Here is a 54,723-nt window from a genome sequence, read left to right on the forward strand (position 1 = left end):
CGGAGGCGCTGGACAGCGAATCGGCGTTGCTGCGCACCTCGCTGATGATCTGCGCGAGTTTTTCCACCATGGCCTTGATCGCGGCCAGCATGCTGCTGGTGTCGCCCGTGTTGGTCTCGACGCTTACGGTCAGATCACCGGCGGCGATACGGCTCACCATTTCGGCGGCATAGGCGGGCTCGCCACCCAGTTGGCGCAGCAGGTTGCGGGTGATGAAGGTGCCGAGCAGGGCGATCACGATCAGGGTGATGACAGAAACCAGGACGGAGATGAGCGTGGCATGCTGGAGGGTATCCACCGCCTGTTGGCTGGCCTTGTGGGCCATCTCCACGTTGTAGTCGCGGTGCAGGTTGAAGTTTTGCCGCAGCGGCTCGATCGCGTCCCTGGTGAGGTTGATCATGGCTACCCGTGCTTCCTCGGTTCTGTTGGCACGAGACAGGGCGATGACGGTGACGGCGCCTTTCTGAAAGTCGGCAATGCCCTTGCGAGACAGATCCAGGTACTCACGATCCTGATCGTCGGAGAGCAACGTGCTGTAGAGCTGGATGCCTTCATGAATGTCGCTGTCGGTGGACTTGATGGCGGCCTCCAGCTCAGCCATTTCCTTTTCATCGTTACTGAGCAGGTGGTTGTAGATCAGTTGCAGTTCGCTGTTGACCGCATTGCGCAGCTTGTTCAGGGCCACCACGCTGGGCACCGAGTTGACGTTGCCGTAGTTGGCAGCGGTGTAGACCTGATTCATTTGCTGATAGGCGACTGCGGACAACAACAGGATGCCGAACAGAGCCGAGAGAACCAGAAGGATCATTTTCTTGCTGATGGTCATTTACTTGCTCCTGCGCGCTCGCGCGCATCGCATGGAAGGAGAGAGAGGTCATTGGATTGGCCTGCCATGGCTGCGATCTGGGTGACCGACAGCACTTGCTCCATGCGCAGCAGGGTGAGGAACTGCTCGTCGAGACGAGCCATGTCCTCGATGAATTCGCCGCTGATGCGGCTGCCGAACGCAGGGGCCTGACGGATGGCCCCCGGTTCGATTTCCACCACCGCGTTGACCGCATCGACCAGGGCACCCATCAGATGGGTCTCCTCCTCGTCGAGGATCTCCACAATGACGATGCAGGTGCGCGCGCCGAGGGCGGTACGACCATGGCCGAAGCGCTCGGCCAGGTCGATGATCGGCACCACGGCGCCGCGCAGATTGATCACGCCGCGTACCAGCCTGGGCATCATCGGCACCAGGGTGATCTGGTCGAACTCCAGGATTTCCCGCACGTAGCGAGTGGCGACGCCGTAGGCATCCTGGCCGACACGGAAGGTCAGGTACTGGCTTTGCTGTTCCTGGTTGGCGAGCAGGGCGAGATCGGTGGTCATGACTCAGCTCCCGAAGCGGATGAAGCCGCTTTCCTGTTCATCGGCCTGAGCCGGCTTGGCACTGCGTACGGTCGCTGCGGTCTTCACGACGCTGGCCGCTTTGCTGTGGCTGGACAGTTGGAAGAACTGCATCAGGTTCTGCAGGTTCATCGATTGCCCGGTCATCTCCTCGGAGGTGGCGGCCAGCTCCTCGGAGGCGGCCGCGTTCTGCTGGGTGATGTCGCTGAGCTGGGTCATGGCTGAGCTGATCTGGTTGACGCCGGTGTTCTGCTCCTCGGAGGCGGCGGCGATTTCCTGCACCAGGTCGGAGGTCTTGGAGATCGACGGCAGCATGTGGTCGAGCAGGGTGCCGGCGCGCTCGGCCAGCGACACACTGCTCTTGGCCACTTCGCTGATCTCCTGCGCAGCGACCTGGCTGCGTTCGGCCAGTTTGCGCACTTCGGCGGCGACCACGGCGAAGCCCTTGCCATGCTCGCCGGCACGGGCCGCTTCGATGGCGGCATTGAGCGCCAGCAGGTTGGTCTGGTAGGCGATGTCGTCGACGATGCCGATCTTGTCGGCGATGGTCTTCATCGCCGCCACGGTGTCGCGCACGGCCTGGCCGCCTTCGCTGGCCTCGCAGGAGGCCTTGCCGGCCATGCCGTCGGTGATCTTGGCGTTTTCGGTGTTCTGCGCGATCGAAGCGGACATCTGCTCCATCGCCGCGCTGGTTTCCTCGACCGAGGCAGCCTGGCTGGAGGCCGCATGGCTGAGGCTCTGCGCAGTGGAGGAGATTTCCTCGGCGGCACTGTTGAGCATGCTGGTGGACTGGTGCACCTGGCTGATGATGTCGGCCAGCTTGTTCACCGTGGCATTGAGCGATTGCTGCAGGTCGGCGAGATGCCCCTTGTAATGGCCCTCCATGGTCTGGGTCAGGTCGCCTTCGGCCAGGCCGGCGATCACGTTCATGGCTTCGCGCAGCGGGGAAATGATGGCTTCCAGGGTGTCGTTGATGCCCTCGACGATGCGGCGGAAGTCGCCCTGATGAAGGCTGGCGTCGGCACGGGTATCGAGGCGCCCGTCGAGTGCGGCCTGGCTGAGCATCTGAGTGTCTTCGATCAGCGCCAGAACGTTGCGGCGCAGAGTCTCGATGTTGTCGTTGATGAAGGCCTTCTTGCCAGGGAACTGCTCCAAGGGCGCCTTGAGGTCGCCTTCGCTGAAGGCCTTGATGCAGGCCATGGCCTTCTTCTTCACGCTGATATGGCCGGCGACCATGGCGTTGATACCCTGGGCGATCTCGGCATAGCTGCCTTGGAAGTGCGAGGCGTCGATCATCACATCGATATCACCCTTGTCGTGCTCCTCGGACATGTGGCGCATTTCGCTCATCAGGCCGGAGAGGTTGCCACGCAGGGTTTCGATGATGTCGTTGATGAAGGCTTTCTTGCCGGGGAACTGCTCCAGCGGCGCTTCGAGATCCCCTTCGGCGATGGATCTGACGCAGAACATGGCCTTCTTCTTCACGCTGATGTGGCCGGCGACCATGGCGTTGATGCCCTGGGCGATCTCGGCATAACTGCCCGGGAAGCGCGCGGCATCGATGACCACGTCGATATCGCCCTTGTCATGCTCGTCGGACATGTGGCGCATCTCGCTCATCAGGCCAGCGATATTGCGCCGCAGGGTCTCGATGTTGTCGTTGATGAAGGCCTTCTTGCCGGGGAATTGCTCCAGCGGTGCGCGCAGGTCGCCATCGGCGATCGAGCGTACGCAGGCCATGGCCTTTTTCTTCACCTCGATATGGCTGGCCACCAGGGCGTTGATGCCTTGAGCCACTTCGCCATAGAGGCCGGGAAGACGGGTATCGAGAATCACATCGATATCGCCACGGGCGTGTTCATCGCTGACCTGACGCAGGTTCTGCGCAAGCCCGCCAAGTTGGCCGGCGATCTGTTGCAGGTGCCCCTGCAGCGAGCCAGTCGTGGCCGATGGCTGTGGCTGGCGGCTGACTTCGCCGCGCGCCAGTTGCCCGGCGAATTCGAGCAAAGCCTGAGGCTCCGCGCCCAGTGACTGCAGGCTGCGCTGCAGCAGCAGGCCCTGGATGACCACGGCCAGGGCCGTCAGGATGGCGAGGGGCATGGCCACGCTGGCCGCCAGACCGAATGCCAGGATCAGCAGGGGGAGGATGGCGGTTGCGAGCAGAGCCGCGATACGAATGGAGAGGTTCATTGCACGGTACTCCTCAGTTGATTGGACTGGGTGACGGTTCGCGCTCCGCCGTGTTGCGTGACTTCGGCCAGCAGGCCTGGGATATCGAGGATCAGGGCAACGGCGCCGCTGCCGAGAATGGTGAAGCCGCTCAGCGCCGGCACCTGGCAGAACACCTTGCCCAGGGGCTTGATCACGGTCTGGAATTCGCCGAGCAACTGGTCGACCACCAGCCCGGCACGCACGCCGGCGTAGCTCACCACCACCACGTTCTCGCGGCGCGGCGGCTGGCTCTGGTCATCGAACATCTGCCGCAGGCGGATGAAGGGCAGCACGTTGCCGCGTAGATCCAGGTGCTGCTGCCCGGCGATCTCTTCGCTGGGCAGCTCGATGCATTCCTCCACCATGTCCAGCGGCACCACGTAGCTGGCCTGGCCGACACCGATGAGGAAGCCATCGATGATGGCCAGGGTCAGCGGCAGGCGGATGCGCACGCAGGTGCCCTGGCCCAGCTTGCTGTCCAGCTCGACGGTGCCGCGCAGGGCAGTGATGTTGCGCTTGACCACGTCCATGCCGACGCCACGGCCAGAGAGGTTGCTGATCTGCTCGGCGGTGGAGAAGCCCGGCTCGAAGATCAGGTTGAAGATCTCCTTGTCCGTGAGCTGCTGGCCTTCGCTGATCAGGCCGCGTTGGGTGGCCTTGGCCAGGATTTTCTGCGGGTTGAGGCCGCCACCGTCGTCGGAGACTTCGATGAGGATGCCGCCGGCCTCGTGGTAGGCATTGAGGCGCACCACGCCCTGCAGCGGCTTGCCAGCGGCACGGCGCACCTCGGCGGGCTCGATGCCATGATCCATGGCATTGCGCACCAGATGGGTGAGCGGATCGCCGATCTTTTCCACCACTGTCTTGTCCAGCTCGGTGTCACCACCGCTGACCTGCAGCACGATGTCCTTGCCCAGCTCCTTGGAGACGTCGCGCACCACGCGCTGGAAGCGGTTGAAGGTGGCGCCGATCTGCACCATGCGCAGGGTCAGGGCGCTGTCGCGCACCTCCTCGACCAAGCGTGAGAGGGTCTCGGCGGACTCACCCATTTCGCTCAGGCCACTGCGTTGGGCCAGCATGCGGGTATTGGCGCCGGCGATGATCAGCTCGCCGACCAGGTTGATCAACTGGTCGAGCTTGGTCGCATCGACGCGGATCAGGTTGGCGTCGCCATTGCTGCGAGCCATCTCCTTGCCGCTGCTGGCGCGTGTTTCGCTGGCCGCGGCCGGGACGCTGCTCTCGGTCGCTGCGGGTGTTTCCAGGTCGCTCGGTACGGCGACGCTGGTGCTCAGTTCCTCGCGGCTCAGGCCCGTGCAGCGCAGCAGGCGCTCGAGCTGTGCCGGGCCTTCGTCAGCGCGCTCCTGCAGCAGCGTCTGGAAGTCGCCCAGGCTGCTGCCCGGCGGCAGCAGGCGAATGCTGCCGTCCTCGCGGACGAACTCGAAGGCGCCTTCGATGGCGCTCGGCTCGGCGTCGCTGGCGAAGCTGACTTCCAGGCCCAGGTAGCAGGTTTCCGGATCCAGCGCCTCGAGCACAGGCAGGTGATCGAGCACCGTCTCGATGTGCAGCACCTGGCCGAGGGTGCCCAGGTAGCGAATGAAGGCCAGCGGATCCATGCCATTGCGCAGGGTGTCGGGGCCGAAGCGCAGCGACAGGTGCCAGTGCTCGCTGCCGCCGGCCGTGCTCGCTGCCGGGGCAGCGGCGGCCGGCTGCATGGACTGCTGGGCTGCGGGCTCGGTTTGCAGGTAGCGGCCGAGGGCCGTGACCAGTTCGCGGTCGTTGTCATGCACGCTTTGCGGCAGGTGCGCCAGGTCGCCTTCGGCGGCGAGATGGCGGATCAAGCCGGCGAGGTGATCACCGGCCTTGAGCAGCAGGGCGATCATCTCGGCGTCGAGATGCAATTCACCGCCGCGCACGCGGTCGAGCACGCTTTCGGCGACATGGGTGAAGGCGACGATGCCGTCGAAGCCGAACAGCCCGGCCGAGCCCTTGATGGTGTGAGCCGCGCGGAAGATGGCATTGATCAGCTCCGGGTCATCGGGGCTGTGCTCGATCTGCAGCAGGGCGTCTTCCATCTGCAGCAGCAGCTCCTGGCTCTCGGCGATGAAGGTGCCGATGATGCTGTCGAGGTTCATTGCTTGCTCTCCTGAGCGAGTAGCTGCTCACCCAGCCCAGCGAGCTTGAACAGCTCGGCCACGACAGGGCTGACGCCAGTGAAATGCAGGTCGATATCCATGCGCCGGGCCTGCTCGCAGGTGGCCAGCAGCAGTTGCAGCCCTGCACAGTCGAATTCATCGACGGCGCTCAGGTCGATTTGCAGCGCAAGCGTTCCTTGCAAGGCCGAATGCAAGCGAGGCTTGGTATCGGCTGCGGTGTAGATGCTCAGCGCTCCATCGAGATCCAGTTTCTGCGGAGCAGTGCTGTTGGGTGTGGCGTGCATGGTGGACCTCCTGACTCAGGGCAGGATCAGTTTGGAAACGGCCGTCAGCATCTGTGCCGGCTGAAAGGGCTTGACCACCCAGGCCTTGGCGCCGGCCGCCTGGCCTTCGCTCTTCTTCGCATCACCCGCCTCGGTGGTGAGCATGATCACGGGGGTGAACTTGTAGTTGGGTAGCTGCTTGACGTTCTTGAGGAAGGTGATGCCGTCCATGTTCGGCATGTTCACGTCGCTGATGATCAGGTGCACCTTGCGCCCGTCGAGCTTGGTCAAGGCGTCTTTGCCGTCGCAGCCTTCGATGACGTCGTAGCCGGCGCCCTTGAGGGTCATGCCCACCACCTGGCGGATGGAGGCGGAGTCGTCGACGATGAGAATGGTCTTGGCCATGAGGCGTGTCCTCAGAAGAAGGTGATGTCGGAGGCGGTGTCGGCTTTGCCGACGCTACGGCCCTGATGGATGGCATGCTGCTCGGGCATGGTGTAGCTGTGCGACAGCTCGTCGAGCCAGGTGCGGGCGTCGACTCGCTCGCAGGGCTCGCTCAGGTGCAGGCCCAGGCGCTGGATGTCGTCACGCATGTGGCCGAGCATCTGGCTGACCCGATCCTGGAACTGCAGCGCCACCAGCACCTCGGAGATTTCCGCGCCGACGGCCTGGTTTTCCTGGTGCAGCACCGAGCCGTGCTCGACCAGGCGAGTGGCGCTGCCGCGCAGGTCATCGATGAGCTGGCGAATGACCTCGCTGGCATTTTTCAGGGTGTGGGCGTCACGGTCGGAGTGCTCGTTGGAAACCTGCAGGGTGCGCTCGATGGCCGCGCTGACGGTCTCGATGGTGTCGTCGATGCGCTTGCCGGTGGCTTCGGAGAGGGTGGAAAGCTTGCGCACTTCGTCGGCGACCACGGCAAAGCCACGCCCGGCCTCGCCGGCGCGTGCGGCTTCGATGGCGGCGTTGAGGGCCAGCAGGTTGGTCTGCTTGGCGACGTCGCCCACCTCCTTGGCCATGGCGCGCAGTTGGCTGGTGTAGCCGCTGAGGCTGACCACTTCGGCCAGCAGGGTTTCCTTGCTGCTCAGGGCCTGGCGCAACTGGCTGACGATCTCTTCCAGTTCGCGCTCGCTGCTGCCCAGCAGGCCGAGCAGCGACTGCTCGTCGCCCTGCTGGTCGGCACTGATCACCGCACTGATGCGTTGGGCCAGTTGGGTGAAGCGGGCGCTGAGTGATTCGATGGCCGTCTCGGTGTGCTGGCGTGCCGCTTCGATCTGCTGCGACCAGACCGGTGACAGCAGGCGGCAGAGGTCATCCAGACCCTCGACATGACGCTTGGCCTCCTGCGCCTGGCCCAGCGCGAGTCCCTGCTCGTGAGCCAGGGCGATGGCCTTGGCGTGCTGGCCGCTCAGGCCGCGCAGGCTGAGATGCACCAGGGCGGCAGGCAGCACGGCGGCCAGCAGCCAGTAGTAGCTGGGAAACTGCAGCACCAGCCAGGCCAGCGACAGGCAGCCAAGGCCGGCCAGGATGGTTGGCAGCCAGGGGGTTCGTGGGGCAGTCGTCTGAGAGGTCACCTTCACACTCCATCGGGAAGCATGGCTGGGCGCGTATGGCCCGTTCATGGCTTTCAGAATGGCGTATGCGCGGCGAGCGGGGCATCGTCAGTTCCCGATGATGGCCTAGGGACACTCTGTTTCTTTGTAGGGATTTTCCTAGGGGCCGTTGAAGGCGATCTTGGCGTTGGCTGCCTGCGTCGTTCTACCTCCTGCATTCGTGCAGTCGTCGCCTAAGGTTTTCCAGGTTCTTCTTGTTTGAGGGAGCTGTCGTGGTGCCGGGGTGGCGAAGTTGTGTGTTGGTTTCGTTTATTTTCGGTGTTCGAGCTACTTATCGGCGTTCTGCTGATATCTCCCGTTTCGCCCCCCGGCGACCTTCTTTTGTCAAACGCCACAAAAGAAGGCAAAAAGGCTTGGCCCCGCCATCCGGCCCCGGCTGCGCCGGGGTTCGTTCGCTCCATCGTCGCTCCGAGGGTCGGCGTACATGGGCCATCCCTGGCCCATTACGCCTCTCGCCGCATCCCTGCGGCTCGCCCCTCTGCGCAACGATTCCACTCACCCTCCTGAAGGGGCCATTCGCGCGCCTGAACGAACCGAAATTCCAAGATATGCCCGGCGTGTTCTGGTCGCTGTGAAGTCGCGATGGGGCATCGGATTAAACCAATAGTTTCATTCGCGGGCGTACCGGGACGCCGGCCGCTCGGAAGCAGTACGCCGTTGGGAGTATTGGGCGTGAGCCGTGGTGCCGGTCTGGGCTTGGCCCGGCGGACTGTTCGCTGGCGCTCCTGAGTCCGCCCTACGGCTGCCAAGCATCGGCGTAGGGCGTACTCGCGAAGCAGTACGCCGTTGGGACAGGGGGTTACCTAGGGTTCAGGCGCGTGCAGAGCCCGCCCAGGAGGGCGAACGGAGTCGTCGTGGAAGAGGTTGAGCGACATGGATGTCGCGACGACTGCATGGATGCAGGAGGTAGAGCGACGCAGGATGCCAAAGCCGAGAGCCGCGATGGGCCAGGGATGGCCCACCGTCGGTGGGCCGCATCCGGTCGGGCCTCTGGAACGGCGATGGAGTGAGCGAACCCTGGCGCAGCCAGGGCCGGATGATCGGGCGGAGGGTTTTGGTGACTTTTGTCGGGCCGGCCATCCGGGGCAAAAGTGACTCGCCCGGGAGGGCGAAACCAAAGACACCAGCAAAAACGCGGCAATCCGGAACAGACACAAGAGCAACCAACACGCCAACACACAACCTTGCCAATCCGCTATCAGGCCGACTTCCCCGAGACTCCACGATGAACCTTTATCAACGCCCTGCTACCGGGACAATTGCTCCGTCAGCGCGAAGCGAATGATGTCGGCGTTGGAGTTGAAGCCCATCTTTTCCATCAGGCGGGTCTTGTGCGTGCTGACGGTCTTGTTGCTGATGGCCAGGCGCTCGGCGATCTGGTTGACGCTCAAACCATCGGCGAGCAGGCGCAGCACCTGGAATTCCCGATCCGAAAGGCTGTCCAGGCCGCTGTCACGCTGCTCGGCATTGGCGAACGCCAGTTGTTCGGCAATGCGCGGATCCAGATAACGACCGCCTTTGGCCACCTTGTTGATGACCGCGAGCAGGGTTTCGGCATTGTGATCCTTGGTCAGATAGCCGCTGGCGCCAGCGCGCAGGGCGCGTTGGGCGATCTGCGCTTCGTTGTGCATGCTCAGCACCAGGATCGGTAGCTTCTCGTAGTGGCTGCGGATGCGGGCGATGAGATCCTCGCCGCTGATGCCAGGCATGCTCATGTCCAGCAACACCAGGTCGACCTCGATATGGCGCAGGTTTTCCAGTACCTGGCCGCCGTTTTCAGCTTCCGCGACGACCTGCAGGCCACTGTCGAATTCGATCAGTTGCTTGAGGCCATTGCGCATGATGGTGTGATCGTCAGCGATCATGATGCGCGTCATGGGGTATTCCGCTTGGACTTGATGGGTAAGGTTGCCTGTACGGTGGTGCCTTGCCCAGGATGGCTGAAAATGACCACTTCGCCACCCAGGCTGATGCCGCGTTCGCGCATGCCGGCGAGCCCCAGCGAGCGCTTGCCGGCCGAGGCCTGGTCGAAGCCGCATCCGTTGTCGGTGATGTCCAGGCGACAGACGCCATCGACATGCTCCAGGCTGACCACGGCGCGGCTGGCGCCGGAGTGGCGGCCGACATTGTTCAGGGCCTCCTGGACGATGCGAAAGGCCGTGGTGGCCTGGTCGTCGGTGAGGGGCGGTTCGTCGCTATGGGTGGTCAGTTCGCACTCGATCCGGCTGTGCTGGCGAAACTCGCTGATCAGCCATTGCAGGGCGGGGTACAGGCCCATGTTGAGCACCGCCGGGCGCAGGCTGGTGGCGATGGAGCGCACCACCTGGATGGTGCGGTCGCACAGGCCCATCAGGCCATCCACGGCCTCGTTCAGGCCCGGCGCCTGGGCCCCGAACTGCAGATGCAGCATGGAAATACCCATGCGCAGGGCCGTCAGGTGCTGGCCCAGTTCGTCATGGATTTCCCGTGCGATCAGCTTGCGTTCTTCTTCGCGGGCCGATTCCCGGCGCGAGGTCAGCTCGCGCAGTTGCTGGTTGCTCTCGGCCAGACGCCGCTCGGCCTTGCGGATATTGGTGATGTCGCGGGCCAGGGAGAGGATGCTGACGATCTCGCCGCTGTCGTCGCGCTCGGGCACCAGGCGTACCAGATAGTGCTGTTGCTGGTCGGCAGGGGCGTCGAGGCCAAGGATCAGCTCTTCCTCGAGGGAAACGCCACTGCGGGCAACTTCCCGCGTCATTTCGGCGAGGATGTCGACCTGCGCGCTATCGCCGAAGGCATCCCGTGCGGGGCGACCCCTGGCCTCGACCAGGGGCATGCGGCACAGGGCCACGAGGGCCGGGTTGGCATAGAGCAGGCGGAAGTCGGGGCTCAGGCGCCCGATGGCGTCGGGGGTGTTTTCGATCAGGGCGCGGAACTGACGTTCATTCTGCTGCAGGGTGTCGGTCAGGCGCTGCTGCTCGGTGAGATCGTGCAGCACCGCAAGGCTGTAGCCACGCCGGTCGTAGTGGAAGCGGGTGAACTTCACCAAGACGTGGTAGTGGGCGCCGTCGACGGGGTTGCTCAGCTTCAGTTGGACGCTCTGTTGCTGTTGCACCAGTTCGCGCAAGGTCGGCTCGTCGTGCTTGGCCAGCGGCGGCAGGGCATATTCGATACCTTGTCCCACCAGATACTGGTGGCCCTGGCCGAGCAGGCGACTGGCGGCGTCGTTGAGGTACTGGATGTGCAGGTCTTCGTCGAGCAGCAGGGCGCCATCGGCGGTGTAGTCGAGGGCGGAGCTGAGCAGGTAGACCTGCTCGGCGCGCTCCTGGGTCGAGCGTGCCGGGGTGAAGCGTATCAACAGGTGGGCGGCACTGGTCTCGGTCTCCGGTATCCAGCAGACGCTGGTGCGCAGCCACCGATAGCCTTCCTGTCGGCAGTTGAGCCGCAGTTCCCCGCAGGGGATGTCCGTCTGCTGGCGCCTGGCGCGCTCGCAGGCGTAGTCGAAGGCGTCCTTGTCCTGTGGGTGCAGCCAGTGCACCAGCGGTTCGAGCGAGGGCAGTTGCACATTGGCGCCCAACAGTTCCAGCAGCGCGGGGTTGGCATGGCGCAGATGACCGTCCAGGCCGAGCAGGCCGAGGCCAAGAGGGGCTGAGCGCCAGGTCGCTTCGAGCAGGGCATTTCTCGCGTGATGATCCTTCACGGTGTTCCCCCGGTGACTGATCTTCCCAGTATGGGTCAATTTTCCTCAAGTCGCGTTCGACGGTCGCCTGCCCGAGCCGTCGCTCAACTGCGCAGGATATGGCCCGGTATCTGCTCCAGGGGAATCTCGCGGCTGACCGCACCGAGCTTCATCGCCTCCTTGGGCATGCCGTAGACCACGCAACTGGCCTCGTCCTGGCCGAGGGTATAGGCGCCGGCCTCGTGCATCTCGCGCAGGCCCCGGGCGCCGTCGTCACCCATGCCGGTCATGATGATGCCGGTGGCATTGGCGCCCGCTGCACGGGCAGTGGAGCGAAACAGCACGTCCACCGAGGGTTTGTGCCGGCTGACCGGCGGGCCGTCGACCACATCGACCAGGTACTGCGCGCCGCTGCGCTTGAGCAGCATGTGCCGCCCACCCGGGGCGATCAGGGCGCGACCGGGGATGACGCGGTCGCCATGGCGGGCTTCGAGCACCTCGATCTGGCACAGGCCGTTGAGGCGTTCGGCGAAGGCGGCGGTGAAACGCTCGGGCATGTGCTGGACGATGACGATGCCCGGGCACACGCGCGGCAGAGCGGTGAGCACGTATTCCAGGGCCTGGGTGCCGCCGGTTGAGGTGCCGATGGCCACGACACGCTCGGTGGTGCGCGCCATGGCGCTGCCCTCGGCCGCCGCTAGCACGGCATCGGCGCCGAGCTTGGGCGTGACCGGGGCTCTGCTCTTGAGCTGACGCAGGTTGGCTCGCGCGGCTGCCTTGACCGCACCGAGCAGGTCGTCGCTGGCATTGACCAGGAACTTGCTCAGGTTCATCTGCGGCTTGGTGACGATGCTCACCGCGCCTGCGGCCATGGCCTGCATGGTGGTACTGGCGCCTTTCTCGGTGAGGGTGGAGCAGATCACCACGGGCGTGGGGCGCTCGGCCATGAGTTTTTTCAGGAAGGTGATGCCGTCCATGCGTGGCATTTCCACGTCGAGCACGATCACGTCAGGCCATTGTCGCTCCATCTTGCTCAGGGCGAACAGCGGATCGGCCGCCGTGCCGAGCACTTCGATGGCCGGGTCGGCGGCCAGTACCGACGCCAGTACCTGGCGAACCACGGCCGAGTCGTCGACGATCATCACTTTGATGGGTTTCATCTGGGTTGGATTCCATGGGGAGCGCCGTTGTCCGTCGGGCGAGAAGACCGTTTCAGTGCCAACTGGCCGCTCCAGATATCGAATAACAGGTGCAGGTGGCTGGTACCACCGACGAGTTCGCCATGACTCACCAGCCCATGCTGGGCAATAAGCTTATGAGCCATGTCGACGTTCTGCTGGCCGATGTGGCTCTTGGCTCGTGGCTGCAGGGCGGGAAACATGTTGCCGCCACCGAAGATGCGCAGGTGATACTCGCTGGGGCGCGTGCCATGGGCAGTCATGGCCTTGAACAACAGGAGCATGGCCTCGTCGGCGTAGCGCCCGTCCAGTGGCAGGCCGGGCAGGCCACGGGTTGGCAGCATGTAGTGACACATGCCGCCCAGGCGATGGCGTGGGTGCCAGAACACCAGGGCGACGCAGGAGCCCAGCAAGGTGCGAATACGGGTGCCGGCCCCCGCGAAGTGCTGCTCGCCGGGGTTCAGATAGACGTCATGGGTCGTGACGGGCCTAGGCATCGGGGTTGCGGTAGATCGAAGGTTTCACGGCCTTGAGCCTGTCATCGATGCCGTTGAGGCTTTCCGAGTGGCTGATGATGAAGTAACCACCAGGGCGCAGACGGCTGGTCAGGCGTTTGACCACCTGGCGCTTGGTGTCGCCGTCGAAGTAGATCATCACGTTGCGCAGGAAGATCACGTCGAACTGGCCGGTCTCCGGTAGCGTGTTGTTCAGGTTGATCTGCTCGAAACGCACGCGGCGGCGCAGTGCGGGGTCGATCAGCAAGGTGCCCTCGTTGGCGCCCACGCCACGGAGGCAGTGGCGTACCAGCATGTGCCTGGGGATGTTTTCGCTGTCTTGCAGGTCATAGACACCGGCGCGGGCACGTTCCAGCACCCGTTGGCTGATGTCCGAGGCGAGGATTTCCCAGGGCTTGTCGCCCAGTACGTCGGCCAGCAGCAGGGCGATGCTGTAGGGCTCCTCGCCACTGGAGCAGGCACCGCTCCAGATGCGCAAGGGGCGGCCACTGGGCACGAATCCGGGCTCGCTCAGGCGCTCACGGAGAAAGTCGAAGTGCTTGGGCTCGCGGAAGAAATAGGTCTCGTTGGTGGTCAGCAGGTCGACGCAGATCTGCAGTTCCGCCGGGCTCTGGTTCAGCAGACGGAGGTAGTCGCCGTAGCTGTCGAGCTCGAATTCGCGCAGGCGCCTGCTCAGTCGCCCGGCGACCAGGGGTTTCTTGGTTTCGGACAGGCTGATACCGGCGATGTCGTAGATCAGTTGGCGAAATTGGGCGAACTCGCGATCACTCAGGCTGATGGTCGTGGCGCCGCTCATGAATCCGATCGCGCCGGGCCGGATTGCGCGCCGGCCTGGTCGAGCAGGGCGATTTCGTCGTCGGAAAGTACCTTGCCGACCTCCAGCAGCACCACCAGGCGCTCGTTCAGCTTGCCCATGCCGCGAATGAAGTCGGCGCGGATACGCTTGCCGAAGCTGGGCGCCGGTTCGATCTGGTCGCTGCTCAGCTCCAGCACCTCGTTGACCGCATCGACCACCATGCCGATCACCCGCAGCCCCTCGGCGGTGGCGATTTCGAGGATGACGATGCAGGTGCGCGGGCCGATGGCGGTGGCCTGGCCACCGAAGCGCAGGCCGAGGTCGATGACCGGCACCACCGCACCGCGCAGGTTGATCACGCCGAGGATGCTCGGCGGCATCATCGGCACGCTGGTGAGCTGGCCGTACTCGATGATCTCGCGTACGGCATGGATATCGACGGCGAACAGTTCCTGCGCCAGGGTGAAGGTCAGGTACTGGCCGGCGGCGTTGGCAGTGGCCATCGCTTACTCCTGAAAACGCACGTAACCGGCCGGCAGGCCACCGGCCATGGGCGCGCCAGCGTCGTCATCGGCATAGGCGTGGCGCGGCGCATGGCTTGGGCGTGAGGGCTGGGCTTGGCGTTGCGGGCTGCGTACGCCTGCCGTGTTGTTGAGCTTGAAGAACTCCATAAGTTGCTGCAGTTGCTCGGCCTGGCCGCTCATCTCCTCGGCGGTGGCGGCCAGCTCTTCGGACGAGGAGGCGTTCTGCTGGGTGATTTCGTTGAGCTGGTTCATCGCCGAGCTGATCTGACCGACACCCGAACTCTGCTCTTCGGAGGCCGCGGCGATCTCCTGCACCAGGTCGGAGGTCTTGGCGATGGAAGGCACGATCTCGTCGAGCAGGGTGCCGGCGCGCTCGGCCAGTTGCACGCTGGACTTGGCCACTTCGCCGATTTCCTGCGCCGCCACCTGGCTGCGTTCGGCCAGCTTGCGCACCTCGGCAGCCACCACGGCGAAGCCCTTGCCGTGCTCGCCGGCACGGGCGGCCTCGATGGCGGCGTTGAGTGCCAGCAGGTTGGTCTGATAGGCGATGTCGTCGACGATGCCGATCTTGTCGGCGATGGTCTTCATCGCGCGCACGGTTTCCTTGACCGCCTGGCCGCCTTCGCTGGCCTCGCCGCTGGCCTTGCTCGCCATGCCGTCGGTGATGCGCGCATTCTCGGTGTTCTGCGCGATGGAGGCGGACATCTGCTCCATCGAGGCACTGGTTTCCTCCACCGAGGCGGCCTGTTCGGAGGCGGCCTGGCTCATGCTCTGGGCGGTGGCGGAGATTTCTTCGGAGGCGCTGGTCAGGGCATCGGCGTTGCTACGTACCTCGGCGATGATCTGCGCCAGACGTTGCGACATGTTGTGGATCGCGGCCAGCATGCTGCTGGTGTCGCCTGGGCGGGTATTGATCTGCATGCGCAGGTCACCTTCGGCGATACGGGTCACCACTTCGGCGGCGTAGCCAGGTTCGCCGCCGAGCTGCAGCACGAGGCTGCGGGTGATCAGCCAGGCGAGCAGGATGGACAGAAGGATGGCTACGCCGCCGAGAATCAATAGCTGAAGGAGTGACTCTTTATAGAGCGCTGTGCCGTCATCGGACGACTTCTGCATGAGTTCGCCCTGCAGTTTCAGCATCTCATCAATGGCTGTCAGGAGCGCATTGTTTGCAGGGATTACCTGAGAATATAGGTAGGATTCGGCGCGCTGCTGATCGTCAAGCATGGAAAACAGTTCGTCTAGGTGCTGACGAAGGGGAGTGCGGGCTGCATTGATTTTCGCCAAAACCTCGCGCTCTTTGGGGGTTTCTACCATGCGTCCCAGTTCATCGATTGCGTCGGAGCGACGTTTCCTGCTGGCGTCCATCAACGCTTTAGTCTTCTCGTCGGAGGCCTGATCCTCAAGCGCCAGCATGTCGCGGATATAGCTGCCTTGATTCAGGGTTTCCTCTTTTATGCTGTACGCCAAGCGCACCGTGACGTAGCTGTCCTCGACGATAATGGTGCTGGCATTATCGATGGTTCCCATGCGAGTGATGCTAAGTGCCAGTGAGGCTATTAGCAGGACGATGACCGCACCGAAGCCCAGCCCAAGCTTGGTCGCCACTTTCATATTCTTGAACATGATTACTTCTCCGTATTATCTGGCCGTTCGCTCAGGTGCGTGTCGTGCGTGGGCTGCTGCCGGAGGCCGCTATCTCGGCCACCGCCAGGGTGTTTTCGATGGTCAGCAGAACGATGAAGTCATCGCCTTGGCGCACCATGCCGTGGATGAAATCGTCGCGAATGGGGTTGCCGAAGGCCGGTGCCGGGCGTATCTGGCTGGCGTCGATTTCCAGTACTTCGCTGACGGCATCGACGATGATGCCCAGCACCTGGGTGTCTTCTTCGTCGGTCACCTCGACGATGATGATGCAGGTGCGTTTGTCGATGCGGCTGGCACCCTGGCCGAAACGCAGGCTCAGGTCGATCACCGGTACCACCGCACCGCGCAGGTTGATCACGCCATGGATGCAGGAGGCCGCCATGGGTACTCGGGTCAACTGCGGATATTCGATGATCTCGCGCACGCACAGGCCGTCGAGGGCATAGCGCTGCGCGCCGAGCTCGAAGGTCAGGTATTGCTGCGGCGTGTCGGGCTCCGACGTCACGACCGCGACTGCCGTGGCGGTGTTCTCTGGCGGTTTCTGCGCGGCGCTGGCCGGGCTGCTGGAGCTGCTCATGCTGTGGACTCTGTCGGTGGTTTCAGGCTTCGCTGGCAACGGTCGTCAGCGCGTTGGCGGCAGGGGTGCTGAGTGCTGTCAGCAGGTTGGGAATGTCGAGAATCAGCGCCACGGCGCCGCTACCCAGGATGGTGAAGCCGCCAATGCCACGGCAGGTGGCGAACAGCTTGCCCAGGGGCTTGATCACGGTCTGGAACTCGCCCATCAGGTGATCGACCACCAGCCCGGCGCGCTGGCCGGCATAGCTGACCACCACCACGTTCTCGCGGCGCGGTGGCTGGCCTTGCTCGTCGAACATCTCGCGCAGACGAATGAACGGCAGTACCTCGCCACGCAGTGAGATGTGGCCACGGTTCTGCTGCGTGCCAGGCTCCAGCTCGATGCATTCCTCCACCAGATCCAGCGGGATGACGTAGCCGGCCTCGCCGACGCCGACCAGGAAGCCGTCGATGATGGCCAGCGTCAGCGGCAGGCGGATGCGCACGCAGGTGCCTTTGCCGAGCTGGCTGTCCAGGTCGATGCTGCCGCGCAGGGCGGTGATGTTGCGTTTGACCACGTCCATGCCGACGCCGCGCCCGGAGAGGTTGCTGACCTGGTCGGCAGTGGAGAAGCCGGGTTCGAAGATCAGGTTGAAAATTTCCTTTTCCGTCAGTACCTGGCCTTCGGCGACCAGGCCGCGCTCGCGGGCCTTGGCCAGGATGCGTTGCGGGTCGAGGCCGCCACCGTCGTCGGCCACTTCCATAACGATGCTGCCGGCATCGTGGTAGGCGTTGAGGCGCACGTTACCCTGTGCGGGTTTACCGCGCTCCAGGCGCACGCCCAGGGGCTCGATGCCGTGATCCATGGCGTTGCGCACCAGGTGGGTAAGCGGGTCGGTGATGCGCTCGACCACGGTCTTGTCCAGCTCGGTGTCGCCACCGCTGATGGACAGGGCGATGTCCTTGCCCAGCTCGCGCGAGACGTCGCGCACCACGCGCTGAAAGCGGTTGAAGGTGGCGCCGATCTGCACCATGCGCAGGGTCAGGGCGCTATCGCGCACCTCCTCGACCAGGCGCGAGAGCAACTCGGTGGATTCGAGCATTTGCGCGTGACCGACTTGCTGGGCAGTCATGCGTGCACCAGCGCCGGCGATGATCAGCTCGCCGACCAGGTTGATCAGCTCGTCGAGCTTGCCGGCATCGACGCGGATCAGGCTGCTCTCGTTGCTGCGGTTTTCCTTGACCTGTTGCTGCTTCTGCAGCGCGGCAGCGATGACGGGAGGTTGCACCAGGCTTTGCTCCATCAGCACCTGGCCAATGGGGCGTGGCTCGTCCTGCTGCTGGCTCTGCACCTGAGCGTGCAGTACCTCCTGCAGTTCGGCGGTGGTCAGGGTGCCGCAGCGCATGAGGATTTCTCCCAGGCGCATGTCTTCTTCGGGCAGGGCACGGATCAGCTCGAGGTATTCGTCGGACTTGCTGTGCGGCGGCAGAATGCGGATCAGGCTGTCTTCGCGGACGAACTCGAAGGCGCCCTCGATGGTGGCCTTGTCCGCGTCGCTGACGAAGGCCAGCTCGAAGCCGAGGTAGCAGGTTTCCGGATCCATTTCCGCCGCCGGTGGGATGCGATCGAGCAGCGGCACGATGCTGACGATGCGGCCGAAGGTGTTGAGGTAGCGCAGCAACGACAGCGGATCCATGCCGTTGCGCAGGGTATCGGGGCCGAAGCGCAGCGACAGGTGCCAGTGGTCGGCGCTCAGGCCGCCGCCGGTCATGCTGCGTTCGACCGGGTGCTGGTTGTGGCTGGGCAGATTCTGCGAGGCTTGCTCGGCGGCCATGTACTGGCTCAGGCGTGCCGCCAGCAGGCGATTCTGCTCCAGGGTCGGGGCATCGACCTGCTCCAGGTCGCCGTGCTCGTCGAGCTGGTTGATCAACTGACCGAGGTGGTCACCGGTTTCCAGAAACAGCGCGGTCAGGGCTTCGTCGAACTGCAGTTCGCTATTGCGCACGCGGTCGAGCACGCTTTCGGCGATGTGAGTGAAGGCGACGATCAGGTCGAAACCGAACAGCCCGGCCGAGCCCTTGATGGTATGGGCGGCACGGAAGATGGCGTTGATGATGTCGGCATCGTCGGGCGCGCTTTCCAGTTGCAGCAGCGCCTCTTCCATCTGTTCCAGCAGTTCGCGGCTTTCGGCGATGAAGGTCTTGAGCACTTCGTCCATGTTCATGCTGGGTCACTCGCCGCTGGGTTTGATCAGGATTGGGTCACCGAAGAAGGACACCAGGCCGCTGAGCTCCAGGGCTTCGATCACGGCCGGGCTGTGGTGGCTCAGGCGCAGTTTGCTACCCACTCGCTCGGCCTCCTGCTTGGCCAGCACCAGCAGTTGCAGGCCGGCGCTGTCGAGTTCATCCAGGGCGGCCAGATCCAGTTCGACTTCCGTGCCCGGGGTCAGGGCGCGCAGGAGCAGGCTCATGTGTTCGCCGACGCTGTAGATGGTCAGCCCACCTTCGAGCGGCAGGATGCGGTACAGGTTTTCTCCGGGCGCGTCCGTCATGGCGGCAATCTCAGGGCAGGATCAGCTTGGACACGGCAGAGAGCATCTGTGCCGGCTGGAAAGGTTTGACCACCCAGGCCTTGGCACCGGCCGCCTGGCCTTCGCTCTTCTTCGCTTCCCCGGCCTCGGTGGTGAGCATGATCACCGGGGTGAATTTGTAGGCCGGCAGTTGCTTGACGTTCTTGAGGAAGGTGATGCCGTCCATGTTCGGCATGTTCACGTCACTGATGATCAGGTGCACCTTGCGCCCGTCGAGCTTGGTCAGCGCGTCCTTGCCGTCGCAGCCTTCGATGACGTCGTAGCCGGCACCCTTGAGCGTCATGCTGACGACCTGACGGATGGATGCAGAGTCGTCGACGATAAGTACGGTCTTGCCCATGAGAAACCTCAGAAAAAGGTGATATCGGAATCGTTGCGTTTGCCAGGAGCGCTGCCCTGATGGATGGCGTGTTGCTCGGGCATGGTGTAGGTCTGCGCCAGTTCATCGAGCCAGTGCGGTACATCCAGTGCCGCCGGGGGCAGGCCTTGGGCGCGCCGCTCCGCGCTATCGGCGAGGTGGCGCTGCAGTTTGTCCAGGTCGCCCCTGATATGGCCGAGCATCTGGCTGGTGCGATCCTGAAACTGCAGGGCCACCAGCACTTCGGTGATGTCCTGGGCGACGCTCTCGCTCTGGCTGCGCATCGCCGCGTTATGGCTGACGATGGCGCTGGCGCTGTGGTGGAAGCGGGTGATGACGCCATTGATCACGTCGCTGGCGTTCTTCAGGGTCAGGGCGTCGGTCTTGGCGTATTCCTGGGAGATGTTCAGGGTCTTGCCGATGGCGCAGTTGACCTCCTCGACGGTTTCGCTGATGCGTTGCCCGGTCTGCCCTGACAGGGTCGACAGCGTGCGCACTTCGTCGGCGACCACGGCGAAGCCGCGCCCGCTCTCGCCGGCACGGGCCGCTTCGATGGCCGCGTTGAGCGCCAGCAGGTTGGTCTGCTTGGCGATTTCGGCCACCTCGCTGGCCATGGCTTGCAACTGCTCGGTGAAGTTGGCGAGCTGCATCACCTCCTGCAACAGGGTTTCCTTGCTGGCCAGGGCTTCGCGCAGGGCCATGATGATCAGGTCCAGCTCGTGCTGGCTGGTGGAGAGCAGGCCCACCAGGCGATTACCCGCTTCGCGTTCGGAACTGTTGCCGAGGCTCTGCTGGATGCGCCCGGCAAGGTTGGAGAAGCGCTCGCTGAGGGCGGAAATGGCCTCTTCGGTGTGGCTGCGTGCGCTCTCGATCTGCTGTGACCAGAGGGGCAGGGTCTGCTCGCAGAGCTTCGTCAGATCACCGTCCAGATTGGTGATGGCGTGCGGCTCTTGGCTGTCTGGCTGTGCGTCTGTGGTCCCGGCGGGAGCGCCCGTGGGTATCTGCAACAGCAGCAGGGTGCCGACCAGGAGCACGGCAAGGAGCGCGTAGAGCGGGGCCAGCCAGTCAAGTTGGACGACCAGGATGGAAAGAACACCACAGAGCAGGATCAGTGTCGGGAAAAGCCGAGGGTGAGGGTGAGCGCGCACGAGTGGCTCCGCGACAGTCAATGGGGGAGTGGCGCGAAGGACTTTCCAGGCGTTGAGCGGTGCAGGCCCCTACCTTTTCGTTTCGTTCCAACGGCCAGTGCAGGATGCAGGAGCGCCGCGACTATGAGGCATCGGGTTATTTCTGGATTTTCACTCGGATAATCCCTCCCGGTGGGTAGGAATATCCTTAGCTGATATCGGATTTGGTAAGTAGGGATGCGAACTTGATCAGGTCTGCATTGCTGGAAAATCCCATCTTTTCCATCAGATTTATCTTATGGGTGCTGACGGTTTTGTTACTGATCATGAGTTGTTCGGCGATCTGATTCACGCTCATGCCATCGGCCAGCAGCCGCATGATCTGGAACTCTCGGTTGGTCAGGCTGTCGAGCCCGCGGCTGGCATGCGGCTTGAGGTTGTTCAGGGCGATCCGTTCGAGCAGGTCGGGGTCGATGAAGCGGCCGCCGGCTGCGACTTTCTTCACCGCCTCGATCAGGGTCTCGGGCGGTTGGGTCTTGGTCAGGTAGCCTGCCGCGCCGGCGCGCAAGGCATGTATGGCGATCTGCGCGTCGCTGTGCATGCTCAGCACCAGGATGGCCAGCCTGGGATATTGGTGGGTGAGCCGTGAAATCAGCGCCTCGCCGCTGAGGCCCGGCATGCTGATGTCCAGCAACAGCATGTCCACGTCCAGGGTGCGCAGGTGCTCCAGAGCCTGCTGACCGCAGGCGGCCTCTCCGGCAATGTGAATCTCCTGATCCAGCTCGAAAATTCGTTTGAGGCCCTCGCGCATGATCGTGTGGTCATCGACGATCATCAGGTTGATCATTGGGTTTCCTTGGTGGCGTGATCTGGCGGGGGAAAATGCTCTGCACGAGCGTTCCTTGCCCCGGATGGCTGAATATGATGACAGGGCCGCCCAGGTACTGGCCGCGTTCGCGTATGCCGCAGAGCCCGTTGGAGGCCGGCATGATGTCGTTGAGGGCGAAGCCCTGGCCGTCATCGCTGATCTCCAGCACGTAATCCTGTTCGCCCCGCTCGATGCTGACCCTGGCGCTGCTGGCATTGGCGTGGCGCAGGATATTGGTCAGAGACTCCTGCACGATGCGGTACAGGTGGCTGGCCCGTTCGGGATCCAGATCGATGCCCTGTTGAGGGGGCTGGTAGCGCAGGTCGATGGCGCAAAGCTGACGAAAGTCCTCGATCAGGGTCGCGAGGGCCAGGTTCGGATCGCTGGCAAAGCGCTGGGCGTCGCTGCAGTCGATGTTGCGTATGGCGTCGATGGCGCCATGGGCCAACGCAGCCAGGCGGCTGACCTGTTCCAGGAAGTCGGGAGGCTCATGACCCAGGCGCATGCGCAATACGCCGAGCCCCTGCAAGAGAGCGGTCAGTTGCTGGCCCAGCTCATCGTGCAGTTCGCGGGCGATGCGTTTGCGCTCCCCGAGACGTGCCTGCTTGCACATATTGATCAGGTGCTCGCGACATCTGGGGCAAGTGGCGCTTTCATGTGGCAGCTGAGAGTCGTCGTGTAGCTCTGAGAGCCTCGTTGCAGTGGTCACCTTTGCGCTTCTCTTTCTTTGCTATGCAGTTGATCGTGCTACTTGAGACACGGTGACTGCAGTGTTCTCCTCATGTTGCGTATTCGACATGCGAGTCCGATCGCGTGGATAGCCGACATGAGCCCGCCCTGGCCGTGATGCCTGGCTTGAGGGGCATGGTGTCGCCACTCCCTCGCCAGGCTAGGAGAATCTTGCAATAACCCATTCATTTCGCAACACATACCAGACTCAGCAGCGGGCCTTCTCTTTTTGCGTCGGACGATGTCTGGGCGCTGAGATGTCGCTTGTCGCCTTGGGCGACGAAGCCACGCAAACCTGCGGAGCTAGCATATCGTCGAGATTTATTTTTGACGTTAGCTTTTTATTTTGACGGCATATTGGCGCTTTCTGCCCTGTACTACCAGGCAGGCATGCATCCGCGTCAACGCACAACTACGAACGGCATTGCGCCGCCACAGGCTAGCCAGAGGCGAGGGACAGTGTGCGCTTGCCAAGTGGCATGGCCCCCGCCGACATCGTTCGACAGGGGCCGGATGCTCAGCTATTGGGCAGCAGGCGAACGGTCAGGCTCTTGATGTAGCGAGTTTCCGCAATGGCCATGTGCTCGGGATGATCCGGGCCCTGGGCGCCACGCTCCAGCAACTGGATGTTGCGGTCGAGGTGGCGTGCGCTCTGCAGCAGGATCTGGTGCAGGCTGTCTTCGGCCAGGTGCATGGAGCAACTGGCGCTGACCAGAATGCCGTCCTTGTTGAGCATGCGCATGGCCATCTCGTTGAGGCGGCGGTAGGCGGCCTCGCCGTTCTTGATGTCCTTCTTGCGCTTGATGAAGGCGGGTGGGTCGGCGATCACCACGTCGAAGCGTTCCTCGGCGGCCTTGAGTTCACGCAGAGCGGCGAAGACGTCACCCTCGACGCAGGTGACCTTCTCGGCCAGGCCGTTGAGCGCGGCGTTGCGCTCCACGCCATCGAGGGCGAAGCCCGAGGCATCGACGCAGAACACCTCGCTGGCGCCGAAGGCGGCCGCCTGCACGCCCCAGCCACCGATGTAACTGAACAGGTCGAGCACGCGCTTGCCCTGCACGTAGGGCGCCAGGCGCGCACGGTTCATGCGGTGGTCATAGAACCAGCCGGTCTTCTGCCCTTCGATCACTGGCGCCTCGAACTTCACGCCGTTCTCTTCCAGGGCGACCCATTCCGGCACCTGACCGTAGGCGGTTTCCACATAGCGCTGCAGGCCTTCGGCGTCACGTGCACTGGAGTCGTTCTTGAGCAGGATGCCGCTGGGCTTGAGCACCTGGATCAGCGCGGCGAGTACGTCGTCCTTGTGCCGCTCCATGGTGGCCGAGGCCAGTTGCACCACGAGGATGTCGAAGAAACGGTCGACCACCAGGCCCGGCAGCAGGTCGGAGTCGCCGTAGACGAGGCGATAGCAGGGTGTGTCGAACAGGCGCTCGCGCAGGCTCAGGCAGACGTTGAGGCGGTGCACCAGCAGCGATTTGTCCAGCTCGTGCTTGAGATCGCGCGACAGCAGGCGGGCGCAGATCAGGTTGTTCGGGCTCATGGCGACGATGCCCAGCGGCTTGCCACCGGCGGCTTCGAGTATGGCCTGGTCGCCGGCCTCGAAGGCTGTGAGCGGCGTGGCGGCGACGTCGATCTCGTTGCTGTAGACCCACAGATGGCCGGCGCGCAGGCGTCGGTCGGCGTTGGCTTTCAGGCGCAGGCTGGGCAGGCTGGACATGGCGTTGGGCTCCAGGAGAAAAAAGAGCGGGATTATAGCGGGTCGCGTCGCTGGGCTGTGGGGGAAAACGAGGCCTTGCGTCTGATGGGGATTGGCAGGTTCGACAGGTAACCTGGCCGCTCCTGTCAGAAGCTGAACCCTGCCTGACGCGATCTGAAAAACAACGCCATATTGGCGCGACACTCGTAAACCTGACCCCGCCGCCTGGAAAAGTCGGCTGCCGTGACGCCCTGGCTTTGGCTAGACTGTGCGGTATTTCTCATTCACGCATGACAGCCCCTCCCATGACCTACGAACTCACTGCCGAGCAGATCCAGCAAGTGCTGCATGGCATCAGCGTGCCGCCGCAGCCCCAGATCATGGTCGATCTGCAGATGGAGCAGGTCATGCCCGACCCCGATCTGCGTGCCATCGCCAAGCTCATCAGCCAGGATCCCGGGCTTTCCGGTGCGCTGCTGAAGATCGTCAATTCGCCCCATTTCGGCCTGGCCAACCGCATCGCCTCCATTCAGCAGGCGGTCAATCTGCTGGGCTGCAACACGGTGATCAACCTGATCAACGCGCAGTCGATCAAGGGCGAGCTGACCGATGAGGCCATTCTGGTGCTCAACCGTTTCTGGGACAGCGCGCAGGACGTGGCCATGACCTGCCTGACCCTGGCCAAGCGCCTCGGCTACCATTCGCCGGACGAGGCCTACAGCCTGGGGCTGTTCCACAACTGTGGCATCCCGCTGATGATCAAGCGCTTTCCCGACTACATGCAGGTGCTCGAGGAGGCCTATGCCAATGCCACCGAGGAGCACCGCATCGTCGATACGGAAAACGACCGCTTGAGTACCAACCACGCCGTGGTCGGCTACTTCACGGCACGCTCCTGGCGTTTGCCGGAGCACCTCTGCCAGGTGATCGCCAATCATCACAACGCCCTGGCCATCTTCAGCGATGACTCCGGGCGCGATGCCCAGCTCAAGACCTTGCTGGCCATCCTCAAGATGGCCGAGCACATCTGCGCTACCCATCGGGTGCTGGGCGGGCAGGGCGTGGATCTGGAGTGGCATTGCATCGAACAACCCATCCTCGAATACGTCGGGCTGTCGGAATACGATTTCGAGAACCTGCACGAGAGCATTCGCGATCTGGCCGTGCTGTAGCCGGCGACGGCCTGCGCGCCGCTGCCTGCGGCTTATCCGCCAGCGGCAATCCTGCTAAGGTTGCGCTCCCTCGTTTTGCAGTCGTATCGCCATGCCCGAATTACCCGAAGTCGAAACCACCCGGCGCGGCATCGCCCCTTATCTGGAAGGGCAGCGCGTCAGCCGTGTGATCGTGCGCGAGCGGCGCCTGCGCTGGCCCATTCCAGAAGACCTCGACGTGCGCCTGTCCGGGCAGCGTATTCAGTGCGTGGAGCGCCGCGCCAAGTATCTGCTGATCAAGGCCGAGGTGGGCAGCCTGATCAGCCACCTGGGCATGTCCGGCAGTCTGCGCCTGGTCGAGTCCGGGCTGGTGGCGGCCAAGCACGAGCATGTGGACATCGAGCTGGAGTCCGGCCTGGCGCTGCGCTACACCGACCCGCGACGTTTCGGGGCGTTGTTGTGGTGCGAGGATCCGCTGCGTCACGAATTGCTCGCCAGGCTCGGCCCGGAACCGCTGGGTGGGCTGTTCGATGGCGAGCGGCTGTTCCAGCTCTCGCGTGGGCGCAGCATGGCGGTCAAACCCTTCATCATGGACAACGCGGTGGTGGTCGGGGTGGGCAACATCTACGCCACCGAGGCGCTGTTCGCGGCGGGCATCGATCCGCGCCGTGCAGCCGGTTCGATTTCGCGGGCGCGCTATCTGCGCCTGGCCGAGGAGATCAAGCGCATCCTCGCCCATGCCATCGAGCGGGGGGGCACCACCTTGCGTGATTTCGTCGGTGGCGATGGCCAGCCCGGTTATTTCCAGCAGGAGCTGTTCGCCTACGGGCGCGGCGGCGAGTTCTGCAAGGTCTGTGGCAGCACCCTGCGCGAAGTCAAACTGGGCCAGCGGGCGAGTGTGTATTGCCCGAAATGTCAGCGCTGAGCGAACCCTCACTTTCATAAGAACAAGAAGCACCGAGGTGGATCGATGTCCGGTAACTACTTGCCGCCCAATCCTGTGGCCGAATGGCTGGGGCGTAGCGTATTGAAACTCATGGGCTGGCGCATCGAGGGCGAGTTGCCGAAGATCGACCAGTTCGTCGCCATCGGCGCCCACCATACGTCCAATTGGGACTTCGTCATCTTCATTGCGCTGAAGTTCGTGCTGCGCCTGAATGCGCGCTGGTTCGGCAAGCACAGCATCTTTCGCTGGCCGTTCGGCGGGCTGATGCGTGCCTGGGGCGGCATTGCCATCCGTCGCGATCGCCAGCTCAATACGGTGGAGCAGGCGGTACAGGCCTTCCGTGACAACCGGCAGTTCATCCTGGTGCTGTCGCCGGAGGGCACGCGCAAGAAGGTGGAGCGCTGGAAGATGGGCTTCTACCATATCGCCCGTGGCGCAGGCGTGCCCATCGTCATGGGTGCTCTGGATTACCAGAACCGCCGCGTGGTGATCGGCCCGACCTTCTATCCGACGGGGGACGAGCAGGCCGATCTGGCCAGCATGCTGGCATTCTTCCGGCCTTATGTGCCGAAAAAGCCGGAATACGCCTTTCACGGCGATTGACGTCCGTCACGCTGACAATTGCCAGGGCGCTGTTATAGTTACTGGCACTTACTCGCACAAACTAAGGATCGATCCATGAAAGCGTTCCGCACCTGCGCTGCCGTTCTGGCGTTGACCTCTGGCTTGCTGGCACTGCCGACCCAGGCGGAAGTGGCGCAGCAGAACGTCAGTGGCGACCCGCTCTATACCGTCGAAGCCCCCAAGGGCTATGCCATGGTCGGTGACCTGGTCATCGCCCGGCCCCTGCTGATCGGCGCCACCGCCATCGGCGCAGCGGCCTTCATCGTCAGCCTGCCGTTCACCGCACTGGGCGGTAACGTCGGCGAAGCGGCGCAATCGTTGGTGGTCGAACCCGGTCGCGAAGCCTTCGTGCGCTGCCTGGGCTGCACCAGCAGCGGTTACAAGCAGGACTGATTCGACTCATAAGCTAGCTATTGAAAAACGTAGGCGAGGCAGGCAAGACAAGGCAAAAACAGCCGAAAAAGCGGAGTTTACGTGCTGTAAATGAGCATTTTGAGGCTGTTTTAAACGCAGTATTGCCAACGCAGATAGTTTTTCAAGCGGCCTCTCGCCCACATGGGGGTGAGAGGCCGCTTGCGTTCGTGCGCCGATAAAGGGATGAAGCGGTGATCATCAAGTATGTGCGTGGGCTGATGCTGGTTCTGCTCGTGGCAGGGCTGCTCGCCTCGTTCTGGCTCAACCAGGGCTGGCTGCAACTCTGTGCCGGCCTGGCGATCTTCCTGTTCGGCATGCAGTGCCTGGAAGAAGGGCTGCGGCAGCTCGCCGGTAGCAAGCTGGAGCAGATTCTCGGGCGCAGCACGGCCACGCCGTTCAAGAGCCTGCTGTTCGGTGTCGGCGGTACGCTGCTGCTGCAATCCAGCACGCTGGTGTCGTTGCTGACCATCGCCTTCATCAGCACCGGGTTGATCCAGCTGGCCGGCGGTATCGCCATTCTGTTCGGCGCCAACCTCGGTGCCACCAGTGGCATCTGGTTGCTGGCGCTGGCCGGGCAGAATCTCAGCCTCAGCCCCTTGGCCCTGCCCTTGCTGGTGTTCGGTGTGCTGGCGGGTTTCTTCGGCGACAGGAGCAAGGCAGCGGGGCGTATCGTGCTGGGCATCGCCTTCATCTTCCTCGGCATCGATCAGATCAAGGAGGGGTTCGCCAGCTTCGGCGATGGCCTGGACATGACGGGCCTGCAAGCCGATGGTTGGCGCGGTGCGCTGCTGTTCACCGGCATCGGCATGGCCATCACCGTGGTGCTGCAGTCCAGCCACGCGACCCTGATGCTGACCCTGGCGGCCCTGGCCAGTGGGCAACTGGAGCTGGGCCAGAGCCTGGCCATCGCCATCGGTTCCAACGTCGGTAGCAGCGTCACCACCGCCTTCGTCGGCTCCCTTGGCGGCAACCGCAGTGGCCAGCGTCTGGCCCTGGCCCATGTGCTGTTCAATATCACCACTGGCGTCATTGCCTTCTGCCTGCTTGGCCCGCTGGCCTGGCTGGTGCATGCGCTGGCCGAGCCACTGGGCCTGGGTGGCAACAGCCTGATCCAACTGGCGATGTTCCACACCCTGTTCAACGCCATGGGCGTTGCCCTGTTCTGGCCACTGCAGGCGCGCCTGGCGCAGTGCCTGATTCGCTGGCTGCCGGAGCGGGTCGAGCCGCAGGTGCTGATCACCGAGGCGGCGCCGACGCAGGTGGCCGAACCCGAGCCACGCCACGCCCGCTACCTCAACGAGCGCGCGCTGTATTCGGTGGAGTCGGCCTCGGTCGCGGTGGTGCAGGAGTTGGGGCACCTGGGCCGCTTGAGCCTGGAGGTGATCTGCCATGCCCTCTACCTGCCGGTGGAGCAACTGGCGCAGGCCAGGGCCGACGAGCAGTTGCTGCAGGCCCGGCCGCAGCAGCCGGGCGTCGACGCCGAGCGTCTCTACCAGCGCCACATCAAGGGGGTGTATGGCGATCTGCTGAGCTTCATGGGGCGCATGGAATTGCCCATGGACGAGGCGCACCAGCAGTTCTGGAACACGTGCCAACTGGCGGCGCTGCAACTGGTGGATGCGGTCAAGGATGCCAAGCACCTGCAGAAGAATCTCGGCCATTACCTGGAGCAGCCGCCTTCGGGCGCGCGCACCTGTTATGTCGAGTTGCGTCGTCATCTACTGCTGACCCTGCACGAGTTGCGCGAACTGGCCCGCAGTGAGCTGGAAGAGGAAGCCTGGCGCTCACGCCTGGCCTGGCTGGACGACCAGGCCGCGGAGTTCGACGCTCAGTTTCGCCAGCGGCTGTTCAGCGAAGTGCGCTACGGCCACCTCGACGGCCTGCAGACCAGCTCGTTGATGAACGACCTGGGCTACGTCAGCCGTATCTTCCAGAGCCTGCGCAACGTGCTGATGCTGGGCGACGAGCAGACGTTGTTCCGTGAGCTGCGACGTTTCGCCCATGAGCAGGAAAGCCTGATCGAGACCCCGTAGCCCGGATGCAATCCGGGGCTGTGGCGTGAGGGCTTCCCGGATTTCATCCGGGCTACGGTTCCTCATGAGCAAGAGGCCTGATCGAGCTCTCCTGACATGACGTTCGGTGTAGCCCGGATGTAATCCGGGGGCCAGAAGCCGCGGACTCCGTCCGGATCACGGCTCCAGGGCCGGCGTTGCGCGAGCGCTATTTCTTGCCTGGCCCCACCAGCGATTGGCCGATGCCGCGCGGATCGCTCGCCGCCTGCACCTCGCCGCTGACCTTGTTCCAGAACAGCACCTGCTGGTTGCCGTATTGCCGATCCAGGCGCTTGAGGCTGTAGCCGCGCGCTTGCAGCTCGGCGACCTGCTCGTCCGTGAAGGTGTCCGGCTCATGCTCGATCACGTCAGGCAGGAACTGATGGTGGTAGCGGGCCACGGCGGGCCAGCTTGCGACGGGTTGGCCGTCGAGGTATTGCAGCATCGCCAGCAGCACCATGCTGGGAATGCGGCTGCCCCCCGGTGTGCCGAAGGCAGTGAACTCGTCGGTGCTTTCGAGAAAGCTCGGGCTCATCGACGACAGCGGTCGCTTGCCACCGGCGATCAGGTTGGCCTGGCTGCCCACCAGGCCGTAGGCGTTGGACTCATCGACAGCGGCGGCGAAGTCGTCCATCTCGTTGTTGAGCAGCATGCCGGTGCCGGGCACGGTGAAGGCAGAGCCGAACGGCAGGTTGACCGAGAGGGTGGCGGCCACCGCATTGCCGTCGGCGTCGAGTACGGCGAAGTGGGTGGTGTTGTCGCCCTCGTTCCAGGTGCCGGCCGGTGGCAGGCTGGCGCTGGGAGTGGCGCGGCGCGGTTCGATGCTGCCGGCGAGCACGGCCAGGTGGCCAGGGGAGAGCATCTCGTCCAGTGGATTCTTGACGAAATCCGGATCGCCCAGCAGCTCGCGGTCACGGTAGGCGCGGCGCAGGGCTTCGACCACGTAATGCACGCGCTGCACGGGTTCGGCATCGCGCCAGGGCAGTTGCTCGAGCACCGCCAGGCTCTGCGCCAGGGCCACGCCACCGGCCGAGGGTGGCGGTGCGCTGATCAGTTCGTGGCCGTCTTCCAGGGTGAAGCGCAGGGGCTTGCGCCGCTCCACCTGGTAGCCGCGCAGGTCATCCATGGTCCAGATGCCTCCGGCGCGGCGCACGCCCTCGACCAGGCGCTCGGCCAGGGCACCATCGTAGAAGCCGGGGCGACCCCGTTGCGCCAGGGTCTGCAGGGTGGCGGCCAGTTCCGGTTGGCGCAGCAGATAACCTTCGGCGGGCACCTGGCCCTGGTTGAGGAACAGGCGTGCGCTTTCCGGATCATCACGCAATGCCGCCAGGCGCCAGGTGGCGCGCTCGCGGTAGATGCGGTCGATGGTGAAACCGTCGCGGGCCAGGGCGATGGCCGGGGCCAGGCTGGTTTTCAGCGGCAGGCGGCCATGCTTCTCGGCCAGCTCCACCAGCGCGGCGGGCAGGCCGGGAATGGCGGCGGCGAGCGCGCCGTCGAGCGACAGCTCGCGCTGCACCTGGCCCTCGCGCACGTACATGTCGGGCTTGGCTTCCAGCGGGGCGCGCTCGCGGGCGTCGAGAAAGTCATAGGTCGGCGTTTCGCCGGCACTGCGCAGCAGGAAGAACCCGCCGCCACCCAACCCCGACCCATAGGGCTCGACCACGGCCAGGGCGGCACTGGCGGCCACGGCGGCGTCGAAGGCGTTGCCGCCGGCGTCGAGCATCTTTTGCGCGGCGGCGCTGGCAGCAGGGTGGGCGGTGGCGATGGCGGCCTGATGTGGTGCGGCCTGCGCCAGCAGGCTGGCAGCGAGCAGCAGGGTCGATAGCAGAAGTTTGCGCAGCATGCGATCTACCTAGGTCGACTGAAGGAAGCCGCAGCTTAACAGTCTTGCCCTGGCGTGCGCGCCTGGTAGGTGTGAGGCTTGGCTCGCGTTCAGGCCTTGCCGGTGATGATCAGGTACTTCTGCATCAGTTCATCCTTGCTCTCGACGTTGTTCTCGTCGAGGGGGATGCAGTCCACCGGGCACACCTGTTGGCACTGCGGCTCGTCGTAATGGCCGACGCATTCGGTACACAGGTTGGGGTCGATCACGTAGATCTCCTCACCCTGGGAGATGGCGCCGTTGGGGCACTCGGGTTCGCAGACGTCGCAGTTGATGCAATCGTCGGTGATGATCAGGGACATGGAACAACTCCTGTCGAGGTGTCGGCCTCGACACAGGCAGATAACGATGGCGCAAATTGTGCCGGATTGCCGCGTCTTGCGCCATGCGACCTTGCTGCGCAGGGCAGGCGCTGGAGCCTGCCCAGGGCCTCAGGCCTTGCGAAAGCGCTCTTGCAGGGCTTCGGCCACGGCCGGGTGGACGAACTTGGTAATGTCGCCACCCAGGGCGGCGATTTCGCGCACCAGGGTCGAGGAAATGAAGGAGTACTTCTCCGACGGGGTGAGGAACAGGCTCTCCACGTCCGGCGCCAGTTGGCGGTTCATGTTGGCCAGCTGGAACTCGTACTCGAAGTCCGACACCGCGCGCAGGCCACGCAGGAAGACATTGGCCCCTTGCTCCTTGACGAAATGCGCGAGCAGGCTGGAGAAACCCACTACTTCGACGTTGGGCAGGTGCTTGGTGACCTCGCGGGCCAGCGCGACGCGTTGTTCCAGGGGGAACAGCGGGTTCTTCTTGGGGCTGGCGGCGACGGCGATGATGACGTGATCGAACAGGCGCGCAGCGCGTTCGACCAGATCGCCATGGCCTTTGGTGATGGGGTCGAAGGTGCCGGGGTATAACACACGATTCATCGGTACGTCCTGGCGGGTCGAAAAGGACTCGGATGGTAGCGCAGCGCATGCCAGCGGCCAAGCCGCGGCCTGCGCTGTGTTTTCCAGCGCCAGGTTAGTAGCGTCTAGCTCGGGCTTTTCAGCCGTTCACCCAGGAGTGTGGCGAGTTTGGCGGTGAGCCCATAGATCGACAGTTGCGGGTTGGCGCCGATGCTGGTGGGGAACAGCGAGCCGTCGTGGATCGACAGGTTGTCGAGCTGATGATGCCGGCCAAGGCTGTCGACCACCGCCTGCTGCGGGTCTTCGCCCATGGCGCAACCACCCATGACGTGGGCGCTGCCCAGGCGGGTGCGGTACAGCGCCAGGTCGAGGTCATTGATCATCTGCTTGGCCTTGCTCCAACTGTCGACGAAGCGCGCATCGGCATGGATCGGCAGCACCGCCTTGGCCCCGGCGGCGAACTGGATCTCGGCCATGGTCAGGAAGGCGCGGCGCACGCCGTCCCAGGTGTAGTCGGTCATCTGGTAGTCGAGCACCGGGCTGCCGTCGCCGCGCAGTTCCACGCGCCCTTCGGCACTATCGGGGTGGAAGCCGTCGCGCAGCAGGGCGAGCATCATGTTGGTGTGCGGCAGTTGCTCCATGCGCAGGGCGTTGTCCTCGCCGAAGCCGCCGAGCAGGGTGGCGGTCAGGGCCGGTTGCAGCGGCGGTACTTCCAGCTTGAAGGACAGGCGCCCGGTGGTGCCGTCGTCCCATTGGAAATGGTCGGAGTACAGCGACTGCGGCGCGCCGTAGAAGGGGTTGATCACCTGATCGAAATGCCCGGCGGAGAAGTTCACCAGATGCAGGTAGGTGCGCCGGCCCACGCGCTTGTGCGGGTCGGGCGCTTCCGAGCGCAGGAGGATGCCGGGCGTGTTGATGCCGCCGCCAGCCAGCACGTAATGCCGCGCCTTGACGCGAATGCGCTTGCCGTTGGGATCCACGCAGCGCTCGTCCATGCCCAGGCAGTCGAGGCCGACCACCTTGTCGCCTTCGATCACAAGCTTGTCGGCGCGTGCCAGGTAGAGCAGCTCACCGCCAGCATCGAGCGTGGCGGGGATGGTGGTGACCAGCATCGATTGCTTGGCGTTGGTCGGGCAGCCCATGCCGCAGTAACCGAGGTTCCAGCAGCCGCGCACGTTGCGCGGGATTACCGCCCAGTGATAACCGAGCTTGTCGCAGCCGGTGCGGATCACCTCGTTGTTGGCATTCGGAGGCACCGCCCAGGGGGCGACGCCGAGGCGTTGCTCCATCTTCTCGAACCAGGGCGCCATGGACTCGACGTCATGGCCCTTCACGCCAAAGGCCTCGGCCCAGTAAGCCAGGGTCTGCGGCGGGGTGCGGAAGCTGCTGGTCCAGTTGACCAGGGTGGTGCCGCCCACGGCCCGGCCCTGCAGGATGGTGATGGCGCCATCCTTGCTCATGCGGCCGATGCCTTCCTGATAGAGCGTCGGGTAGGCCTCGGCCTCCTGCATCTTGAAGTCGTCGCTGGTCTTGAGCGGGCCTTCCTCGATCAGCAGCACCTTGTAGCCGGCGGCGCTGAGGATTTCCGCCGTGGTGCCGCCACCGGCACCGCTGCCGACGATGGCGACATCGGCTTCCAGGGTCAGGTCGTTTTCCAGGCGCGAGCCGTCATGGGTCTTCCAACCCCTGGCCAGGCCTTGCTTGAACAGATCGGGTACAGGCATTTCAGGCTCTCTTCTTGTCATTCACAGCGAGCGAGACGGGGCGGGTAGGGTGCGCTGCGCGCACCGAGGCTCAACCCCGTTTTGTGGTATGCATGGCGCACCCTACCAGGCTGTTGAAAAACTACCTACGTGGCCATTGCTGCGTTAAAAACAGCCTCAAAATGCTCATTTACAACACGTAAACTGCGCTTTTTCGGCTGTTTTTGCCTTGCACTGACTGCCTCGCCTACGTTTTTCAACGGCCTGCTACGGGAGCCGCGACAGGTCTTCAGACGGTGGGCGGCCCCGGATAGCCGCAGTGCGCCCAGGCCTCGGGCCGGCTGTACCAGGCCATCATCACCAACTGCAGCAGTGAGGAATGGCCCATGCGCAGCAGGCTCAGGCTGCTGTTCTGCCAGCGCTGGAGAAAGTTGCGCACATCGGCTGCGCTGGCGTTTTCCCAACTGCCCCAGACGCCGGTCAGCGGGCCGCGGGTGACGGCCATGCTCTGCACGTCGAACAGCTGCATGGTGAGCCCGCGCATCTCCGGCGACAGATACGCCAGGCTGTGGTCGAGGCTCTTGATGGTGCCCTCGACGGTCTGTGGCATCTGCCCGGTGGGCACTGCGCCGTCCAGCATCACCGGGATCAGTGCACGCAGGAAGGGCATGTCGCTGCTACGCAGGATCAGGTAGCCGTTGGCCGGTGTGCTGGCCGAGCAGCCGCTGAGGCTGGCCGTCAGTCCGATGGTGCCGAGCATGGCCGTGCCCATCAGACCGATCTTGAGCAGGTTGCGCCGCGACAGGTGCGGCGGTTGTAGGGCGGTGTCGTGCATTGTTGTTATCACCTGGCAGAGCGGGCCGCTGGCCCGCGTGGATCAGCGTACGAACAATTTGTAGACCAGCTTCTGGATCGCCTTGCCGTAGGGCGGGTAGATCAGCTTGGCGGCGTTGAAACGCTGCTTGATGAACACCCCCTTGGCCTTGCTGAACGTCAGGAAGCCTTCATGGCCGTGGTAATGGCCCATGCCCGAGGGGCCGATGCCGCCGAACGGCATGTCGTCCTGGGCGACGTGCAGCAGGGTGTCGTTGAGGCACACGCCACCGGAGTGGGTCTCGTGCAGCACGCGCTGTTGTTCGCGCTTGTCGTACCCGAAGTAGTACAGGGCCAGCGGGCGCGGTCGGGCGTTGACGTAGGCGAAGGCGTCTTCCAGGCGGTCATAGGGCACCACGGGCAGCAGCGGGCCGAAGATTTCGTCCTGCATCACCTTCATCTCGTCGTTCACGTTCAGCAGCAGGCTCTGCGGCAGACGCCGGCCCTGGCTCTGCGGGAACAGCGGGACGATGCGCGCGCCCTTGGCCTCGGCATCCTGCAGGTAGCCATTGAGGCGGGCCAACTGGCGCTCGTTGATGATGGCCGTGTAATCCGGGTTGTCCGCCAGCGTCGGGTAGAAGCGCTGCACCACGCCGCGGTAGGCGTCGACGAAGCCGTCGACACGATCCCTTGGCACCAGCACATAGTCGGGCGCCACGCAGGTTTGCCCAGCATTTAGGCTCTTGCCGAAGGCGATGCGCTCGGCAGCGTCGGCCAGCGGGACATCGGCGGAAACGATGGCCGGCGACTTGCCGCCCAGCTCCAGGGTCACCGGGGTGAGGTTTTCGGCGGCGGCGCGCATCACATGTTTGCCGATGCTGGTGGCGCCGGTGAACAGCAGGTGATCGAAGGGCAGCTTGGAGAAGGCCATGCCCACTTCCGCCTCGCCCAGTGCGACGCTGACCAGATCCTCGGGGAAGATGCGCGCCAGCAGTTGCTTGAGCAGCAGCGAGGTGACCGGCGTGGATTCGCTCATCTTGATCATCACCCGGTTGCCGGCGGCCAGGGCGCCGGTCAATGGGCCGATAGCCAGGAACAGCGGGTAGTTCCACGGCACGATGATGCCGACCACGCCCAGCGGCTGGTAGACCACCTTGGCGGCAGCGGGCATGAACTGCAGGCCGACGCTGCGCCGCGAAGGCTTCATCCATTTGCGCAGGCGCTTGGTCGCATAGTGGATGCCGTGCAGGCTGGGCATCAGTTCGGCGAGGCGGGTTTCGTCGGCCGAGCGATTGCTGAAGTCCTCGGAGATCGCTGCCACCAGGGCCTCCTGCTGCTCGGTCAGCAGTTCGCGCAGGGAACTCAGCCACTGGATGCGCTGCTCGGCCGATGGCATCGGGTTGGCGGCGAACGCCGAGCGCTGCAGGGCGAAGGTGTCGTCTAGCTGATCGATCTGCTGTTGGCTGTGCTGCAGGTAGGCGATGTTGCTGGCCATGGCGTTGCTCCGGAACGTTCCAGTCTGTGGGGTACTGGATGTTTAGAGTAATTGCTCTATTCTGTCAAATAGGATGCCGCGCGCCCGACTTCCCTGCACCCTAACCAAAGGACAGCGCGTGGCCCTGGCGAGCCGGCGAGGTAACACTTCACCTGTTTCTGCCTGTACCTTTGTCATTTTGCAGTCGAGAACGAGCCGAGCATGGCGCCGCCAAAGACCCGTGACCGCATCGTTGCCGCGAGCCTGAGCCTGTTCAACAGCCAGGGCGAGCGCAACGTGACGACCAACCATATCGCCGCCCACCTGGGCATTTCGCCGGGCAACCTGTACTACCACTTCCGCAACAAGCAGGTGATCATCGCCGAGCTGTTCGCCCAGTACGAAGCGCAGGTCGACAGCTTTCTGCGCCCACCCGAGGGGCGTGCGTTGACCGTGGACGACAAGACCTTCTATCTCGAGGCGCTGCTGGCCGCGATGTGGCACTACCGCTTCCTGCATCGCGATCTGGAGCACCTGCTCGATTCCGACGCCGAGCTGGCCGAGCGCTACCGTGCCTTCGCCGGACGTTGCCTGGTGGGGGCGCAGGCCATCTATCAGGGCTTCGTCGACGCCGAGATCCTGTTGATGAGCACGGCGCAGATCGAGGCGCTGACGCTCAACGCTTGGATCATCATGACTTCCTGGGTGCGCTTTCTCTGCACCGCCGGGGCCAACCCGGACAACCTCAGCCAGGACATGCTGCGCCGTGGCATCTATCAGGTGCTGGCGCTGGAGGGCGGCTATATCGCCCCGGCCGCGCGTGAGGCGGTGGAGGCCCTGTATGAGCGCCTGCACGTACCTCTGGAGCAGGTGCTGGGCTGATTGGTGTCGTCCCGGATTTCATCCGGGCTACAACACCGAGGTAGAGCCGTAGCCCGGATGCAATCCGGGGCATTGCTTGTATAGAACCCTGGATTTTATCCAGGCTACGCAGCTCAGGTGTTCAGCGCGGCCAGCCATTGCGGAATGCGCCGCTCCAGGTAATAGACCGGATGACGCGGGCTGCCCTCGACGAAGCCGACGTGGCCGCCCTTGGCGTGCAGCTCGAACTCGGTGCCAGGCGCCAGCTCGCTGGCTTCCGGCAGGCTGTGGCGGAAGATGAAGGGGTCGTCCTCGGCCTGGATGATCAGCGTGCGCGTGCGGATGTCGCCCAGGTAGAAGCGGCTGGAGGCGCGCCGGTAATAGTCGTGGGCATTGCTGAAACCATGCAGCGGTGCGGTGATGCGCCCATCGAAGTCCCAGAAGGTGCGCATGCCGTCCAGCGGGCCGAGGCGCTCCAGCACCGACAGGTGTTCGCCACGGCCCTGCTCGCTGAACAGGCGCTGCTTGTTGTTCACGTAGGCCACCAGCTCGCGCATGAAATGCGCCTGGTACACCCGTGAGAAGCCCAGGCCGATGCGGTCGGCGCACTGATCCAGACGGAAGGGCACCGAGACCGCCACGGCGCCTTGCAGCGGGCATTGCGCTCCGCTTTCGCCGAGGTACTTGAGCAGCACGTTGCCACCCAGGGAATAGCCCACGGCGTACAGCGGCGCCATCGGTCGCTGCGCGCGCAAGTGCGCCACCACCGAGGCCAGATCCTCGCTGACGCCCGAGTGATAGCCGCGCGGCAGCAGGTTGGGCTCACCGGAACAGCCGCGCCAGTTCAGCGCCACGCTGGCCCAGCCGCCTGCGGCCAGAGCCTGCTGCAGGCCGAGCACGTAAAGCGAGCTGGAGCTGCCGGTCAGGCCATGCAACACCAGCACCAGCGGTGCATGAGCGTCGTGCGGGCCATGCCAGTCAAGGTCGAGAAAGTCGCCATCGTCCAGCCACAGCCGTTCGCGCTGCCGTTCCAGTTGCGGTGGCTTGCGGCAGAAGGGGTTCCACAGCGTCTGCAGATGCGGGCCGGGGAGCCACCAGGCGGGGCGAAAGTCAGTGTTCATGCTGCGGTCGATCATCGGTATTAGACGTAGCCCGGATGCAATCCGGGAATGGTGGCCCTGGATTTCATCCAGGCTACGGAGGCAGTGGGAGCGGTTCCGTAGGGTGGATCGGGGCGCGTAGATGACGCTTCACCCATCCACCGAGCGTGTCACCATGGTGGATGTAAAAGGCGACATCCACCCTACGCACTTCATCCACGCTGCCACAGCGCGTAATGCACCTGGCCGGTGTGCTTCTCGCGATGCAGGCGCCAGTTGCCGGGCAGGCTGAGGGTCGAGGGCGCAGTTTCGCTTTCGGTATAGATCCAGGCGTCATCGGCCAGCCAGCCCTGCGTTTCCAGCAGGTTGCAGGCGCCTTGCAGCAGATCTTTGTGGAAGGGCGGGTCGAGCAGGACGATATCGAAGTGCCGGGGTGCCGGGCGCGCCAGCAGTTGCAGGGCATCGCCCAACTGGATCTCGCCAGCGCTGCATTGCAGCGCTGCCAGATGCCCGCGCAAGGCTGTCACCGAGGCTGGGTTGAGGTCGCAGGCCAGGCCACTGGCGGCGCCGCGTGACAGGGCTTCGAGCAGCAGCGCGCCACTGCCGGCGAAGGGGTCGAGTACATGAGCACCCTCGACATAGGGCGCCAGCCAGTTGAACAGGGTTTCGCGCACGCGATCTGGCGTCGGGCGCAGGCCTGGGCCGTCGGGGAAGGCGAAGCGCCGTGAGCGCCACTGGCCGCCGATGATGCGCAACTGGCCCTGGCCGCCATGGGCCTTGGCGGCCGGTTTCTGCGGGGTACGGCCACGCATCAGTGCGGCACCGTGCTGGGGCGCTCGGCCGGGCGCTCGGTGGGCGGCGGCAGTTCTTTCTGTGGCACGGTCGGGCCAGCGGTCACTACTACCATTGCATTCGGGTCGAGGTGCTTGGCCATCGCCGCCTTGACCTGCTCGGTGGTCAGGCTCTGCACCTGGCGCATGAAGTCGTCCAGGTAGCTCAGCGGCAGGTCGTAGAAGCCCATGGAGGCCAGTTGCCCGACGATGTCGGCATTGCTCGCGGTGGACAGCGGGAAGCTGCCAGCCAGTTCGCGCTTGGCGTCGTCCAGTTCCTGCTGGGTGGGGCCGTCACGCAGGTAATCGGCGAGCAGCTTGTTGACCAGCGCCAGGGTGCCTTGGCTGAGTTCGGCGCGGGTCTGCAGGTTGATCATGAACGGGCCGCGTGCCTGCATGGCGCTGAAGCCGGAGTACACGCCATAGGTCAGGCCGCGCTTCTCGCGCACTTCACTCATCAAGCGGGTGCCGAAGCCGCCGCCGCCGAAGATCTGGTTGCCCAGGTACAGCGCGGCGTAGTCCGGGTCGCGACGGTCGATGCCGAGCTGGGCGAGCATCAGGTGGGTCTGATTGGACGGGTACTCGATATGGCTGGTACCGGGTTTGGGCGTTTGCGGCTGGGGGATCTTCGCCAGTGCCGGGCCTGACGGCAGGGCAGCGGAAACCTGGCTGGCGATGGTCTCGGCCTCGCTGCGCGAGAGGTCGCCGACCAGGGCGATCACCGTGTTGCCGGCGGCATAGGCGCGGGCATGGAAGGCCTGCAGTTGCTGGCGGGTGATGCCTGGGATCGACTGCGGCGTGCCATCGCTGGGGTGAGCGTAGGGGTGCTGGCCGTACAGGCGCTCGAACAGCTCCAGGCTGGCCAGCTTACCGGGGTTCTGCTTCTGGTACTCGAAGCCGGCGAGCAACTGGTTCTTGATCCGCACCAGCGAGTCGGCGGGGAAGGTGGGCTTGCCCAGCACCTCGCTGAACAGCGCCAGGGCGTGCGTGCGTTGTTCCGGCGCGCTCAGGCTGCGCAGGCTGGCCACGGCCATGTCGCGGTAGGCGCCGTTGCCGAACTCGGCCCCGAGGCCCTCGAAGCCGGCGGCGATGGCGCCGACATCCTTGCCCGGCACGCCTTCATTGAGCATGGCGTTGGTCAGGGTGGCCAGGCCCGGTACGCCGTCATCATGGCTGCTGCCGGCGGCGAAGGTCAGGCGCAGGTCGAACATCGGCAGCTCATGCGCTTCGACGAACAATACCTTGGCGCCCTCGGCGGTGTGCCAGCTCTGGATGTCCAGGGTGCGGCGGGTCGGCGCCTGGTCATCGAGCGCGGCCAGCGACTGCAGTTTGCCGCCATCGCCGCTCGGGGCATGGCTGGAGAAGGTGCTGCAGGCGCCCAGCGCCAGAGCGGCGGACAGGGCCAGGCCGAGCAGGCCCAGGCGGCGGTGCTCAGTCTTCATGACGGGACTCCTCATGGCGGGACTCTTCGGGTAGTACCTGGGCGACGCTGAGGCGGTCGCGAACGAAGAAGGTGCGGGCGGCCTGCTGGATGTCGGCCGGGGTCACGGCGCTCAGCTCGGCCAGTTCCTGGTCGATCAGTTGCCAGGACAGGCCAACGGTTTCCAGTTGGCCGATGCTGGTGGCCTGGCTGCTGATCGAGTCGCGCTCGTAAACCAGGCCGGCGATGACCTGGGCGCGTACCCGGGCCAGTTCGGCGCTGGATGGCGGCGTCTTCTTCAGCGCTTCCAGTTCGCGCCACAGACCGGCTTCGACCTGTTCCAGGGTCTTGCCCTTCTGCACGTTGGGGGTGGCGCTGAGCACGAACAGGCTGTCGCCACGGGTGAAGGCGTTGTACCAGGCGCTGGCACCGGAAACGAGTTCTTCGCCTCGTTCCAGGCGGGTGGGTAGGCGTGCGCTGTAACCGCCATCGAGCAGGGCGGCGGCCAGGCGCAGCGCATAGACCTGGCGTGGCGTTGCCGCAGTGGCCAGGCCTGGCACGTTGAAGCCCATCAGCAGGCTCGGCAGTTGGGTCTTGAGGTGCAGGGTGATGCGTCGCTCACCGGCGTTCTGCAACTCCAGCGGCAGCTTGGCGACGGGCACCTCACGGCGCTCGATGGCGCCGAAATAGCGCTGGGCCAGGGTCTTGACCTCATCGGCGCTGACATCGCCGACCACCACCAGGGTGGCGTTGTTCGGCGCATACCACTTCTGATACCAGGCGCGCAGTTCATCGATGTGCATGCGCTCGAGATCGGCCATCCAGCCGATGGTGGGAATGCTGTAGCCGCTGGCCGGGTAGGCCATGGCCTTGAAGCGCTCGAAGGCCTTGGCCGAGGGGCGGTCGTCGGTGCGCAGGCGGCGCTCCTCCTTGATTACCTCGATTTCCTTGGCGAACTCGGCTGCGGGCAGTTGCAGGCTGGCCAGGCGGTCGGCCTCCAGCTCCAGGGCCACCGGCAGGCGGTCGCGAGCCAGCACCTGGTAGTAGGCGGTGTAGTCGTCGCTGGTGAAGGCGTTCTCTTCGGCGCCCAGCTTGCGCAACACCTCGGAGGCTTCGCCCGGGCCAAGCTTGGCGCTGCCCTTGAACATCATGTGCTCCAGGGCATGGGACAGGCCGGTGGAACCGGGCGTCTCGTAGCTGGAGCCGACCTTGTACCAGATCTGCGAGACCACCACGGGGGCGCGGTGATCCTCGCGGACGATGACCTTGAGGCCATTGTCCAGGGTGAATTCGTGGGTGGGTTGGGCGGTGGCGGCGAAGGTTGTCAGCGGAGCGCAGAGCAAGCTGAACAGCAAGCCGAGCGAGCGGCGGGCAATGGCATTCATCGAGAGTCTGACCTGTCGGATAGCCTGGGCGGTCGTACCGCCGGCGGGCGAAGAGGTGCTAGGATACCCCATCCTTTTCCGGGGCGGCGCGGCAAGGCGTTGCAGCCTGTTGGCGACCGCTCCCCTGAGATGCAGCGACCCATGTTTGGTTCCAAAGACGACAAGAAGTCGCCGGCCGAGGCTGGCGCGCAAACCCCGCCTGTGACCGAAGAAAAGAAATCCCTGTTCAGTTGGTGGCGCAAGAAGCCGGCTGAGGGTGCGGCCGAGCCGGCCCAGCCCACGCCGGCGCCTGCGTCAGCCGAGCAGCCTGAGCCTGCTCAGGCGCCTGCCGCGGCCTCTACGCCCGAGCCGCTGCCGACAGCCGAGGCGCAAACCAGCGAGGTTACGCCCGCGCCAGCCGAGCAGCCGGCGCCGCGCCTGGCCGAGGCCGCGCCCGCTGAGCCTGTGATTGCCGAGGCGCCGCCAGCGGCTCCCGAGCCCGTCATCGAGGCCGTACCGGCGTCCGCTCCGCCAGCGCCCGTCGCCACGCCGGCCACCCAGGAAAAACCGAGTTTCTTCGCCCGCCTCAAGCAGGGCCTGTCCAAGACCAGCGCTAGCCTTGGCGAGGGCATGGCCAGCCTGTTCCTCGGCAAGAAGGCCATCGACGACGACCTGCTCGACGACCTGGAAACCCGCCTGCTCACCGCCGATGTCGGCGTCGAGGCGACCACCACCATAATCGGCAACCTGACCAAGCGCGTGGCGCGCAAGGAACTGGCCGACAGCGGCGCGCTGTACAAGGCGCTGCAGGAAGAGCTGGTGACCCTGCTCAAGCCGGTGGAACAGCCGTTGGTGATCGACAGCGCCAAGCAGCCCTATGTGATCCTCGTCGTCGGCGTGAATGGCGTGGGCAAGACCACCACCATCGGCAAGCTGGCCAAGAAGCTGCAGCTCGAAGGCAAGAAGGTCATGCTCGCCGCTGGCGACACCTTCCGCGCTGCTGCCGTGGAGCAACTGCAGGTCTGGGGCGAGCGCAACAATATTGCGGTGATCGCTCAGCACACCGGCGCCGACTCGGCCTCGGTGATCTTCGATGCGGTGCAGGCCGCCAAGTCCCGTGGCGTCGACGTGCTGATCGCCGACACCGCCGGGCGCCTGCACACCAAGGACAACCTGATGGAAGAGCTGAGGAAGGTGCGCCGGGTGATCGGCAAGCTGGACGAGACGGCGCCGCACGAAGTGCTGCTGGTGCTCGACGCCGGCACCGGGCAGAACGCCATCAGCCAGGCCAAGCAGTTCAACCAGACGGTGAACCTCAGCGGCCTGGCGCTGACCAAGCTCGATGGCACCGCCAAGGGCGGCGTCATCTTCGCCTTGGCCAAGCAGTTCGGCTTGCCGATTCGCTACATCGGCGTGGGCGAGGGTATCGATGACCTGCGGCCGTTCCAGGCGCAGGCCTTCGTTCAGGCACTCTTCGAGGAGCGCGAGCGGGCATGATCCGATTCGAGCAGGTCGCCAAGCGTTACCCCAATGGCCATGTCGGGCTGCACGAACTGACCTTCCGCGTTCGCCCCGGCGAGTTCCTCTTCGTCACCGGCCACTCCGGCGCCGGCAAGAGCACCCTGCTGCGCCTGCTGCTGGCCATGGAACGCCCCACCAGCGGCAAGCTGCTGCTGGCCGGGCAGGATCTGTCCACCATCACCAACGCGCAGATTCCCTTCCTGCGCCGGCAGATCGGCGTGGTGTTCCAGAACCACCAATTGCTGTTCGATCGCACGGTCTATGACAACGTCGCCCTGCCGCTGCAGATTCTCGGCCTGTCCAAGCCGGAGATCGCCAAGCGCGTTGGCGCCGCACTGGAACGGGTCAGCCTCAGCGACAAGGCCGAGCAGGCGCCTGGTGACCTCTCCACCGGCCAGCAACAGCGTGTCGGCATCGCCCGTGCCATCGTCCATCGCCCGGCCCTGCTGCTGGCGGACGAACCCACCGGCAACCTCGACCCGCGCCTGGCGGCCGAGATCATGGGGGTGTTCGAGGACATCAACCAGCTCGGCACCACGGTGCTGATCGCCAGCCATGACCTGGCGCTGATCGCGCGCATGCGCCAGCGCATGCTCACCCTGCAACGCGGTCGCCTGATCGGTGACGGGGAGGCGGCCTGATGAGCGCCTCGAAGATGCCCAAGCCACAACCGGCCGAGCGGGTCGGCGCGGCGCCGCGCAACAAGGTGGTGGATCGCCCGGCCGACGAGCCGGATTTTCGCACCCTGCTCAATGCCTGGCTGGAAAGCCACCGCGCCAGCCTGGTGGACAGCCTGCGCCGGCTGGCGCGCCAGCCCATCGGCAGCTTCTTCACCTGCTGGGTGATGGCCGTGGCGCTGAGCCTGCCCATGGGCCTGTCGCTGCTGCTGGACAACGTCGAGAAGCTCGGCGGCTCCTGGCAGCGTGCGGCACAGATTTCCCTGTTCCTCGACATGTCCGCCAGCGAGCGTGAGGGCCAGGCACTACGCGAACAGGTCGCGGCGATGGACGACGTCGCCGATGCCGAGTGGATCAGCCGCGAGCAGGCGCTGGAAGAGTTCCAGCAGCTCTCCGGCCTGGGCCAGGCGCTCAAGGAGTTGCCGGAAAACCCGCTGCCCGGCGTGGTGCTGGTAACGCCCAAGGAAGTGGACAAGGCCAAGCTCGAAGCCCTGCGCCAGCGTCTGGCGGAACTGCCCAAGGTGGAGCAGGCACAGCTCGATCTGGTCTGGGTCGAGCGCCTGACCGCCATCCTCAAGCTGGGCGATCGCTTCGTCTTCGGCCTCAGCGTGCTGCTGGTGCTGGCCCTGCTGCTGGTGATCGGCAACACCATCCGCCTGCATATCGAGAACCGCCGCGCCGAGATCGAAGTGATCAAGCTGGTGGGCGGCACCGATGGTTACGTGCGCCGGCCCTTCCTCTATATGGGCGCGCTGTATGGCCTTGGCGCCGGATTGTTCGCCTGGCTGCTGCTGGCCTTCGGGCTGGATTGGCTGAACGATGCTGTAGTACGTTTGTCTGGTCTTTACGGTAGCGATTTCGCCCTGGGTGGCGTACCTTCGTCCGACGGTTTTTCCCTGCTGCTCGGCGCCGTGTTGTTGGGCTATATTGGCGCCTGGCTGGCGGTCGCTCGGCACTTGAACGAGCTGGCGCCGCGTTGAGGCGCCAGCCGGCAAGGCTGAACGCAAGCTGACAAGTCATTGTTTTGGTTGATATTGACTATCTGAGCAGGAACTTATCCACAGGCTCTGCATCAGATAGCGCAGTGCTACACTGCACGAGTTTCGTGAATCGGAGGATTCCAATGTCCACTTCCTTGCAACCTGTTCATGCTCTGGTTCCAGGCGCCAACCTGGAGGCTTACGTGCATGCGGTCAACAGCATTCCGCTGCTGACGCCCGAGCAGGAGCGTGAGTTGGCCGAGAGTCTCTATTACAAGCAGGATCTCGAGGCTGCCCGGCAGATGGTGCTGGCCCACCTGCGTTTCGTGGTGCATATCGCCCGCAGCTACTCCGGCTATGGTCTGGCCCAGGCTGACCTGATCCAGGAGGGCAACGTCGGCCTGATGAAGGCGGTCAAGCGCTTCAACCCGGAAATGGGCGTGCGCCTGGTGTCCTTTGCCGTGCACTGGATCCGCGCGGAAATCCACGAGTTCATCCTGAAGAACTGGCGCATCGTCAAGGTGGCCACCACCAAGGCCCAGCGCAAGCTGTTCTTCAACCTGCGCAGCCAGAAGAAGCGTCTGGCCTGGCTGAACAACGACGAGGTCGAGGCCGTGGCCGAGAGCCTGGGCGTCGAGCCGCATGAAGTACGCGAGATGGAAAGCCGCCTGACCGGCCAGGACATGGCCTTCGACCCAGCCAACGATGCCGACGACGACAGCGCCTTCCAGTCGCCCGCGCAGTATCTGGAAGACCACCGCTACGACCCGGCCCGCCAGCTCGAGGACGCCGACTGGAGCGACAGCTCCAGCAGCAACCTGCACGAGGCGCTGGAAAGCCTGGACGAGCGCAGCCGCGACATTCTCTACCAGCGCTGGCTGGCCGAGGAGAAGGCGACGCTGCACGACCTGGCTGCCAAGTACAATGTTTCGGCCGAGCGTATCCGCCAGCTCGAGAAGAACGCCATGAACAAGCTCAAAGGCTGTATCGCCGCCTGAGCCTGTCGAGCCAATGAGAAGCCGCACTCAGGTGCGGCTTTTTTCTGTCTGGAGCAATTGCCATGAACAAGCCGCCCCTGAAAGCGCAGCACTGGCTGCTGTTCATCGTCGTGGCCGTGGCGTTCTTCGCCTGGGGCCTCTGGTTGACACGCAGTGGCGAGGTGCAGCCGCTGGCCAGCCTGCAACAATGGCGCGATGCCCTGCTGCAACCTCTGGCGGATGACGAGCTGGCGCTACGCGACGTGCAGGCACTGGCGTCGGGTGAGCTATGGCTGCAGCCGCGACTGGATGGCGCGCGCCTGCTCTATCGCGCCCAGCTTCAAGACGAGGAGGGCGACTGGTCGCTGCAGGCCGAGGTGGCCTTGAGTGGCAAGCAACGTGACAGCCTCATGGCCGCGCAGGGGCTGCAAGCCGGTGATGCCGAGGTGGAACTGAGTGAATCACTGCTCGGGCAGATGGCCGATTTTGCCATCGCCGAGGTCAATCTCGACGCACCGCCCTCCCTGCCCAGCGAACGCCTGGCAGCCAGCCTCGGGCAGCCGCGCCTGACCCTGGAGCTGGCCGAGGGGCAGGCCTGGGTCTATCCGCAATGGGGGCTGACCGTGCACCTGCGCGAGGGTGACGTGGAATTGCTGCATGCCGTGCCTAAACGGGTATTCGCGCCACGCTCGTAGGTCGCTGTGGGGGCTTTTGGTGCGCACAGCGCACCCTACATCGATAGCCCGTAGGGTGCGCTGCGCGCACCGGCTGAAGTTATAGCCACTTCGACCACCAGTCGGGGTGCTGCGGCTCGAGCTGATCGAGGTAGTGGCTACCGCCCAGTTGCCGCATCTGCTGGCGAATCCAGGCCGCACGACGGAGGATATAGCCATCGGGGTGCCCGGCGCTCCAGCGCAATGGGTTGGGCAGTACGGCAGCCAGTTGGCTGGCCTGCCGGGTGTTGAGATAGGGCGCGCCGACGCCGAAATGATAACGCGCGGCTGCCTCTGCACCGAAAACGCCGTCGCCCCATTCGACGCTGTTGAGGTAGACCTCGAGGATGCGCTCCTTCGACCAGAGCAGCTCGATCAGCGCGGTGAACCAGGCTTCCAGGCCCTTGCGCAGCCAACTGCGGCCAGACCAGAGGAACAGATTCTTTGCCACTTGCTGGCTGAGGGTGCTGGCGCCGCGTAGCGAGCCGCCGTTCTGGTTGTGCACCAGCGCGGCCTGGATGGCGCCGATGTCGAAGCCCCAGTGCTCGGCGAACTTTTGATCCTCGCCAGCGATCACGGCCATCTTCAGATCGTCTGGCAGTTCGTTCCACGGGCGCCATTGGCGTTTCAGCTCCAGGCTCTGGCCGTCGCCCCAGGCTTCGAGCTTGCGCTCGACCATCAGCGCTGTTCCGGGTGGCGGCACCCAGCGCAGCACGAGCACCAGCAGGGCGCTGGCCAGCATCAGCCAGAGCAGCAGTTTGATTAGGCGGCGGGTCAGGGAACGAAGCATGGCGGCTATTAAAACAGAACGTCAGCACGAACGCGGATGGCAGAAGCGAATTTCTTCGCGCTCACAGGGTGTGCTGTGACAACGCGGCTCATCTGCCTTGCCGTGCCAGGGGTTACACTGCGCGGCATTGTCGTTCATTCATGGGAGGTTGCATGGCCCGTCTCTGGTTGCTGTTATCCGCCTTCGTCGGCTTTACCGGCGTCGCCCTCGGGGCCTTTGCCGCCCATGGTCTGAAGCATCGGTTGAGCGCCGATTACCTGGCGGTCTTCCAGACCGGCACCCATTACCAACTGATCCACGCCCTGGCGCTGTTCGGCGTCGGCCTGTTGGCATTGCATGCGCCGGGGCGCCTGGTCAATCTGGCCGGCGGCGCCTTCACCATCGGTATTCTGTTGTTCTCCGGCAGTCTCTACCTGCTGACCCTGAGCGGTATCGGCAAGCTGGGCATCATCACCCCCTTCGGTGGCGTGGCCTTTCTCGTTGGCTGGCTGTGCCTGGGGCTGGCCGCCTGGAGACTGGCGTAAGCGGGCCTTGTAGCCGGTGACCGTTGACGTCTTTTGACCTTGGTCGTGGCCCGCTCTCGGGCTAGAATGCCGCCCCTCTCCACAGTTGTGAGCCAGCCGCCATGCACATTCGCTTGAATGGTGAAGCCTTCGAGCTGCCCGACAACCAGAGCGTCGCCGACCTGCTGCAGCGCCTCGATCTGGTCGGGCGCCGGGTGGCGGTCGAGCTCAATCTGGACATCGTTCCACGCAGCCAGCATGCCAGCACCCTGCTCGCCGAAGGCGATCAGGTGGAAGTGGTGCATGCCATCGGCGGCGGTTGACCTCACGAGGAGTTTTCCATGAGCCCAGTTCGCAACGACAAGCCTTTTACCCTGGCTGGCCGTACCTATCAGTCGCGCCTGCTGGTGGGTACCGGCAAGTACAAGGATATGGACGAAACCCGTGATGCCATCGCCGCTTCCGGCGCCGAGATCGTCACCGTGGCCGTGCGCCGTACCAATATCGGCCAGAACCCCGGCGAGCCGAACCTGCTCGACGTGATCAGCCCCGAGCAGTACACCATCCTGCCCAACACCGCCGGCTGCTATGACGCGGTCGAGGCCGTGCGCACCTGCCGCCTGGCCCGCGAGCTGCTCGACGGTCACAAGTTGGTCAAGCTGGAAGTGCTGGCCGACCAGAAGACCCTGTTCCCCAACGTCATCGAGACCATCAAGGCCGCCGAGATTCTGGTCAAGGACGGTTTCGACGTGATGGTGTACACCAGCGACGACCCGATCATCGCCCGCCAACTGGCCGAGATCGGCTGCATCGCGGTGATGCCGCTGGCCGGCCTGATCGGCTCGGGCCTGGGCATCTGCAACCCCTACAACCTGCGCATCATCCTCGAAGAGGCCAAGGTGCCGGTGCTGGTGGACGCCGGCGTGGGCACCGCTTCCGATGCCACCATCGCCATGGAATTGGGCTGCGAAGCGGTGCTGCTCAACAGCGCCATCGCCCACGCGCAGGATCCGATCCTCATGGCCCGTGCCATGAAGCACGCAGTGGAGGCCGGGCGCCTGGCCTACCTGGCCGGGCGTATGCCGAAGAAACTCTATGCCAGTGCTTCCTCCCCCTTGGATGGCCTGATCAAGTAAGAATGACGATTTGCTACGGGCCGCTTCGCCGGCCCGTCATGTCGCAAAGCAATCTACAAGAGCCCAGCATGACCGACACGCAACAGCCCGAACTGACCGAAGACGGTCGCCAGCGCCGTACCATCAAAAGCTTCGTGATGCGCGCCGGGCGCATGACCGAAGGCCAGCAGCGCGGCCTCGACAAAGGCTGGCCGCTGTTCGGCCTGGAACTGGAAGACGGCCTGCGCGACTTCGATCAGGTGTTCGGCCGCAGTGCGCCGCGCACCTTCGAGATCGGTTTCGGCATGGGCCATTCCACCCTGGAAATGGCCGCCGCCGCGCCGGAGCAGGATTTCATCGGCGTCGAGGTGCACAAGCCGGGTGTCGGCGCGCTGCTCAACGGCGTGATGGCGCAGAGCCTGAGCAATGTGCGCGTCTATAGCTGCGATGCCCTGGAAGTGCTGCGTGACTGCGTGGCCGATGCCAGCCTCGACCGCGTGCTGCTGTTCTTCCCCGATCCCTGGCACAAGGCGCGTCACCACAAGCGCCGTATCGTCCAGCCGGCCTTCGCCGAGCTGGTGCGCAGCAAGCTGAAGATCGGTGGCGTGCTGCACATGGCCACCGACTGGGAGAACTACGCCGAGCACATGCTCGAGGTGATGAACGCCGCGCCGGGCTACCGCAACCTGTCCGCCGACGGCACCTATGTGCCGCGCCCCGAGGAGCGCCCGGTGACCAAGTTCGAGCGCCGTGGCGAGCGCCTTGGTCACGGTGTCTGGGATCTCAAGTTTCAGCGCCAGGCATGACGACTGCCTGTTGTAGGTATCAGTAGCAGAACCGGCAGGATGCACCATCAGATCGGGCCCACCCGACAGCCAGGACGGCACCTCACCGCACACAACAATAAAGCCCGCTTTCGAGAGCGGTCATACGGCAGCCGCGCGAGCATTTTTCGGCGCGGCGAGGAGAGCATTGTGTTGAGATCGGTTTCCATTGTGTTGCTGAGCGCCTTGGCGCTACAGGCTCAGGCCAAGGTCGATGCGGCGCAGGCCGAGCGTCTGGGCCGCGACCTGACGCCGCTGGGTGGGGAAATGGCCGGCAACGCCGCCGGCAGCATCCCGGCCTGGAGTGGCGGTGTGAGCACGCCGCCGGCCGGCTATCAGGTGGGCATGCACCACCCGGATCCCTTTGCCGCTGACAAACCCTTGTACCGGGTCGACAGCCAGAACCTGGCGCAGTACGAGGCGCTTTTGCCGCCTGGCATGCACAGCCTGCTGCAGCAGAACCCCGGTTTCTACCTGCGGGTGTTCCCCACCCGGCGCAGCGCGGCCGCACCGCAGCGGATCTACGACGCCACCCGCTTCAATGCGCTGAATGCCGAGCTGATTTCCGGCGGCAATGGCGTGCAGGGCGTGGCCTCCGGGATTCCCTTCCCCCTGCCGCAGAACGGTCAGGAGGCGATCTGGAACCACATCATGCGTTACCGTGGCGAGCAGATCAGCATGATCACCAACCAGGCGGCGGTGCTGGCCAACGGCAGTTACAACCTGCTCAAGCTGGAGCGCGATGTCTATTTCCTCTACGGGCGCGAGGGCGTCACCCCCAAGGATCTGGACAACACCCTGTTCTACTACAAGTACCGGGTAGCGGCACCAGCCAAGCTGGCCGGCTCGGCCCTGGTGGTACAGGAAACCCTCGATCAGGTACTGGCCATCCGCAAGGCCTGGCGCTTCAACCGTGGCGAGCGGCGTGTGCGCCGTCTGCCGATGCTGGCCTATGACAGCCTGCAACCGGACACCAACGGCATGGCCACTGCCGACCAGGTGGATGCCTACAACGGCGCGCCGGATCGCTACGAATGGCAACTGCTGGGCAAGCGCGAAATGCTCATGCCTTACAACAGCTATGCGGTGCACCAGCAGGGCATTGCCTATGGCGACATCCTGCAGAGCAAGCACGTCAATCCCGAGCTGCTGCGTTACGAGCTGCACCGTGTCTGGGTGGTCGAGGCGACGTTGCGCAAGGGCTTCAGCCACCCCTACGGCAAGCGTCGTTTCTACCTGGACGAGGATAGCTGGCAGATCCTCGCCGTCGATCTGTACGACAAGAGTGGCGCGCTGATCGGCCTGCAGGAGGCGCATCCGATCAGCTACTACGAGGTGCCGATGTTCGGCTCGACGCTGGAGACCCTCTACGACCTCAAGGGCGGTCGCTACTTCGTCGATGGCCTGGACAACAACGAGCCGATGTACGACTTCAACGCCAAGCTGACGCCACGCGATTTCACCCCGCAGGCGCTGCGCCGCGCGGGTAACTGAGTCTGCATCATGGGCCTGGCCAGCGCATCGTCAGTTGCGCCTGGCCGGTGTGCGGGTCAGGCCCTTCATCGATCACTCGGAAGCCGCCTGCCTGGTAGAAGTTCACGGCTCGGGCGTTGGCCCGGTAGACGTCGAGCTCCAGGGTTGCGCGGCATTGCTTGGCGGCATCGAGCAGGGCTCGACCCAGGCCGCGCCCCTGCGCAGCGGGGCTGATGAACAGCGCTGCCAGGCGTTGCTCGTGCAATGAGAGAAAGCCGAGAATCTGCCCCTCGACATCCAGTACCAGGGTTTCGGCGTTGGGCAGGTAGTGCTCGCGCATGGCGGGTAACTGCTCTTGCCAGAAGGCCGGCGGAACGAAGTCGTGGGCCTGGATCGAGGCGGCCAGCCAGAGGTCGAGAACGGCGTCACTGTCGCTTGGCTGGAAAGTGCGAATCATGATGAAGTCCTGTTCAGGGGAGGGAAGTCCATGGCGGTCAGGTTACATATCTTCGGCGCATCCGGCGCTGGCACCACCACCCTGGCGCGCACGCTCGCCGAGCACTGCGGCTGGCTGCACCTGGACACCGACGCTTTCTACTGGCTGCCCAGTGAGCCGCCTTATCTGCACAAGCGTCCGCCCGAAGAGCGCGTCGCCTTGATCCGCGAACAGGCTGCGCAGGCTTGCTCCTGGGTGCTCAGCGGCTCGCTGTGCAGTTGGGGCGAGGCCTTGATTCCGTCGTTCAGCCATGCGCTGTTCCTGCGCCTGGACGATGCCGAGCGCATGCAGCGTCTGCGGCAGCGTGAGGTGCAGCGTTACGGTCAGCGCATTCAGCCTGGGGGCGACATGCATGAGCAGAGCCTGGCCTTTCTCGACTGGGCTGCCGGCTACGAGCAGGGCGACCTGCAGACCCGCAGCCTGCGCATGCATGAGGCCTGGATCGCCCAGCGCTTGAGCTGCCCGCTGCTGCGCCTGGACTCCACCCAGGAGACGCCCGAGCGCTTGGCCGAGCGCGTGCTGGACTGGCTGCAGGGTTGAGGCCTGCTAATTGCGGTCAGCCAGAATGCCGATCACTGCGAAAATCAGGATCAGCACCGGCGCCAGGGTGTAGTTATTGAACTGCGCCAGGCCCTTGGCCAGCCATGGCGTGAGAAAGACCATGGCCAGGCCGTAGCCCACTGCGCAGAACACCACGAACAGTAGGGTGCGAAACACGAAGTTGAGGTTGCCTATGGTGCGTTGCACCCAGGCGTTGATGGCCGGGCCGAACAGCACCAGCAAGGTGGCCATGATGGCCAGGGAGATGTCGCCGAGGTGGCTGCGGCTCCAGCGCGAAAGGGTGACGATCAGGTCCAGTAGCAGATCCATTCAGGCTCCTTGGAGGGTATGACGGTCGCGCGATTGCATCGGCAGCCGCGCAAGCGAAGCGCCTAAGCCTACCGGATTGGCGTTGCGCTGTGGGTGAACTAGGCCAGGAACAACTGCAGCAGGTCGTTTAGAAACAACTGCCCCTTGTCCGTCGCCACCAGTCGTGAGCTGTCGGCTTGCAGCAGCCCCAGGCGCTCGCCTTCGCGCCGTGCTTTATCGAGCTGCGCCAGCGGCAGGCCGGTACGCTGGGTGAACAGCTCGATCGGCACGCCATCGCTCAGGCGCAGCACGTTCATCAGGAACTCGAAGGGAAGCTCGTCGGCCTCGAGCAGGCGCTCGCCAGCCTGGAAGGCCTTGGCCGGATCGAGGTAGTCCTTGGGCAGGCGGGTTTTCCAGGTGCGCTGGATGCGTCCGTCCGTTGCACTCAGCTTGGCGTGGGCGCCGGCGCCGATGCCGAGAAAGTCGCCGAAGGTCCAATAATTGAGATTGTGGCGGGCCTGCTTGCCGGGGCGGGCATAGGCCGACACTTCGTACTGCGCGTAGCCTTCGGCGGCCAGCAGCGCCTGGCCGCCTTCCTGGATGTCCCACAGCAGATCGTCCTCGGGCAGCACGGGCGGCTGGCTCCAGAACACCGTGTTCGGCTCCATGGTCAACTGATACCAGGACAGGTGCGTCGGGCCCTGGCTGATGGCGGTGCGCAGGTCGAACAGGGCGTCCTCGATGCTCTGCTCGGGCAGGCCGTGCATCAGGTCGAGGTTGAAATTGTCGAAGCCGGCAGCGCGGGCCATGTCTGCGGCGCGGATGGCCTCGTCACCGTCGTGGATGCGCCCCAGCGCCTTGAGCTTGGCCTGCTGGAAACTCTGCACGCCGATGGACAAGCGATTGATGCCCAGACTGCGATAGCCCTTGAACTTGACTTGCTCGAAGGTGCCGGGGTTGGCTTCCAGGGTGATCTCGATGTCGTCCGCGAAGGCGATACGCCGCTCGATACCTTCCAGCAAACGACCCAGTGCGCGATCGGAGAACAGGCTCGGCGTGCCACCGCCGAAGAAGATCGAGGTCAGTGGCCGGCCATGCACGTGCTGCAGGTCGCTATCGAGATCGGCGAGCAGCGCGTCGACGTATTCCTCTTCCGGCAGCGTCGGCCCTGCAGCATGGGAGTTGAAGTCGCAATAGGGGCACTTGCGCACGCACCAGGGGATATGAATGTAGGCCGCCAGAGGCGGCAGCTCGAAGCGGCAAGCCGCAAGCGGCAAGCCGCTTTCACTTGAAGCTTGAGGCTTGTCGCTTGTCGCTTTCATAGCCCTAGGCGCTGCTTGAGCAGGGCCATGGCGCGGGCGCGGTGGCTGAGGCGGTTCTTCTGCTCGGCGGGCAGTTCGGCGCTGGAGCACTGGGTTTCCGGCACCCAGAACAGTGGGTCGTAGCCGAAACCGTGCTCGCCACGCGCTTCGTGCAGGATGCTGCCGTGCCACAGGCCTTCGCAGAGGATCGGCAGCGGGTCGTCGGCATGCCGCACCAGGGCCAGGGCGCAGACGAACTGGGCGCCGCGCTCGGCGTCCGGCACATCCTTCAGGGCGACGAGCAGCTTGGCGTTGTTCGCCGCGTCGCCCTGGCCATCGGCATAGCGCGCCGAGTAGATGCCCGGCGCACCGCCGAGGGCGTCCACCGCCAGGCCGGAGTCGTCGGCCAGTGCCGGCAGGCCGGAGATACGGGCGGCGTTGCGCGCCTTGAGGATGGCGTTCTCGACGAAGGACAGGCCGGTTTCTTCCGGTTCGATCTGGCTGAATTCGCCAATCGAGCGCACGCGCACAGCGTCGCCGAGCATGGCCTGCAGTTCCTTGAGTTTGCCGGCGTTGTGGCTGGCCAGTACCAGTTCGGTGAAGGGCATCATTCGTCCGGGAACATCTCTTGGTTGAAGGTGATGCGGTGCGACTCGTCGCCCTGGCGCACGTTCAGGGTGAAGCTCAGCACTTCGCGGTTCTTGAAGGGAAACTGCGCCAGGTAATAGATGGCGTCACCCTCGGTGACCTGGCGGAAGCTCAGCGCGGTGTTCTTGCCCAGCAGATCCTTCATCTCCCCTGTGACCACGGCAGTGCTGGGTTTGCCGGCCTTGAGCACGGCGACGTTGACCACGCCCTGGGTCTTGCTGCGCACCAGGCCGGTCGCGCTGGCGATATCCGGCTGGATGAAGCTGGAGTTGAACACGCTGTAGTGCACGTCCAGGTCGCCGAAGCTCTGCTTGCGCTCGGCGGCGGCCGGCAGGGCCAGGCACAGGGCGATGAGGAAGGGGATGATGCGACGCATGATGGGCTCCTCGTTGTCAGACCGCGACGGGGTGGCCGGCCAGGCCTGCCGCACTGATGCGGTAGATGCCGATCTCGCCCAGC

Annotated in this window: 55 protein-coding genes and 2 pseudogenes (2 of these 57 only partly in view); 17 read left to right on the plus strand and 40 right to left on the minus strand. The window is 64.5% G+C overall.

The window, feature by feature from the left end; all coding sequences use genetic code 11:
- The 23 genes and pseudogenes from ACSVIK_RS06275 to ACSVIK_RS06385 form a co-directional block, all read right to left on the minus strand.
- Positions 1-826 carry the 5' portion of a methyl-accepting chemotaxis protein gene (locus ACSVIK_RS06275; protein WP_442443505.1) on the minus strand. 794 nt of this gene lie to the left of the window's left edge, so 826 of the gene's 1,620 nt are visible here — the first part of the coding sequence; it begins with the start codon at positions 824-826; its stop codon lies off the left edge, out of view.
- Positions 823-1,374: a chemotaxis protein CheW gene (locus ACSVIK_RS06280; protein ID WP_442443506.1), complete on the minus strand. Its 552-nt coding sequence runs from the start codon at positions 1,372-1,374 to the stop codon at positions 823-825. Before ACSVIK_RS06280 ends, ACSVIK_RS06275 begins: the two co-directional genes overlap by 4 nt.
- 3 nt (positions 1,375-1,377) lie before the next feature.
- Positions 1,378-3,492, minus strand: coding sequence for a methyl-accepting chemotaxis protein (locus ACSVIK_RS06285; protein ID WP_442443552.1), 2,115 nt, complete (start codon positions 3,490-3,492; stop codon positions 1,378-1,380).
- Positions 3,493-3,578: 86 nt separating this feature from the next.
- Entirely contained in the window at positions 3,579-5,735 is a 2,157-nt protein-coding gene (locus ACSVIK_RS06290; RefSeq protein WP_442443507.1) for a chemotaxis protein CheA, read from the minus strand.
- Entirely contained in the window at positions 5,732-6,040 is a 309-nt protein-coding gene (locus ACSVIK_RS06295; RefSeq protein WP_442443508.1) for an STAS domain-containing protein, read from the minus strand. Before ACSVIK_RS06295 ends, ACSVIK_RS06290 begins: the two co-directional genes overlap by 4 nt.
- Before the next feature lie 15 nt (positions 6,041-6,055).
- Positions 6,056-6,424 carry a response regulator gene (locus ACSVIK_RS06300; protein ID WP_277373094.1) on the minus strand — a complete coding sequence of 123 codons (369 nt, stop codon included), beginning with the start codon at positions 6,422-6,424 and terminating at the stop codon, positions 6,056-6,058.
- Positions 6,425-6,435: 11 nt separating this feature from the next.
- Complete coding sequence (locus ACSVIK_RS06305; protein ID WP_442443509.1) at positions 6,436-7,638, minus strand: methyl-accepting chemotaxis protein; 1,203 nt, start codon at positions 7,636-7,638, stop codon at positions 6,436-6,438.
- Between the two features lie 1,238 nt (positions 7,639-8,876).
- The gene (locus tag ACSVIK_RS06310; RefSeq protein WP_442443510.1) at positions 8,877-9,506 is read right to left on the minus strand and encodes a response regulator; all 630 of its coding nucleotides are present in this window, start codon (positions 9,504-9,506) and stop codon (positions 8,877-8,879) included.
- Positions 9,503-11,308 carry a PAS domain-containing sensor histidine kinase gene (locus ACSVIK_RS06315; RefSeq protein WP_442443511.1) on the minus strand — a complete coding sequence of 602 codons (1,806 nt, stop codon included), beginning with the start codon at positions 11,306-11,308 and terminating at the stop codon, positions 9,503-9,505. Before ACSVIK_RS06315 ends, ACSVIK_RS06310 begins: the two co-directional genes overlap by 4 nt.
- An 83-nt stretch (positions 11,309-11,391) precedes the next feature.
- Entirely contained in the window at positions 11,392-12,447 is a 1,056-nt protein-coding gene (locus tag ACSVIK_RS06320; RefSeq protein ID WP_442443512.1) for a protein-glutamate methylesterase/protein-glutamine glutaminase, read from the minus strand.
- On the minus strand, positions 12,444-12,962 hold the full coding sequence (locus ACSVIK_RS06325; RefSeq protein ID WP_442443513.1) for a chemotaxis protein CheD: 519 nt from the start codon (positions 12,960-12,962) through the stop codon (positions 12,444-12,446). The genes ACSVIK_RS06320 and ACSVIK_RS06325 overlap by 4 nt, the downstream gene beginning before the upstream one ends.
- Positions 12,955-13,776, minus strand: a complete 822-nt coding sequence (locus ACSVIK_RS06330; RefSeq protein ID WP_442443514.1) for a CheR family methyltransferase — start codon at positions 13,774-13,776, stop codon at positions 12,955-12,957. The genes ACSVIK_RS06325 and ACSVIK_RS06330 overlap by 8 nt, the downstream gene beginning before the upstream one ends.
- A complete protein-coding gene (locus tag ACSVIK_RS06335) occupies positions 13,773-14,279 on the minus strand; it encodes a chemotaxis protein CheW (RefSeq protein WP_442443515.1) in 507 nt (168 codons plus the stop codon). Before ACSVIK_RS06335 ends, ACSVIK_RS06330 begins: the two co-directional genes overlap by 4 nt.
- A gap of 3 nt (positions 14,280-14,282) precedes the next feature.
- Positions 14,283-15,323 (minus strand): annotated as a pseudogene (locus tag ACSVIK_RS06340) (methyl-accepting chemotaxis protein); the annotation flags it as partial.
- A gap of 114 nt (positions 15,324-15,437) precedes the next feature.
- A pseudogene (locus tag ACSVIK_RS06345) lies at positions 15,438-15,926 on the minus strand (MCP four helix bundle domain-containing protein); the annotation flags it as partial.
- Positions 15,927-15,957: 31 nt separating this feature from the next.
- Positions 15,958-16,524 (minus strand): chemotaxis protein CheW, encoded by a 567-nt coding sequence (locus ACSVIK_RS06350; protein WP_442443516.1) that lies wholly within the window; start codon positions 16,522-16,524, stop codon positions 15,958-15,960.
- Between the two features lie 22 nt (positions 16,525-16,546).
- Positions 16,547-18,727, minus strand: coding sequence for a chemotaxis protein CheA (locus tag ACSVIK_RS06355; RefSeq protein ID WP_442443517.1), 2,181 nt, complete (start codon positions 18,725-18,727; stop codon positions 16,547-16,549).
- A 6-nt stretch (positions 18,728-18,733) separates the two neighbouring features.
- Positions 18,734-19,054: an STAS domain-containing protein gene (locus tag ACSVIK_RS06360; protein WP_442443518.1), complete on the minus strand. Its 321-nt coding sequence runs from the start codon at positions 19,052-19,054 to the stop codon at positions 18,734-18,736.
- 10 nt (positions 19,055-19,064) lie between these two features.
- Positions 19,065-19,433, minus strand: a complete 369-nt coding sequence (locus tag ACSVIK_RS06365) for a response regulator (RefSeq protein WP_268179363.1) — start codon at positions 19,431-19,433, stop codon at positions 19,065-19,067.
- An 8-nt stretch (positions 19,434-19,441) separates the two neighbouring features.
- The gene (locus tag ACSVIK_RS06370; RefSeq protein WP_442443553.1) at positions 19,442-20,152 is read right to left on the minus strand and encodes a methyl-accepting chemotaxis protein; all 711 of its coding nucleotides are present in this window, start codon (positions 20,150-20,152) and stop codon (positions 19,442-19,444) included.
- Positions 20,153-20,786: 634 nt separating this feature from the next.
- Positions 20,787-21,425 (minus strand): response regulator, encoded by a 639-nt coding sequence (locus tag ACSVIK_RS06375; RefSeq protein WP_442443519.1) that lies wholly within the window; start codon positions 21,423-21,425, stop codon positions 20,787-20,789.
- The gene (locus tag ACSVIK_RS06380) at positions 21,400-22,059 is read right to left on the minus strand and encodes a sensor histidine kinase (protein ID WP_442443520.1); all 660 of its coding nucleotides are present in this window, start codon (positions 22,057-22,059) and stop codon (positions 21,400-21,402) included. Before ACSVIK_RS06380 ends, ACSVIK_RS06375 begins: the two co-directional genes overlap by 26 nt.
- Before the next feature lie 633 nt (positions 22,060-22,692).
- Positions 22,693-23,892, minus strand: coding sequence for a class I SAM-dependent rRNA methyltransferase (locus tag ACSVIK_RS06385; RefSeq protein WP_442443521.1), 1,200 nt, complete (start codon positions 23,890-23,892; stop codon positions 22,693-22,695).
- A 338-nt stretch (positions 23,893-24,230) separates the two neighbouring features.
- On the opposite strand from ACSVIK_RS06385, the gene ACSVIK_RS06390 reads away from it, so the two are divergent.
- The 5 genes from ACSVIK_RS06390 (at position 24,231) to ACSVIK_RS06410 (ending at position 29,039) form a co-directional block, all read left to right on the plus strand.
- Complete coding sequence (locus ACSVIK_RS06390) at positions 24,231-25,043, plus strand: HDOD domain-containing protein (protein WP_442443554.1); 813 nt, start codon at positions 24,231-24,233, stop codon at positions 25,041-25,043.
- Positions 25,044-25,134: 91 nt separating this feature from the next.
- Positions 25,135-25,947: a bifunctional DNA-formamidopyrimidine glycosylase/DNA-(apurinic or apyrimidinic site) lyase gene (gene mutM / locus ACSVIK_RS06395; protein WP_442443522.1), complete on the plus strand. Its 813-nt coding sequence runs from the start codon at positions 25,135-25,137 to the stop codon at positions 25,945-25,947.
- Positions 25,948-25,992: 45 nt separating this feature from the next.
- Positions 25,993-26,571 (plus strand): lysophospholipid acyltransferase family protein, encoded by a 579-nt coding sequence (locus ACSVIK_RS06400; RefSeq protein WP_442443523.1) that lies wholly within the window; start codon positions 25,993-25,995, stop codon positions 26,569-26,571.
- Between the two features lie 75 nt (positions 26,572-26,646).
- On the plus strand, positions 26,647-26,985 hold the full coding sequence (locus ACSVIK_RS06405; RefSeq protein WP_442443524.1) for a multidrug transporter: 339 nt from the start codon (positions 26,647-26,649) through the stop codon (positions 26,983-26,985).
- A gap of 239 nt (positions 26,986-27,224) precedes the next feature.
- Positions 27,225-29,039 carry a Na/Pi cotransporter family protein gene (locus ACSVIK_RS06410; RefSeq protein WP_442443555.1) on the plus strand — a complete coding sequence of 605 codons (1,815 nt, stop codon included), beginning with the start codon at positions 27,225-27,227 and terminating at the stop codon, positions 29,037-29,039.
- Between the two features lie 187 nt (positions 29,040-29,226).
- Here the strand turns inward: ACSVIK_RS06410 and ggt are convergent, their stop codons facing one another.
- From ggt to ACSVIK_RS06440, 6 genes are all read right to left on the minus strand, one after another.
- Positions 29,227-30,900 (minus strand): gamma-glutamyltransferase, encoded by a 1,674-nt coding sequence (ggt, locus tag ACSVIK_RS06415; RefSeq protein ID WP_442443525.1) that lies wholly within the window; start codon positions 30,898-30,900, stop codon positions 29,227-29,229.
- 89 nt (positions 30,901-30,989) lie between these two features.
- On the minus strand, positions 30,990-31,241 hold the full coding sequence (locus tag ACSVIK_RS06420; RefSeq protein ID WP_268179353.1) for a YfhL family 4Fe-4S dicluster ferredoxin: 252 nt from the start codon (positions 31,239-31,241) through the stop codon (positions 30,990-30,992).
- Between the two features lie 129 nt (positions 31,242-31,370).
- On the minus strand, positions 31,371-31,853 hold the full coding sequence (gene coaD / locus ACSVIK_RS06425) for a pantetheine-phosphate adenylyltransferase (RefSeq protein ID WP_442443526.1): 483 nt from the start codon (positions 31,851-31,853) through the stop codon (positions 31,371-31,373).
- A 104-nt stretch (positions 31,854-31,957) separates the two neighbouring features.
- A complete protein-coding gene (locus ACSVIK_RS06430) occupies positions 31,958-33,556 on the minus strand; it encodes a GMC family oxidoreductase N-terminal domain-containing protein (RefSeq protein WP_442443527.1) in 1,599 nt (532 codons plus the stop codon).
- Positions 33,557-33,824: 268 nt separating this feature from the next.
- Positions 33,825-34,370 (minus strand): twin-arginine translocation pathway signal protein, encoded by a 546-nt coding sequence (locus ACSVIK_RS06435; protein ID WP_442443528.1) that lies wholly within the window; start codon positions 34,368-34,370, stop codon positions 33,825-33,827.
- Positions 34,371-34,412: 42 nt separating this feature from the next.
- Positions 34,413-35,843: a coniferyl aldehyde dehydrogenase gene (locus tag ACSVIK_RS06440; protein WP_442443529.1), complete on the minus strand. Its 1,431-nt coding sequence runs from the start codon at positions 35,841-35,843 to the stop codon at positions 34,413-34,415.
- 201 nt (positions 35,844-36,044) lie between these two features.
- Between ACSVIK_RS06440 and ACSVIK_RS06445 the strand changes: the two genes are divergently transcribed.
- Positions 36,045-36,704 (plus strand): TetR/AcrR family transcriptional regulator, encoded by a 660-nt coding sequence (locus ACSVIK_RS06445; protein ID WP_442443530.1) that lies wholly within the window; start codon positions 36,045-36,047, stop codon positions 36,702-36,704.
- A gap of 113 nt (positions 36,705-36,817) precedes the next feature.
- On the opposite strand, the gene ACSVIK_RS06450 is transcribed toward ACSVIK_RS06445, so the two are convergent.
- The 4 genes from ACSVIK_RS06450 to ACSVIK_RS06465 form a co-directional block, all read right to left on the minus strand.
- Positions 36,818-37,804: a hydrolase gene (locus ACSVIK_RS06450; protein ID WP_442443531.1), complete on the minus strand. Its 987-nt coding sequence runs from the start codon at positions 37,802-37,804 to the stop codon at positions 36,818-36,820.
- A gap of 191 nt (positions 37,805-37,995) precedes the next feature.
- On the minus strand, positions 37,996-38,595 hold the full coding sequence (gene rsmD, locus ACSVIK_RS06455; protein WP_442443532.1) for a 16S rRNA (guanine(966)-N(2))-methyltransferase RsmD: 600 nt from the start codon (positions 38,593-38,595) through the stop codon (positions 37,996-37,998).
- On the minus strand, positions 38,595-40,055 hold the full coding sequence (locus ACSVIK_RS06460) for a M16 family metallopeptidase (RefSeq protein WP_442443533.1): 1,461 nt from the start codon (positions 40,053-40,055) through the stop codon (positions 38,595-38,597). Before ACSVIK_RS06460 ends, rsmD begins: the two co-directional genes overlap by 1 nt.
- Positions 40,045-41,418 carry a M16 family metallopeptidase gene (locus ACSVIK_RS06465; RefSeq protein ID WP_442443534.1) on the minus strand — a complete coding sequence of 458 codons (1,374 nt, stop codon included), beginning with the start codon at positions 41,416-41,418 and terminating at the stop codon, positions 40,045-40,047. The genes ACSVIK_RS06460 and ACSVIK_RS06465 overlap by 11 nt, the downstream gene beginning before the upstream one ends.
- Positions 41,419-41,559: 141 nt before the next feature.
- On the opposite strand from ACSVIK_RS06465, the gene ftsY reads away from it, so the two are divergent.
- The 5 genes from ftsY (at position 41,560) to ACSVIK_RS06490 (ending at position 46,247) form a co-directional block, all read left to right on the plus strand.
- Positions 41,560-42,894 (plus strand): signal recognition particle-docking protein FtsY, encoded by a 1,335-nt coding sequence (ftsY, locus tag ACSVIK_RS06470; RefSeq protein ID WP_442443535.1) that lies wholly within the window; start codon positions 41,560-41,562, stop codon positions 42,892-42,894.
- A complete protein-coding gene (ftsE, locus tag ACSVIK_RS06475; RefSeq protein ID WP_268179342.1) occupies positions 42,891-43,559 on the plus strand; it encodes a cell division ATP-binding protein FtsE in 669 nt (222 codons plus the stop codon). The genes ftsY and ftsE overlap by 4 nt, the downstream gene beginning before the upstream one ends.
- Positions 43,559-44,575, plus strand: coding sequence for a permease-like cell division protein FtsX (ftsX, locus tag ACSVIK_RS06480; RefSeq protein WP_442443536.1), 1,017 nt, complete (start codon positions 43,559-43,561; stop codon positions 44,573-44,575). Before ftsE ends, ftsX begins: the two co-directional genes overlap by 1 nt.
- A gap of 143 nt (positions 44,576-44,718) precedes the next feature.
- Positions 44,719-45,573, plus strand: coding sequence for an RNA polymerase sigma factor RpoH (rpoH, locus tag ACSVIK_RS06485; protein ID WP_268179340.1), 855 nt, complete (start codon positions 44,719-44,721; stop codon positions 45,571-45,573).
- 62 nt (positions 45,574-45,635) lie between these two features.
- Complete coding sequence (locus tag ACSVIK_RS06490; protein ID WP_442443537.1) at positions 45,636-46,247, plus strand: hypothetical protein; 612 nt, start codon at positions 45,636-45,638, stop codon at positions 46,245-46,247.
- A gap of 79 nt (positions 46,248-46,326) precedes the next feature.
- Here the strand turns inward: ACSVIK_RS06490 and mtgA are convergent, their stop codons facing one another.
- The gene (gene mtgA / locus ACSVIK_RS06495; RefSeq protein ID WP_442443538.1) at positions 46,327-47,055 is read right to left on the minus strand and encodes a monofunctional biosynthetic peptidoglycan transglycosylase; all 729 of its coding nucleotides are present in this window, start codon (positions 47,053-47,055) and stop codon (positions 46,327-46,329) included.
- Between the two features lie 152 nt (positions 47,056-47,207).
- Between mtgA and ACSVIK_RS06500 the strand changes: the two genes are divergently transcribed.
- From ACSVIK_RS06500 to ACSVIK_RS06520, 5 genes are all read left to right on the plus strand, one after another.
- Complete coding sequence (locus ACSVIK_RS06500) at positions 47,208-47,579, plus strand: DUF423 domain-containing protein (protein WP_442443539.1); 372 nt, start codon at positions 47,208-47,210, stop codon at positions 47,577-47,579.
- Between the two features lie 101 nt (positions 47,580-47,680).
- Entirely contained in the window at positions 47,681-47,881 is a 201-nt protein-coding gene (gene thiS, locus ACSVIK_RS06505; RefSeq protein ID WP_442443540.1) for a sulfur carrier protein ThiS, read from the plus strand.
- A gap of 18 nt (positions 47,882-47,899) precedes the next feature.
- Positions 47,900-48,694 carry a thiazole synthase gene (locus tag ACSVIK_RS06510; RefSeq protein WP_268179335.1) on the plus strand — a complete coding sequence of 265 codons (795 nt, stop codon included), beginning with the start codon at positions 47,900-47,902 and terminating at the stop codon, positions 48,692-48,694.
- 68 nt (positions 48,695-48,762) lie between these two features.
- Positions 48,763-49,479 (plus strand): tRNA (guanosine(46)-N7)-methyltransferase TrmB, encoded by a 717-nt coding sequence (trmB, locus tag ACSVIK_RS06515; protein WP_442443541.1) that lies wholly within the window; start codon positions 48,763-48,765, stop codon positions 49,477-49,479.
- 168 nt (positions 49,480-49,647) lie between these two features.
- Positions 49,648-50,991: a DUF1329 domain-containing protein gene (locus ACSVIK_RS06520; RefSeq protein ID WP_442443542.1), complete on the plus strand. Its 1,344-nt coding sequence runs from the start codon at positions 49,648-49,650 to the stop codon at positions 50,989-50,991.
- A gap of 7 nt (positions 50,992-50,998) precedes the next feature.
- Here the strand turns inward: ACSVIK_RS06520 and ACSVIK_RS06525 are convergent, their stop codons facing one another.
- On the minus strand, positions 50,999-51,427 hold the full coding sequence (locus tag ACSVIK_RS06525) for an N-acetyltransferase (protein WP_442443543.1): 429 nt from the start codon (positions 51,425-51,427) through the stop codon (positions 50,999-51,001).
- 30 nt (positions 51,428-51,457) lie between these two features.
- On the opposite strand from ACSVIK_RS06525, the gene ACSVIK_RS06530 reads away from it, so the two are divergent.
- Entirely contained in the window at positions 51,458-52,006 is a 549-nt protein-coding gene (locus tag ACSVIK_RS06530) for an AAA family ATPase (RefSeq protein WP_442443544.1), read from the plus strand.
- A 6-nt stretch (positions 52,007-52,012) separates the two neighbouring features.
- Here ACSVIK_RS06530 and ACSVIK_RS06535 read toward each other — a convergent pair whose 3' ends face one another.
- The 5 genes from ACSVIK_RS06535 to metW form a co-directional block, all read right to left on the minus strand.
- On the minus strand, positions 52,013-52,336 hold the full coding sequence (locus tag ACSVIK_RS06535) for a DUF3392 domain-containing protein (RefSeq protein WP_442443545.1): 324 nt from the start codon (positions 52,334-52,336) through the stop codon (positions 52,013-52,015).
- A 98-nt stretch (positions 52,337-52,434) separates the two neighbouring features.
- The gene (hemW, locus tag ACSVIK_RS06540; protein ID WP_442443546.1) at positions 52,435-53,637 is read right to left on the minus strand and encodes a radical SAM family heme chaperone HemW; all 1,203 of its coding nucleotides are present in this window, start codon (positions 53,635-53,637) and stop codon (positions 52,435-52,437) included.
- The gene (gene rdgB, locus ACSVIK_RS06545; RefSeq protein WP_442443547.1) at positions 53,634-54,227 is read right to left on the minus strand and encodes an RdgB/HAM1 family non-canonical purine NTP pyrophosphatase; all 594 of its coding nucleotides are present in this window, start codon (positions 54,225-54,227) and stop codon (positions 53,634-53,636) included. Before rdgB ends, hemW begins: the two co-directional genes overlap by 4 nt.
- Positions 54,224-54,640 carry a DUF4426 domain-containing protein gene (locus ACSVIK_RS06550; protein ID WP_442443548.1) on the minus strand — a complete coding sequence of 139 codons (417 nt, stop codon included), beginning with the start codon at positions 54,638-54,640 and terminating at the stop codon, positions 54,224-54,226. The genes rdgB and ACSVIK_RS06550 overlap by 4 nt, the downstream gene beginning before the upstream one ends.
- A gap of 16 nt (positions 54,641-54,656) precedes the next feature.
- Positions 54,657-54,723, minus strand: partial view of a methionine biosynthesis protein MetW gene (metW, locus tag ACSVIK_RS06555; protein ID WP_268184396.1) — the end only. It continues 554 nt past the right edge of the window; 67 of the gene's 621 nt are visible here — the last part of the coding sequence; its start codon lies beyond the right edge, outside the window — the gene reads right to left on this strand; its stop codon occupies positions 54,657-54,659.

The organism is Pseudomonas sp. NCHU5216, from assembly GCF_052156495.1.
Lineage (GTDB): Bacteria > Pseudomonadota > Gammaproteobacteria > Pseudomonadales > Pseudomonadaceae > Aquipseudomonas.

What these genes read in the sequence shown, in the direction of transcription:
- ACSVIK_RS06510 (WP_268179335.1), top strand. Translation starts at nt 47,900, where the DNA reads ATGAGCCCAGTTCGCAACGACAAGCCTTTTACCCTGGCTGGCCGTACC.
- ACSVIK_RS06290 (WP_442443507.1), bottom strand. Translation starts at nt 5,735, where the DNA reads ATGAACCTCGACAGCATCATCGGCACCTTCATCGCCGAGAGCCAGGAG.
- ACSVIK_RS06435 (WP_442443528.1), bottom strand. Translation starts at nt 34,370, where the DNA reads ATGCACGACACCGCCCTACAACCGCCGCACCTGTCGCGGCGCAACCTG.
- ACSVIK_RS06465 (WP_442443534.1), bottom strand. Translation starts at nt 41,418, where the DNA reads ATGAATGCCATTGCCCGCCGCTCGCTCGGCTTGCTGTTCAGCTTGCTC.
- ACSVIK_RS06280 (WP_442443506.1), bottom strand. Translation starts at nt 1,374, where the DNA reads ATGACCACCGATCTCGCCCTGCTCGCCAACCAGGAACAGCAAAGCCAG.
- trmB (WP_442443541.1), top strand. Translation starts at nt 48,763, where the DNA reads ATGACCGACACGCAACAGCCCGAACTGACCGAAGACGGTCGCCAGCGC.
- ACSVIK_RS06405 (WP_442443524.1), top strand. Translation starts at nt 26,647, where the DNA reads ATGAAAGCGTTCCGCACCTGCGCTGCCGTTCTGGCGTTGACCTCTGGC.
- ACSVIK_RS06550 (WP_442443548.1), bottom strand. Translation starts at nt 54,640, where the DNA reads ATGCGTCGCATCATCCCCTTCCTCATCGCCCTGTGCCTGGCCCTGCCG.
- ACSVIK_RS06355 (WP_442443517.1), bottom strand. Translation starts at nt 18,727, where the DNA reads ATGAACATGGACGAAGTGCTCAAGACCTTCATCGCCGAAAGCCGCGAA.
- ACSVIK_RS06500 (WP_442443539.1), top strand. Translation starts at nt 47,208, where the DNA reads ATGGCCCGTCTCTGGTTGCTGTTATCCGCCTTCGTCGGCTTTACCGGC.
- ACSVIK_RS06490 (WP_442443537.1), top strand. Translation starts at nt 45,636, where the DNA reads ATGAACAAGCCGCCCCTGAAAGCGCAGCACTGGCTGCTGTTCATCGTC.
- ACSVIK_RS06310 (WP_442443510.1), bottom strand. Translation starts at nt 9,506, where the DNA reads ATGACGCGCATCATGATCGCTGACGATCACACCATCATGCGCAATGGC.
- ACSVIK_RS06535 (WP_442443545.1), bottom strand. Translation starts at nt 52,336, where the DNA reads ATGGATCTGCTACTGGACCTGATCGTCACCCTTTCGCGCTGGAGCCGC.
- rpoH (WP_268179340.1), top strand. Translation starts at nt 44,719, where the DNA reads ATGTCCACTTCCTTGCAACCTGTTCATGCTCTGGTTCCAGGCGCCAAC.
- ACSVIK_RS06460 (WP_442443533.1), bottom strand. Translation starts at nt 40,055, where the DNA reads ATGAAGACTGAGCACCGCCGCCTGGGCCTGCTCGGCCTGGCCCTGTCC.
- ACSVIK_RS06525 (WP_442443543.1), bottom strand. Translation starts at nt 51,427, where the DNA reads ATGATTCGCACTTTCCAGCCAAGCGACAGTGACGCCGTTCTCGACCTC.
- mutM (WP_442443522.1), top strand. Translation starts at nt 25,135, where the DNA reads ATGCCCGAATTACCCGAAGTCGAAACCACCCGGCGCGGCATCGCCCCT.
- ACSVIK_RS06330 (WP_442443514.1), bottom strand. Translation starts at nt 13,776, where the DNA reads ATGAGCGGCGCCACGACCATCAGCCTGAGTGATCGCGAGTTCGCCCAA.
- ACSVIK_RS06360 (WP_442443518.1), bottom strand. Translation starts at nt 19,054, where the DNA reads ATGACGGACGCGCCCGGAGAAAACCTGTACCGCATCCTGCCGCTCGAA.
- mtgA (WP_442443538.1), bottom strand. Translation starts at nt 47,055, where the DNA reads ATGCTTCGTTCCCTGACCCGCCGCCTAATCAAACTGCTGCTCTGGCTG.
- ACSVIK_RS06305 (WP_442443509.1), bottom strand. Translation starts at nt 7,638, where the DNA reads ATGAACGGGCCATACGCGCCCAGCCATGCTTCCCGATGGAGTGTGAAG.
- ACSVIK_RS06325 (WP_442443513.1), bottom strand. Translation starts at nt 12,962, where the DNA reads ATGCCTAGGCCCGTCACGACCCATGACGTCTATCTGAACCCCGGCGAG.
- ACSVIK_RS06380 (WP_442443520.1), bottom strand. Translation starts at nt 22,059, where the DNA reads ATGTGCAAGCAGGCACGTCTCGGGGAGCGCAAACGCATCGCCCGCGAA.
- ACSVIK_RS06375 (WP_442443519.1), bottom strand. Translation starts at nt 21,425, where the DNA reads ATGATCAACCTGATGATCGTCGATGACCACACGATCATGCGCGAGGGC.
- ACSVIK_RS06440 (WP_442443529.1), bottom strand. Translation starts at nt 35,843, where the DNA reads ATGGCCAGCAACATCGCCTACCTGCAGCACAGCCAACAGCAGATCGAT.
- ACSVIK_RS06295 (WP_442443508.1), bottom strand. Translation starts at nt 6,040, where the DNA reads ATGCACGCCACACCCAACAGCACTGCTCCGCAGAAACTGGATCTCGAT.
- ftsX (WP_442443536.1), top strand. Translation starts at nt 43,559, where the DNA reads ATGAGCGCCTCGAAGATGCCCAAGCCACAACCGGCCGAGCGGGTCGGC.
- ACSVIK_RS06450 (WP_442443531.1), bottom strand. Translation starts at nt 37,804, where the DNA reads ATGAACACTGACTTTCGCCCCGCCTGGTGGCTCCCCGGCCCGCATCTG.
- ACSVIK_RS06400 (WP_442443523.1), top strand. Translation starts at nt 25,993, where the DNA reads ATGTCCGGTAACTACTTGCCGCCCAATCCTGTGGCCGAATGGCTGGGG.
- ACSVIK_RS06350 (WP_442443516.1), bottom strand. Translation starts at nt 16,524, where the DNA reads ATGAGCAGCTCCAGCAGCCCGGCCAGCGCCGCGCAGAAACCGCCAGAG.
- ACSVIK_RS06410 (WP_442443555.1), top strand. Translation starts at nt 27,225, where the DNA reads ATGCTGGTTCTGCTCGTGGCAGGGCTGCTCGCCTCGTTCTGGCTCAAC.
- hemW (WP_442443546.1), bottom strand. Translation starts at nt 53,637, where the DNA reads ATGAAAGCGACAAGCGACAAGCCTCAAGCTTCAAGTGAAAGCGGCTTG.
- ACSVIK_RS06335 (WP_442443515.1), bottom strand. Translation starts at nt 14,279, where the DNA reads ATGGCCACTGCCAACGCCGCCGGCCAGTACCTGACCTTCACCCTGGCG.
- ACSVIK_RS06370 (WP_442443553.1), bottom strand. Translation starts at nt 20,152, where the DNA reads ATGGCCCTGCGCGAAGCCCTGGCCAGCAAGGAAACCCTGTTGCAGGAG.
- ACSVIK_RS06445 (WP_442443530.1), top strand. Translation starts at nt 36,045, where the DNA reads ATGGCGCCGCCAAAGACCCGTGACCGCATCGTTGCCGCGAGCCTGAGC.
- rdgB (WP_442443547.1), bottom strand. Translation starts at nt 54,227, where the DNA reads ATGATGCCCTTCACCGAACTGGTACTGGCCAGCCACAACGCCGGCAAA.
- ACSVIK_RS06300 (WP_277373094.1), bottom strand. Translation starts at nt 6,424, where the DNA reads ATGGCCAAGACCATTCTCATCGTCGACGACTCCGCCTCCATCCGCCAG.
- ACSVIK_RS06285 (WP_442443552.1), bottom strand. Translation starts at nt 3,492, where the DNA reads ATGCCCCTCGCCATCCTGACGGCCCTGGCCGTGGTCATCCAGGGCCTG.
- thiS (WP_442443540.1), top strand. Translation starts at nt 47,681, where the DNA reads ATGCACATTCGCTTGAATGGTGAAGCCTTCGAGCTGCCCGACAACCAG.
- ggt (WP_442443525.1), bottom strand. Translation starts at nt 30,900, where the DNA reads ATGCTGCGCAAACTTCTGCTATCGACCCTGCTGCTCGCTGCCAGCCTG.
- ACSVIK_RS06385 (WP_442443521.1), bottom strand. Translation starts at nt 23,892, where the DNA reads ATGTCCAGCCTGCCCAGCCTGCGCCTGAAAGCCAACGCCGACCGACGC.
- ACSVIK_RS06530 (WP_442443544.1), top strand. Translation starts at nt 51,458, where the DNA reads ATGGCGGTCAGGTTACATATCTTCGGCGCATCCGGCGCTGGCACCACC.
- ACSVIK_RS06320 (WP_442443512.1), bottom strand. Translation starts at nt 12,447, where the DNA reads ATGAAACCCATCAAAGTGATGATCGTCGACGACTCGGCCGTGGTTCGC.
- ACSVIK_RS06430 (WP_442443527.1), bottom strand. Translation starts at nt 33,556, where the DNA reads ATGCCTGTACCCGATCTGTTCAAGCAAGGCCTGGCCAGGGGTTGGAAG.
- ftsE (WP_268179342.1), top strand. Translation starts at nt 42,891, where the DNA reads ATGATCCGATTCGAGCAGGTCGCCAAGCGTTACCCCAATGGCCATGTC.
- ftsY (WP_442443535.1), top strand. Translation starts at nt 41,560, where the DNA reads ATGTTTGGTTCCAAAGACGACAAGAAGTCGCCGGCCGAGGCTGGCGCG.
- rsmD (WP_442443532.1), bottom strand. Translation starts at nt 38,595, where the DNA reads ATGCGTGGCCGTACCCCGCAGAAACCGGCCGCCAAGGCCCATGGCGGC.
- ACSVIK_RS06365 (WP_268179363.1), bottom strand. Translation starts at nt 19,433, where the DNA reads ATGGGCAAGACCGTACTTATCGTCGACGACTCTGCATCCATCCGTCAG.
- ACSVIK_RS06420 (WP_268179353.1), bottom strand. Translation starts at nt 31,241, where the DNA reads ATGTCCCTGATCATCACCGACGATTGCATCAACTGCGACGTCTGCGAA.
- coaD (WP_442443526.1), bottom strand. Translation starts at nt 31,853, where the DNA reads ATGAATCGTGTGTTATACCCCGGCACCTTCGACCCCATCACCAAAGGC.